The 55,901-nt window shown below is 59.7% G+C and carries 56 protein-coding genes, 1 pseudogene and 1 riboswitch (2 of these 58 running past the window's edge); of the genes and pseudogenes, 23 read left to right on the top strand and 34 right to left on the bottom strand.

Annotation, left to right across the window (positions count from 1 at the left end; genetic code table 11):
* From BLU75_RS03675 to BLU75_RS03665, 3 genes are all read left to right on the top strand, one after another.
* On the top strand, nt 1–211 hold the 3' end of the coding sequence (locus tag BLU75_RS03675) for a helix-turn-helix transcriptional regulator (RefSeq protein ID WP_084379376.1). 548 nt of this gene lie to the left of the window's left edge; only the last 211 of its 759 coding nucleotides appear in the window; its start codon lies off the left edge, out of view; the stop codon is at nt 209–211.
* 92 nt (nt 212–303) lie between these two features.
* Nucleotides 304–1,185, top strand: a complete 882-nt coding sequence (locus BLU75_RS03670) for a DMT family transporter (RefSeq protein ID WP_084379377.1) — start codon at nt 304–306, stop codon at nt 1,183–1,185.
* Nucleotides 1,186–1,313: 128 nt separating this feature from the next.
* Nucleotides 1,314–1,595, top strand: a complete 282-nt coding sequence (locus tag BLU75_RS03665; protein ID WP_084379378.1) for a hypothetical protein — start codon at nt 1,314–1,316, stop codon at nt 1,593–1,595.
* Nucleotides 1,596–1,628: 33 nt separating this feature from the next.
* Here BLU75_RS03665 and BLU75_RS03660 read toward each other — a convergent pair whose 3' ends face one another.
* Entirely contained in the window at nt 1,629–1,916 is a 288-nt protein-coding gene (locus BLU75_RS03660; protein WP_084379379.1) for an Rdx family protein, read from the bottom strand.
* An 84-nt stretch (nt 1,917–2,000) separates the two neighbouring features.
* On the opposite strand from BLU75_RS03660, the gene BLU75_RS03655 reads away from it, so the two are divergent.
* Nucleotides 2,001–4,190 (top strand): patatin-like phospholipase family protein, encoded by a 2,190-nt coding sequence (locus tag BLU75_RS03655; protein WP_084379380.1) that lies wholly within the window; start codon nt 2,001–2,003, stop codon nt 4,188–4,190.
* Between the two features lie 48 nt (nt 4,191–4,238).
* Here BLU75_RS03655 and BLU75_RS03650 read toward each other — a convergent pair whose 3' ends face one another.
* Together BLU75_RS03650 and recQ are read right to left on the bottom strand one after the other, a co-directional pair.
* Nucleotides 4,239–4,673 carry a MarR family transcriptional regulator gene (locus BLU75_RS03650; protein ID WP_084379381.1) on the bottom strand — a complete coding sequence of 145 codons (435 nt, stop codon included), beginning with the start codon at nt 4,671–4,673 and terminating at the stop codon, nt 4,239–4,241.
* A gap of 121 nt (nt 4,674–4,794) precedes the next feature.
* Nucleotides 4,795–6,921 carry a DNA helicase RecQ gene (gene recQ, locus BLU75_RS03645; protein ID WP_084379382.1) on the bottom strand — a complete coding sequence of 709 codons (2,127 nt, stop codon included), beginning with the start codon at nt 6,919–6,921 and terminating at the stop codon, nt 4,795–4,797.
* Nucleotides 6,922–7,195: 274 nt separating this feature from the next.
* On the opposite strand from recQ, the gene BLU75_RS03640 reads away from it, so the two are divergent.
* The 3 genes from BLU75_RS03640 to BLU75_RS03630 all read left to right on the top strand — a co-directional run bounded on the left by BLU75_RS03640 (nt 7,196) and on the right by BLU75_RS03630 (nt 11,770).
* Nucleotides 7,196–7,783 (top strand): UPF0149 family protein, encoded by a 588-nt coding sequence (locus tag BLU75_RS03640; RefSeq protein ID WP_084379383.1) that lies wholly within the window; start codon nt 7,196–7,198, stop codon nt 7,781–7,783.
* 20 nt (nt 7,784–7,803) lie between these two features.
* Complete coding sequence (locus tag BLU75_RS03635) at nt 7,804–8,187, top strand: YbaN family protein (protein WP_084379384.1); 384 nt, start codon at nt 7,804–7,806, stop codon at nt 8,185–8,187.
* 112 nt (nt 8,188–8,299) lie between these two features.
* Nucleotides 8,300–11,770, top strand: a complete 3,471-nt coding sequence (locus tag BLU75_RS03630; RefSeq protein WP_084379385.1) for a hybrid sensor histidine kinase/response regulator — start codon at nt 8,300–8,302, stop codon at nt 11,768–11,770.
* A gap of 90 nt (nt 11,771–11,860) precedes the next feature.
* On the opposite strand, the gene BLU75_RS03625 is transcribed toward BLU75_RS03630, so the two are convergent.
* Together BLU75_RS03625 and BLU75_RS03620 are read right to left on the bottom strand one after the other, a co-directional pair.
* Nucleotides 11,861–13,225, bottom strand: a complete 1,365-nt coding sequence (locus tag BLU75_RS03625; RefSeq protein WP_165447477.1) for a DNA recombination protein RmuC — start codon at nt 13,223–13,225, stop codon at nt 11,861–11,863.
* A 175-nt stretch (nt 13,226–13,400) separates the two neighbouring features.
* Nucleotides 13,401–13,724 carry an SEL1-like repeat protein gene (locus BLU75_RS03620; protein ID WP_084379387.1) on the bottom strand — a complete coding sequence of 108 codons (324 nt, stop codon included), beginning with the start codon at nt 13,722–13,724 and terminating at the stop codon, nt 13,401–13,403.
* 447 nt (nt 13,725–14,171) lie between these two features.
* On the opposite strand from BLU75_RS03620, the gene BLU75_RS03615 reads away from it, so the two are divergent.
* The 4 genes from BLU75_RS03615 (at nt 14,172) to BLU75_RS03595 (ending at nt 17,375) form a co-directional block, all read left to right on the top strand.
* A complete protein-coding gene (locus BLU75_RS03615) occupies nt 14,172–14,477 on the top strand; it encodes a hypothetical protein (RefSeq protein WP_084379388.1) in 306 nt (101 codons plus the stop codon).
* Nucleotides 14,478–14,951: 474 nt separating this feature from the next.
* Entirely contained in the window at nt 14,952–15,176 is a 225-nt protein-coding gene (locus BLU75_RS03605; RefSeq protein ID WP_007898912.1) for a hypothetical protein, read from the top strand.
* Nucleotides 15,177–15,456: 280 nt separating this feature from the next.
* Nucleotides 15,457–15,939, top strand: coding sequence for a hypothetical protein (locus BLU75_RS03600; RefSeq protein ID WP_084379389.1), 483 nt, complete (start codon nt 15,457–15,459; stop codon nt 15,937–15,939).
* A gap of 146 nt (nt 15,940–16,085) precedes the next feature.
* A complete protein-coding gene (locus tag BLU75_RS03595; RefSeq protein WP_084379390.1) occupies nt 16,086–17,375 on the top strand; it encodes an OmpP1/FadL family transporter in 1,290 nt (429 codons plus the stop codon).
* Nucleotides 17,376–17,438: 63 nt separating this feature from the next.
* Here the strand turns inward: BLU75_RS03595 and BLU75_RS03590 are convergent, their stop codons facing one another.
* From BLU75_RS03590 to cobO, 13 genes are all read right to left on the bottom strand, one after another.
* Nucleotides 17,439–17,957, bottom strand: coding sequence for a glutathione peroxidase (locus BLU75_RS03590; protein WP_231982657.1), 519 nt, complete (start codon nt 17,955–17,957; stop codon nt 17,439–17,441).
* 180 nt (nt 17,958–18,137) lie between these two features.
* On the bottom strand, nt 18,138–19,337 hold the full coding sequence (locus tag BLU75_RS03585) for an MFS transporter (protein WP_165447476.1): 1,200 nt from the start codon (nt 19,335–19,337) through the stop codon (nt 18,138–18,140).
* A gap of 62 nt (nt 19,338–19,399) precedes the next feature.
* On the bottom strand, nt 19,400–19,804 hold the full coding sequence (locus tag BLU75_RS03580; protein ID WP_084379393.1) for a MarR family winged helix-turn-helix transcriptional regulator: 405 nt from the start codon (nt 19,802–19,804) through the stop codon (nt 19,400–19,402).
* 42 nt (nt 19,805–19,846) lie between these two features.
* Complete coding sequence (locus tag BLU75_RS03575; RefSeq protein ID WP_084379394.1) at nt 19,847–20,575, bottom strand: adenosylcobinamide-GDP ribazoletransferase; 729 nt, start codon at nt 20,573–20,575, stop codon at nt 19,847–19,849.
* Nucleotides 20,576–20,577: 2 nt separating this feature from the next.
* Entirely contained in the window at nt 20,578–21,153 is a 576-nt protein-coding gene (cobC, locus tag BLU75_RS03570; protein ID WP_084379395.1) for an alpha-ribazole phosphatase family protein, read from the bottom strand.
* Nucleotides 21,150–22,205, bottom strand: a complete 1,056-nt coding sequence (gene cobT, locus BLU75_RS03565) for a nicotinate-nucleotide--dimethylbenzimidazole phosphoribosyltransferase (protein ID WP_084379396.1) — start codon at nt 22,203–22,205, stop codon at nt 21,150–21,152. The genes cobC and cobT overlap by 4 nt, the downstream gene beginning before the upstream one ends.
* The gene (cobU, locus tag BLU75_RS03560) at nt 22,202–22,723 is read right to left on the bottom strand and encodes a bifunctional adenosylcobinamide kinase/adenosylcobinamide-phosphate guanylyltransferase (protein ID WP_084379397.1); all 522 of its coding nucleotides are present in this window, start codon (nt 22,721–22,723) and stop codon (nt 22,202–22,204) included. Before cobU ends, cobT begins: the two co-directional genes overlap by 4 nt.
* Nucleotides 22,724–22,756: 33 nt before the next feature.
* Complete coding sequence (locus tag BLU75_RS03555; RefSeq protein WP_084379398.1) at nt 22,757–24,208, bottom strand: cobyric acid synthase; 1,452 nt, start codon at nt 24,206–24,208, stop codon at nt 22,757–22,759.
* Nucleotides 24,205–25,194, bottom strand: coding sequence for a threonine-phosphate decarboxylase CobD (cobD, locus tag BLU75_RS03550; RefSeq protein WP_084379399.1), 990 nt, complete (start codon nt 25,192–25,194; stop codon nt 24,205–24,207). The genes BLU75_RS03555 and cobD overlap by 4 nt, the downstream gene beginning before the upstream one ends.
* Entirely contained in the window at nt 25,187–26,095 is a 909-nt protein-coding gene (gene cbiB, locus BLU75_RS03545) for an adenosylcobinamide-phosphate synthase CbiB (RefSeq protein WP_084379400.1), read from the bottom strand. The genes cobD and cbiB overlap by 8 nt, the downstream gene beginning before the upstream one ends.
* Nucleotides 26,092–26,742 carry a 5,6-dimethylbenzimidazole synthase gene (bluB, locus tag BLU75_RS03540; RefSeq protein WP_084379401.1) on the bottom strand — a complete coding sequence of 217 codons (651 nt, stop codon included), beginning with the start codon at nt 26,740–26,742 and terminating at the stop codon, nt 26,092–26,094. The genes cbiB and bluB overlap by 4 nt, the downstream gene beginning before the upstream one ends.
* Before the next feature lie 4 nt (nt 26,743–26,746).
* Entirely contained in the window at nt 26,747–28,057 is a 1,311-nt protein-coding gene (locus BLU75_RS03535) for a cobyrinate a,c-diamide synthase (protein ID WP_084379402.1), read from the bottom strand.
* Nucleotides 28,054–28,665 (bottom strand): cob(I)yrinic acid a,c-diamide adenosyltransferase, encoded by a 612-nt coding sequence (gene cobO, locus BLU75_RS03530; protein ID WP_084379403.1) that lies wholly within the window; start codon nt 28,663–28,665, stop codon nt 28,054–28,056. The genes BLU75_RS03535 and cobO overlap by 4 nt, the downstream gene beginning before the upstream one ends.
* A gap of 78 nt (nt 28,666–28,743) precedes the next feature.
* A riboswitch (cobalamin riboswitch) is annotated at nt 28,744–28,991 on the bottom strand.
* Between the two features lie 99 nt (nt 28,992–29,090).
* Here cobO and BLU75_RS03525 point away from each other — a divergent pair.
* Complete coding sequence (locus tag BLU75_RS03525; protein WP_084379404.1) at nt 29,091–30,404, top strand: PQQ-dependent sugar dehydrogenase; 1,314 nt, start codon at nt 29,091–29,093, stop codon at nt 30,402–30,404.
* A 55-nt stretch (nt 30,405–30,459) separates the two neighbouring features.
* Here the strand turns inward: BLU75_RS03525 and BLU75_RS03520 are convergent.
* The 5 genes and pseudogenes from BLU75_RS03520 to BLU75_RS03500 form a co-directional block, all read right to left on the bottom strand.
* A pseudogene (locus BLU75_RS03520) lies at nt 30,460–31,000 on the bottom strand (C40 family peptidase).
* Nucleotides 31,001–31,143: 143 nt separating this feature from the next.
* On the bottom strand, nt 31,144–31,773 hold the full coding sequence (locus BLU75_RS03515) for a C40 family peptidase (RefSeq protein WP_084379405.1): 630 nt from the start codon (nt 31,771–31,773) through the stop codon (nt 31,144–31,146).
* A gap of 211 nt (nt 31,774–31,984) precedes the next feature.
* Complete coding sequence (gene hda / locus BLU75_RS03510; protein ID WP_084379406.1) at nt 31,985–32,689, bottom strand: DnaA regulatory inactivator Hda; 705 nt, start codon at nt 32,687–32,689, stop codon at nt 31,985–31,987.
* A 216-nt stretch (nt 32,690–32,905) separates the two neighbouring features.
* Entirely contained in the window at nt 32,906–33,979 is a 1,074-nt protein-coding gene (locus tag BLU75_RS03505; RefSeq protein ID WP_084379407.1) for an AI-2E family transporter, read from the bottom strand.
* 41 nt (nt 33,980–34,020) lie between these two features.
* Complete coding sequence (locus BLU75_RS03500; RefSeq protein ID WP_084379408.1) at nt 34,021–35,079, bottom strand: DUF2066 domain-containing protein; 1,059 nt, start codon at nt 35,077–35,079, stop codon at nt 34,021–34,023.
* A gap of 343 nt (nt 35,080–35,422) precedes the next feature.
* Here BLU75_RS03500 and purM point away from each other — a divergent pair, with 343 nt between their 5' ends.
* The 4 genes from purM to BLU75_RS03480 all read left to right on the top strand — a co-directional run bounded on the left by purM (nt 35,423) and on the right by BLU75_RS03480 (nt 38,307).
* A complete protein-coding gene (purM, locus tag BLU75_RS03495) occupies nt 35,423–36,481 on the top strand; it encodes a phosphoribosylformylglycinamidine cyclo-ligase (protein WP_084379409.1) in 1,059 nt (352 codons plus the stop codon).
* Nucleotides 36,481–37,131, top strand: coding sequence for a phosphoribosylglycinamide formyltransferase (gene purN / locus BLU75_RS03490; RefSeq protein WP_084379410.1), 651 nt, complete (start codon nt 36,481–36,483; stop codon nt 37,129–37,131). Before purM ends, purN begins: the two co-directional genes overlap by 1 nt.
* A gap of 8 nt (nt 37,132–37,139) precedes the next feature.
* Complete coding sequence (locus tag BLU75_RS03485; protein WP_084379411.1) at nt 37,140–37,853, top strand: DUF3108 domain-containing protein; 714 nt, start codon at nt 37,140–37,142, stop codon at nt 37,851–37,853.
* 265 nt (nt 37,854–38,118) lie between these two features.
* On the top strand, nt 38,119–38,307 hold the full coding sequence (locus tag BLU75_RS03480) for a hypothetical protein (protein ID WP_084379412.1): 189 nt from the start codon (nt 38,119–38,121) through the stop codon (nt 38,305–38,307).
* Between the two features lie 208 nt (nt 38,308–38,515).
* Here BLU75_RS03480 and BLU75_RS03475 read toward each other — a convergent pair whose 3' ends face one another.
* From BLU75_RS03475 to cysM, 5 genes are all read right to left on the bottom strand, one after another.
* Entirely contained in the window at nt 38,516–39,061 is a 546-nt protein-coding gene (locus BLU75_RS03475) for a DUF2058 domain-containing protein (RefSeq protein ID WP_084379413.1), read from the bottom strand.
* Nucleotides 39,062–39,086: 25 nt separating this feature from the next.
* A complete protein-coding gene (mazG, locus tag BLU75_RS03470; protein WP_084379414.1) occupies nt 39,087–39,920 on the bottom strand; it encodes a nucleoside triphosphate pyrophosphohydrolase in 834 nt (277 codons plus the stop codon).
* Between the two features lie 220 nt (nt 39,921–40,140).
* On the bottom strand, nt 40,141–42,384 hold the full coding sequence (gene relA, locus BLU75_RS03465; RefSeq protein WP_084379415.1) for a GTP diphosphokinase: 2,244 nt from the start codon (nt 42,382–42,384) through the stop codon (nt 40,141–40,143).
* A 104-nt stretch (nt 42,385–42,488) separates the two neighbouring features.
* Nucleotides 42,489–43,841: a 23S rRNA (uracil(1939)-C(5))-methyltransferase RlmD gene (gene rlmD / locus BLU75_RS03460; protein WP_084379416.1), complete on the bottom strand. Its 1,353-nt coding sequence runs from the start codon at nt 43,839–43,841 to the stop codon at nt 42,489–42,491.
* On the bottom strand, nt 43,841–44,743 hold the full coding sequence (gene cysM, locus BLU75_RS03455) for a cysteine synthase CysM (protein WP_084379417.1): 903 nt from the start codon (nt 44,741–44,743) through the stop codon (nt 43,841–43,843). The genes rlmD and cysM overlap by 1 nt, the downstream gene beginning before the upstream one ends.
* Nucleotides 44,744–44,999: 256 nt before the next feature.
* Here cysM and BLU75_RS03450 point away from each other — a divergent pair, with 256 nt between their 5' ends.
* Entirely contained in the window at nt 45,000–46,328 is a 1,329-nt protein-coding gene (locus BLU75_RS03450; RefSeq protein WP_157720751.1) for a glycerophosphodiester phosphodiesterase, read from the top strand.
* Nucleotides 46,329–46,431: 103 nt separating this feature from the next.
* Here BLU75_RS03450 and BLU75_RS03445 read toward each other — a convergent pair whose 3' ends face one another.
* From BLU75_RS03445 to ptrR, 3 genes are all read right to left on the bottom strand, one after another.
* Entirely contained in the window at nt 46,432–47,052 is a 621-nt protein-coding gene (locus tag BLU75_RS03445; protein ID WP_084379419.1) for a tRNA-uridine aminocarboxypropyltransferase, read from the bottom strand.
* A gap of 146 nt (nt 47,053–47,198) precedes the next feature.
* Nucleotides 47,199–47,321, bottom strand: a complete 123-nt coding sequence (locus BLU75_RS28085; protein WP_003210728.1) for a PA1414 family protein — start codon at nt 47,319–47,321, stop codon at nt 47,199–47,201.
* A 140-nt stretch (nt 47,322–47,461) separates the two neighbouring features.
* Nucleotides 47,462–48,355: a putrescine utilization regulator PtrR gene (ptrR, locus tag BLU75_RS03440; protein WP_084379420.1), complete on the bottom strand. Its 894-nt coding sequence runs from the start codon at nt 48,353–48,355 to the stop codon at nt 47,462–47,464.
* 100 nt (nt 48,356–48,455) lie between these two features.
* Here ptrR and BLU75_RS03435 point away from each other — a divergent pair, with 100 nt between their 5' ends.
* Nucleotides 48,456–49,622, top strand: a complete 1,167-nt coding sequence (locus BLU75_RS03435; protein WP_084379421.1) for a YbfB/YjiJ family MFS transporter — start codon at nt 48,456–48,458, stop codon at nt 49,620–49,622.
* A 282-nt stretch (nt 49,623–49,904) separates the two neighbouring features.
* Here the strand turns inward: BLU75_RS03435 and BLU75_RS03430 are convergent, their stop codons facing one another.
* A complete protein-coding gene (locus tag BLU75_RS03430) occupies nt 49,905–50,741 on the bottom strand; it encodes a CvfB family protein (protein ID WP_084379422.1) in 837 nt (278 codons plus the stop codon).
* A 335-nt stretch (nt 50,742–51,076) separates the two neighbouring features.
* Here BLU75_RS03430 and BLU75_RS03425 point away from each other — a divergent pair, with 335 nt between their 5' ends.
* The 3 genes from BLU75_RS03425 to BLU75_RS03415 all read left to right on the top strand — a co-directional run bounded on the left by BLU75_RS03425 (nt 51,077) and on the right by BLU75_RS03415 (nt 53,141).
* Entirely contained in the window at nt 51,077–51,256 is a 180-nt protein-coding gene (locus BLU75_RS03425; RefSeq protein ID WP_034146402.1) for a hypothetical protein, read from the top strand.
* Between the two features lie 220 nt (nt 51,257–51,476).
* Entirely contained in the window at nt 51,477–52,199 is a 723-nt protein-coding gene (locus tag BLU75_RS03420; RefSeq protein WP_084379423.1) for a TorF family putative porin, read from the top strand.
* A 66-nt stretch (nt 52,200–52,265) separates the two neighbouring features.
* A complete protein-coding gene (locus tag BLU75_RS03415) occupies nt 52,266–53,141 on the top strand; it encodes a DUF6279 family lipoprotein (protein WP_084379424.1) in 876 nt (291 codons plus the stop codon).
* A 23-nt stretch (nt 53,142–53,164) separates the two neighbouring features.
* Here BLU75_RS03415 and BLU75_RS03410 read toward each other — a convergent pair whose 3' ends face one another.
* Nucleotides 53,165–53,554, bottom strand: a complete 390-nt coding sequence (locus BLU75_RS03410; RefSeq protein WP_090221371.1) for a transcriptional regulator — start codon at nt 53,552–53,554, stop codon at nt 53,165–53,167.
* 157 nt (nt 53,555–53,711) lie between these two features.
* Here BLU75_RS03410 and BLU75_RS03405 point away from each other — a divergent pair, with 157 nt between their 5' ends.
* Entirely contained in the window at nt 53,712–53,987 is a 276-nt protein-coding gene (locus BLU75_RS03405) for a hypothetical protein (protein ID WP_084379426.1), read from the top strand.
* A 49-nt stretch (nt 53,988–54,036) separates the two neighbouring features.
* On the opposite strand, the gene BLU75_RS03400 is transcribed toward BLU75_RS03405, so the two are convergent.
* Nucleotides 54,037–55,383, bottom strand: a complete 1,347-nt coding sequence (locus tag BLU75_RS03400; protein WP_084379427.1) for a DEAD/DEAH box helicase — start codon at nt 55,381–55,383, stop codon at nt 54,037–54,039.
* A 193-nt stretch (nt 55,384–55,576) separates the two neighbouring features.
* On the opposite strand from BLU75_RS03400, the gene BLU75_RS03395 reads away from it, so the two are divergent.
* Nucleotides 55,577–55,901, top strand: the 5' end (the start) of a protein-coding gene (locus tag BLU75_RS03395; RefSeq protein ID WP_084379428.1) for a mechanosensitive ion channel family protein. Its footprint extends 974 nt past the window's final position; the window shows 325 of its 1,299 coding nt (coding positions 1–325); its start codon is at nt 55,577–55,579; its stop codon lies off the right edge, out of view.

Raw genomic sequence — 55,901 nt, 5'->3', positions numbered from 1 at the left:
GTTTCTCGCCGAATGCGGGCAAACACCGATGGAGTACATCCGCGCCCGCCGCCTGCAGATGGCACGTGGATTGTTGCGCGACACTCACCTGCCCATCGGTGAGATTGCCGGTCGGGTCGGCTACGGATCGCAAAGCGCCTTTGCCGCCGCGATGCTGCGCGAGTTCGGCAGCGCCCCGGGGGCCTTGCGACAGCTCGACCAAGCGCGCTAGTCCTGCGACAAAACCCGCGACTTCCACGACAGACATCGCGCTACTCACAGCTCTACACTGGGCGCCAGCCTGCTTATTGCTTAAGGATCGTCATGACTCCCCGCACCGCCCTCGGCGCCCTGCACATCGGTGCATTGATGTTTGGCCTCACCGGGGTCCTCGGCAAACTCGCCGCCGCGTCGCCGAACATGATCGTGTTTGGTCGAGCCGCATTCGCCGTGATCGCACTGGCGGTGTTCGCGCGCTTCGCCAGCAATACGCCATGGCAGAAGCTGTACAGCGCCGATTGGCGACGCCTACTCCTGAGCGGCCTGCTGTTGGCCGGACACTGGGTGAGTTTTTTTATCGCGGTGAAGGTCGCCGGCGTCGCGATTGCGACGCTGGGTTTCGCCACCTTTCCGGCTTTCACGGTGATCCTCGAGGGGCTGATCTTCCGCGAACGGATTCGCGCCAATGAAGTCGTCTTGGTGATCTTGGTGAGTGTCGGCCTGGTGCTGGTCACGCCGGATTTCGACCTCGCCAGCCAGGCCACCAGCGGTTTGATCTGGGCAGTCGGCTCCGGCCTGCTGTTTTCGCTGCTGTCACTCAACAATCGCGCCAGCGCAAGCATCCCGCCGGTGCAGGCCGCGTTATGCCAGAACATGGTGGTCGCGCTCTGCTTGCTGCCAGTGGCGGCGCCCGGCCTGGCCGACGTGCGCGCACTGGACTGGTTGTGGATCGGCCTGCTCGGCGTGTTCTGCACCGGCCTGGCCCACAGCCTGTTTGTCGCCAGCCTCGCTGTGCTCAAGGCGCGCACGGCCGCGGTGGTCTTTGCCATGGAGCCGGTCTACGGCATCACCGTGGCCTGGTTGTTGTTCGACGAAAACCCGACCCTGCGCATGTTGCTGGGTGGCACGCTGATCATCGTCGCCATCGTCGTCTCGGGCCTAATGGGCAGCGCCGGCAAAGCCAAACAGCCGACTGCCGTGGCCTGATCTATACTCTTGCTGTCCGCAACAGTCAGTAGTCGTTCAACGGATACTGACTCCTCGACGACAGCCATAGTCCCTGAAGTTGCTGCATGCGAGTGGTCACTCCCTAAACGCCAGGCAGGAGTTTTACCATGGACATGTTCATCAACCTGATCATTCAGATCATCAGTGGTGCGATTGGCGGCAATCTGGCCGGTTTAAGCAAGCAAGGCATGGGTTCAGGACTCAACACCGTGATCGGCGGGGTTGGCGGCCTGGTGCTGGGCCAGATTCTCACAGCCGTCACCGGCATGCCGGCTGGCGGTGCAATGGATGTCGCGGCGGTCGGCAGCAATATAGTCGGCGGTGGCGTCGGCGGACTGGTCCTGACATTTGTCATCGGCTGGATCAAGAACAAGATGGCGGCTAAATGACCTATCGCCCGCGACCTGGGGCACAACCATCGTCTATTGCGTGCGATCGTTGTGCCCCAGGTCGCGCTGCGGGTCGATCTGGTCGCGCACCCGCTGCTTGAGCACCTTGGCCTCCGGAAAGCCACCATCGACCTTGCGTTCCCAAATCTGCACAGCGTCGCAGGTGATACGAAACACGCCACCGGTGGCGGGTTCCAACGCCACTTTGCCGAGGTCGTCGGCAAACGTGCTCAACAATTCCTGGGCCAGCCACGCTGCGCGCAGCAGCCACTGACATTGCGTGCAATACGTGATGACGATCTCGGGCTTGGACGCAGACATGAAATGACAGACTCCGGACATAACAGGACGGGTTGATCGGATGGCTATAATAGCGGCCTTTATCGTCCAGCCCCGAGATTGATGATGCGCCGCCTGTTGTCCTGCCTGCTGCTGTGCCTGTTCCCCCTCCTTGTGCACGCCGTCGATACACCACGTCCAAAGGTCGGCCTGGTGCTCTCCGGCGGCGCCGCCCGTGGCCTGGCGCACATTGGCGTGCTCAAGGCCCTGGAAGAGCAAGGCATTCATATCGATGCCATCGCCGGCACCAGCATGGGCGCGGTCATTGGCGGACTGTACGCGTCGGGCTACAAGATCGACGAGCTGGAAAAACTGGCGCTGAACATCGACTGGCAGTTGGCGCTGTCCGACGCCCCACCCCGGGAAGACGTGCCGTTCCGGCGCAAACAGGATGACCGGGACTTTCTGATCAAGCAGAAGCTCAGTTTTCGCGACGATGGCAGCCTCGGTCTACCCCTGGGGGTGATCCAGGGCCAGAACCTGGCGCTGTTGCTGGAAAGCATGTTCGCTCACAGCAGCGACACCCGGGACTTCGACAAGCTGCCCATCCCATTCCGGGCTGTGGCCACCGATATCACCAGCGGCGAAAAAGTCGTGTTTCGCAAGGGCCACCTGCCTCAGGTGATTCGCGCCAGCATGTCGATCCCGGCTGTCTTCGCGCCAGTGGAACTGGACGGCCGCCTGCTGGTGGATGGCGGCATGACCGACAACATCCCGTTGGATGTGGCACGGGAAATGGGGGTCGATGTGGCTATCGTGGTGGACATCGGTACGCCATTACGCAGCCGCAAGCAGTTGGCGACGGTGGTGGACGTGCTCAACCAATCCATCACCCTGATGACCCGCAGCAATTCTGAAGAGCAACTCAAGGCGCTGCGTCCGGACGATGTGCTGATCCAACCGCCGCTGGCGGCGTTTGGCGTGACGGATTTTGGTCGGGCCGAAGAGATGATCGACGCGGGTTACCGCGCCACTCGCACCCTGGATGCGCGCCTGGCCCACCTGCGCCCCGTCGATTCGGTCGACGCCGAACTGAACGCCGCACGTACACCGGGCCGGCGCAATCCAAAGATCACCGCGATCGAGGTGGAAAACGACTCGAAAGTCGGTGATGAGGTGATCCGTTACTACATCCGTCAGCCCATCGACGAGCCACTGGATCTGGGCCGACTGCAATCTGACATGGGAACCCTGTACGGCCTGGACTACTTCGAGCAGGTGCAATACCGAGTGGTGAAAAAGGCTCAGGACAACACTCTGGTGATCAGCGCTCGTGGCAAACGCAGTGGCACCGATTATTTGCGACTGGGTCTGAACCTGTCCGATGACATGCGTGGCGACAGCGCCTTCAACCTTGGCGCCAGCTACCGCGTCAACGGTATCAATCGCCTCGGCGCCGAGTGGCTTACCCGCGTGCAGATCGGCGACCGTCAGGAGCTTTACAGCGAGTTCTACCAGCCTATGGATACCGGCTCACGCTACTTCATCGCACCTTACATCAGTGCCCAGGCACAGAACGTCGAACTGATCCTGGATAACGATCCGATCTCGGAATATCGCCTGGAACGTTATGGCTTCGGCTTGAACGTTGGCCGACAGATCGGCAACAGTGGCGAGATCCGTTTCGGTGTCGGCGAAGCCTGGGGCAACGCCGATGTACGCATCGGCGACCGGGACCTGCCAAGCGTCAGCTTCAACGAAGGCTTCTACGAGTTGAAGTACTCCTTCGACACGCTGGATAACGTCTACTTCCCGCACACCGGCGAGGAAATCGGCCTGGCTTTCCGTGAGTTCGAGCCGGGGCTGGGTTCCGACCAACGCTATCGCCAGTGGGAACTCAAGTTGGACAAGGCCATGAGCCACGGTCCGGACACGCTGGTGCTGGGCGGTCGCTACGGGCGCACGCTGGATGATTCGGAGGTGGTGATTTCGAGCTTCCTGCTGGGTGGTGCACGACAGTTGTCGGGCTTTCGCCAGGACGCGATTTCAGGGCAGAACGTCAGCCTGATGCGCGCGGTCTACTATCGTCGCCTGACCCCGCGCTCATACTTGCCGCTGGACTTCCCTTTATACCTGGGCGCTTCGCTGGAACGCGGACGGGCCTGGAACAACGATAACGAGTTCGACAGCGGCTATATCAACGCGGCGAGTATTTTCCTCGGCTTCGATACACCGCTGGGACCGCTGAATTTCAGTTATGGGTTCAACGACGCCAATCAGAAAGCGGTGTACCTGAACCTCGGGCAGACCTTCTGAAGTCAGCAACGTAACCGTTCCCGCGCGCGGGAACGGTCAAGGCACGGCTCAGGACTTTTCCAGGTTCGCCAGGATGTGTCCATGCACCCGCATGCACACCGCCAAATCCTCTTCGTCAACACCCACAAAAAGTTCATGGCGCAAGGCCGTGGCAATGGTTTCGATCTGCTCGATCAGCGGACGTGCCGTGTCGCACAGTACAATGCGTTTGGCGCGACGGTCTTCGACCACCGCCTGGCGCTGCACCAGCTCCTGGCTTTCCAGACTGTCGAGCAACCGGGCCAGGGTCGGCCCTTCAACCCCCACACTTTGCGCCAATTCGCGTTGCGTGGGCGCGTTTTCAAAGCGAGCCAGGTGCAGCAGCACCAGCCAGCGTGCCTGGGACAAACCGAGCCCCGCCAGACGACGATCCAGCTCGGCGCGCCAGCCTCGAGACATTTGCGCCAGTTGCATGCCAAAACGGTGTTGATCGGTTAACGACATAAAAAACTCATGGATTAGACTGAAAATAAAGTTTGGCTAATTATTAGTCAGCTAAGCATGACCCATGTTAGGAGGCAAGGTTAGCCACGGACTGTTTCGTTACATTGTCGTAATTGCCACATTAAACTTCGAATTCCGACTGCAAAGCGGCTCTGACACAGTACAAGACACCCTCCGGCACCCTGCCAGTGAACAGCGGAGCGATGTCGGAAACCGCTGGCAATTCGCCTTCTCCGTCGAGAAATGCATCCTGGATCTCGCCGAGCAAATCTTCGGGTAAATCAAGGGCTTGGTCCAGGGACAATTGCTGTTGGCCAATGGACTCGGCCAGCAAGGTGTAGACGTTTTTTTCCGAGCATTGCAGTTGCCCGGCAATCTGGATCGGGGTCATTCCGGCCCGCGCCAGGCTGATCAATTCGTGGCGGATATCGGCAATTTCCTTCGGCGCTTCGGTCTGCCCGCCAATGACTTCGAGGAAAGCCTGCCCATAACGCTCCAGCTTGCGGGCACCCACGCCGCTGACCCGACCCATTTCGGCCATGCTGGTCGGCTGCTCGCGGAGCATTTCCAGCAAGGTGGAGTCGGGGAAGATGACATAGGGCGGCACGCTGTGCTCCTGCGCCAGTTTGCGGCGCAACGCCCGTAACGCTTCCCACTGCTCGCGCTCCTCACTTCGCACCAGTTGACTGGCCTGGCTGGTGCTGGTCTTCGGCGTGGTCTGCGGTTTCAGGTCGCGGCGCAGTTCAAGGCTGACTTCGCCCTTGAGCAGCGGCCGGCAACTGTCGTTCAAGCGCAGCCCACCGTAGCCTTCCAGGTCGATGTCGACCAGGCCACGGGCGACCATTTGCCGGAACAACGAACGCCACTCGCCTTCGGCACGCGCCTTGCCCACCCCGTAGACGGACAGGTGTTGATGGCCGAAACTGCGGACTTTCTCGTTATCCTTGCCCAACAGCACGTCCACCAGATGCCCGACGCCATATCGCTGGCCGGTACGGTAGATCGCCGACAGGCCTTGTCGCGCGGGCTCGGTGGCATCCCAGGTCTGCACACCATCGACGCAGTTGTCGCAATGGCCGCACGGCTGGGGCATGTCTTCGTCGAAATAGGCGAGCAACGTCTGACGCCGGCAGCGGGTCTCTTCGCACAACGACAACATCGCATCGAGTTTGTGCTGCTCCAACCGTTTGTGCCGCTCATCGCCTTCGGAGTTCTGCAGCATCTGCTTGAGCATCACCACATCCTGCAGACCGTAGACCATCCAGGCATCCGCCGGCAGGCCGTCACGCCCGGCACGCCCGGTTTCCTGGTAGTACGCCTCGAGAGACTTGGGCAGATCCATGTGCGCGACGAAACGCACGTTGGATTTGTCGATGCCCATGCCGAACGCAATGGTCGCAACCATGATCAGGCCTTCTTCGTTCAAGAAGCGCTTCTGATGATAGGCCCGCAGTTCGTTGGGCAGGCCGGCATGATAAGGCAGCGCCGGGTAACCCTGTTCGCAAAGGAACGCCGCGACTTCATCGACCTTCTTGCGCGACAGGCAATAGACGATGCCGGCATCGCTGCGCCGCTCTGAAAGGAAGGCCAGCAATTGTTTGCGCGGCTGCTCCTTGGGCACGATGCGATAGAAAATATTCGGCCGGTCAAAACTCGACAGAAAACGCTCGGCTTTCTGCAAATGCAGGCGCTCGACGATTTCCTCACGGGTGCGCTTATCGGCGGTGGCCGTCAGGGCAATGCGCGGTACATCGGGAAACAGTTCCGCCAATTGCCCCAACTGCAGGTATTCACGCCGGAAATCATGACCCCACTGGGATACACAGTGGGCTTCGTCGATGGCGAACAGGGCAATTTCCAGGCTCTGCAGAAACGCCAGCATGCGCGGCTGCACCAGGCGTTCGGGTGCCAGGTAAAGCATCTTCACTTCACCGCGGCGGATACGGGCCGCGAGGTCGCGCTGTTGTTCGGCGCTCAGGGTGGAATTCAAGGAGGCGGCAGCAACACCCAGCTCTTCAAGGGTGGCGACCTGATCATCCATCAGCGCGATCAGTGGCGAGACCACCACCGCCAGCCCTTCGCGCAGCAGTGCTGGCACTTGGAAACACAGCGACTTGCCACCACCGGTAGGCATCAGAACCAGCGCATCACCGCCGCAGGCCACGCGCTCAATGATTGCACCCTGGCGGCCACGAAAACTGTCGTAGCCGAAGATGTCCTTGAGGACGCGCTGAGCCTGTTCAAGCATGAAAAACTCCAAATTCCACCGAAATCCCTCTGTACAGGCTGGCTGAAAAAACGCGATCGCACGGAAATAATCCGTAAGCGAAGTTTTCCCGCGAACGGCGCCGGGCCTGCAAGGGCATCACAAAACGCGGCAGTATACCCGAGCACCACCCGGCAAAGGGTGCCACTGACGAATAGCGCTGCGACGGATAACCTTGCAAATATGCCGTGCGGCTGGCCTGCGCGCTCAAGAAGGCCTAGAATTCAGCATCGTTTATTCCCAAGGTAGTCCTTCAATGTCCTTCGCTGAGCAACTAACCCGCCTGCAAGCCTTCCTCGATGCCGATGAGCTGCACGACGAGGCGCTGGACTACGTGGCCGCCCACGGCTATCTGACGGCTCTTTCGATCTGCTCCGAGTCGGTGCCTGAGCGCGAGTGGATCGACGCGCTGTTCGCCGAGGAACCGCACTACGCAGACGCCGCGCAGCGCGAGGAAATCGAATCCACCCTGCTCGCCCTCAAGGCCCACATTGCCCGCCAACTGGCGTCCGACGAGGAATTCGAGCTGCCTTGCGACCTGGACCTCGGCGAAGAACCGGACGACTCCGACCTGCGCGGCTGGTGCATCGGTTTCATGGAAGGGGTGTTCCTGCGCGAAGCGGCCTGGTTCGAAACCGCCGAGGAAGAGGTCAGCGAAATGTTGCTGCCGATCATGGTTGGTTCCGGCTTGTTCGACGATCAGCCGGAGTTCGCCGACATCGCCGCCGACGCTAACTTGATGGACGACATGATCGTACAGATTCCGGAAGCACTGACTGCGCTGTACCTGTTGTGCAATGCACCTGACGAAAAACCGGCGATCCTCAAGCCTCGCCACCACTAAGTCCCTCGCCCGTGACACCCATGGGCAAGCACTCGCCGATTGTACGCTACGCGCTGCTGGCCATTGGCTGGTTGAGCGTCGTACTCGGGGTGATCGGGATATTCCTGCCGGTATTACCCACCACCCCTTTCCTCTTGCTCGCGGCAGCCTGCTTTGCCCGCAGCTCTCCGCGCTTCTACGACTGGCTGGTGCAACACCCGCGCCTGGGTCCGTGGATTCGCGATTACCTGGATGGCAATGGCATTCCCTTGAGGGGCAAGTCGTATGCGATCGGTCTGATGTGGCTGAGCATTGGCGTGTCCTGCTACCTGGTCCCGCTGCCTTGGGCCCGTGCGCTCATGCTGATCAGCGCGGTGCTGGTGACGATCTATATTCTGCGCCAGAAGACCCTGCCCCGCCGCTGAATGCCTGGGCCACGCCCACACGACTTTCGTCGACACAGACTAACGTCAGACATCATGCGAGACTGTCGTCCCGGGCCTGGAATGCCTGGGTGTTCCTCTGTCCGGAGTTCTCATGACGTTGTCCAGCGGGCTAATCGCCGCCGTTGCCCTGGCCTATATGGCCATTATGTTTGCCATCGCTTTCTACGGTGACCGTCGCCTCAAGCCGCTGACGCCCCGGGTGCGCGCGTGGGTCTACAGCCTGTCACTGGCGGTCTACTGCACCAGCTGGACCTTCTTCGGTGCCGTCGGTCAGGCCGCCGAACAGTTGTGGGCATTTTTACCAATCTACCTGGGACCCGTTCTGCTGCTGTTGCTGGCGCCCTGGGTCTTGCAAAAGATGGTGCTGATCAGCAAGCAGGAAAACATCACCTCCATCGCCGACTTTATCGCGGCCCGCTATGGCAAATCCCAGACCCTGGCCGTGGTGGTGGCGTTGATCTGCCTGGTGGGCGTGTTGCCCTATATCGCCCTGCAACTCAAAGGCATCGTGCTGGGGGTCAACCTGCTGATCGGCGCCGGGGCCGATGCCACCGGTACACGCGCCCAGGACACCGCGTTGATTGTGTCCCTGGTGCTGGCGCTGTTCACCATTGTCTTCGGTACCCGTAACCTGGATGCCACCGAACACCACCGCGGCATGGTGCTGGCGATTGCCTTCGAGTCCCTGGTCAAGCTGTTTGCGTTCCTCGCCGTCGGGGCCTTTGTGACGTATGGCCTATACGACGGTTTTGACGATCTGTTCAACCAGGCAAAGCTCGCACCGCGGCTGGAAGAGTATTGGAAAGAGACCATCAACTGGCCTTCGATGGTGGTCCAGACCGGCGTCGCGATGATGGCGATTATCTGCCTGCCCCGGCAATTCCACGTCACCGTGGTAGAAAACATCGACCCCCAGGACCTGCGCCTGGCGAAGTGGGTGTTTCCGGCCTACCTGGTGTTGGCGGCGCTGTTCGTGGTGCCGATTGCCCTGGGCGGAAAAATGCTGTTACCGGATTCGGTGCTGCCGGACTCCTATGTGATCAGCCTGCCTCTGGCCGAAGCGCACCCGGCCTTGGCATTGCTGGCGTTCATTGGCGGTGCCTCGGCGGCGACCGGGATGGTGATCGTCGCCAGTGTCGCGTTGTCGACCATGGTCTCCAACGACATGTTGCTGCCTTGGCTGCTACGCCGCACCAACGCCGAGCGGCCGTTCGAGGTGTTTCGCCACTGGATGCTTTCGGTGCGCCGGGTCAGCATTGTGATTATTTTGCTGCTGGCCTACGTCAGCTATCGCTTGCTTGGCTCCACCGCGAGCCTGGCGACCATCGGCCAGATCGCCTTTGCCGCCGTCACACAACTGGCCCCGGCGATGCTCGGGGCGCTGTACTGGAAACAGGCCAACCGCCGAGGCGTGTTCGCCGGCCTGGCCGCCGGGACCTTCTTGTGGTTCTACACGCTGGTGCTGCCGATTGCCGCCCATGGTCTGGGCTTGTCACTCAACCTGTTCCCGGGCCTGGCGTGGCTGCGCGGCAATCCGCTAGGACTGCCGATCACTCCACTGACACAAGGTGTGGTGTTGTCGCTGGCCGGTAACTTCACGCTGTTTGCCTGGGTCTCGGTGCTGTCGCGCACCCGCGTGTCCGAGCACTGGCAAGCCGGGCGGTTTATCGGTCAGGAAATCAGCCAACGGGCCAGCGCACGCTCGATGTTGTCAGTGCAGATTAATGATTTGCTCAGCCTGGCCGCACGTTTTGTCGGTGAAGAGCGGGCTCATCAGAGTTTTATTCGCTTTGCCTATCGTCAGGGTAAAAGTTTCAATCCCAACCAGAACGCCGACAACGATTGGATCGCCCATACCGAACGACTGTTGGCCGGTGTACTCGGCGCGTCGTCGACACGAGCGGTAGTGAAAGCGGCCATTGAAGGCCGGGAAATGCAGTTGGAGGATGTAGTCAGGATCGCCGACGAGGCATCCGAAGTCTTGCAGTTCAACCGCGCGTTGCTGCAAGGCGCGATTGAGAACATCACCCAAGGCATCAGCGTGGTCGACCAGTCTCTCAAGCTGGTGGCCTGGAACCGTCGCTACCTGGAGTTGTTCAACTATCCGGACGGACTGATCAGCGTTGGCCGGCCGATTGCCGATATCATTCGCTACAACGCCGAACGCGGGCTGTGCGGACCGGGAGAGGCCGAGGTGCACGTGGCTCGTCGCCTGCACTGGATGCGCCAGGGTCGCGCGCACACCTCTGAACGACTGTTCCCCAACGGCCGAGTGATCGAACTGATTGGCAACCCGATGCCCGGCGGCGGCTTCGTCATGAGTTTCACCGACATCACCGCGTTCCGCGAGGCCGAGCAGGCCTTGACCGAGGCCAACGAAGGCCTGGAGCGACGCGTCGTCGAGCGCACCCAGGAACTGTCGCAGCTCAATGTCGCTCTCACCGATGCCAAAGGCGTCGCCGAGTCGGCAAACCAGTCGAAAACACGCTTCCTCGCAGCCGTCAGCCGCGACTTGATGCAACCTCTCAACGCCGCACGCCTGTTCTCCGCCGCACTCTCCCATCAGAACGAAGGAATGTCGGGAGACGCTCGGCAATTGGTGCAACATCTGGACAGCTCGCTGCGTTCGGCTGAAGACCTGATCAGCGACTTGCTGGACATCTCGCGCCTGGAAAACGGCAAGATCACGCCACACCGCCAACCGTTTGCTCTCAACGAGTTGTTCGATGCGCTGGGGGCCGAGTTCAAGGTTCTGGCTCAGGAACAAGGTTTGCGCTTCCGCTTGCGCGGCAGCCATTTGCGCGTCGACAGCGACATCAAGTTGCTGCGGCGAATCCTGCAGAACTTCCTGACTAACGCTTTTCGCTATGCCCACGGCCCCGTGCTGCTGGGTGTCAGGCATAGCGCTGGCGAACTGCGCCTGGAAGTCTGGGACCGTGGCCCGGGCATTCCGCTGGACAAACAGAAAGTGATCTTTGAAGAATTCAAGCGCCTGGACAGCCACCAGACTCGCGCGGAAAAGGGGTTGGGACTGGGACTGGCCATTGCCGACGGACTGTGCCGGGTCTTGGGTCATCGTTTGCGTGTGCACTCATGGCCGGGCAAAGGCAGCGTGTTCAGCGTCACCGTTCCCCTGTCCAAGACTCCGGCCAACGCTCCCGTTCAACCTGTGCCGGAGAAAGGCCAACCTCTCGGCGGCGCTCAAGTGCTCTGCGTGGACAACGAAGACAGCATCCTGATTGGCATGCGCAGCCTGCTGAGCCGCTGGGGTTGCCAGGTCTGGACTGCCCGTGACCAGGCGCAATGCGCCGCCTTGCTGGCCGAAGGAGTGCGTCCGCAATTGGCGCTGGTGGATTACCACCTTGACCATGGTGAGACCGGTACCGAATTGATGGCCTGGCTGCGCGCGCAACTGGCGGAGCCGATTCCTGGCGTGGTGATCAGCGCGGACGGACGTCCGGAGATGGTGGCCCAAGTGCATGCGGCGGGATTGGATTACTTGGCCAAACCGGTAAAACCTGCTGCGCTCAGGGCGTTACTGAGCCGCCACCTGCCTTTGTAGCCCAGCGTCTTGAACCATGCCGAGCAAGCGAAGCTGCTACCGGGTGCTGAGATTAGGCTTGTTCGGGAGGGCTGATCGATGCTTGGCGGGTTATTCAGGTAACTGCGCCAGCCCGTCTTCGTCGGTCATGGCCCTTTCCAGCAGATCCGCCGGCAAACTTTTACTGGCGCGGGCCCCGAGCAACTTCAACTGCTCGGTACGGCTGATCAGATTACCGCGCCCATCCGTCAGTTTGTTACGCGCCGCGCTGTAAGCCTTATCCAACTGCTGAAGACGATTACCCACCTCATCCAGATCCTGGATAAACAACACGAATTTGTCGTACAGCCATCCGGCGCGCTCGGCAATTTCCCGCGCGTTCTGGCTCTGTCGCTCCTGCTTCCACAGGCTGTCGATCACCCGCAGGGTCGCCAGCAAAGTGGTCGGGCTGACGATCACGATATTGCGGTCGAACGCTTCCTGAAACAGATTCGGCTCGGCTTGCAACGCCGCCGAGAACGCCGCTTCTATCGGCACGAACAGCAGCACGAAATCCAGACTGTGCAAGCCTTCCAGACGCTTATAGTCCTTGCCGGCCAAGCCTTTTACGTGATTACGCAAAGACAAGACATGTTGTTTAAGGGCCGCCTGTCCCATCCCCTCATCATCGGCGGCCACGTACTGCTGATAGGCCGTGAGGCTGACCTTGGAATCCACCACCACCTGCTTATCGCCTGGCAACAGGATAAGCACGTCCGGCTGGAACCGCTCGCCATCCGGGCCCTTGAGACTGACTTGGGTCTGGTATTCGCGACCCTTTTCCAGACCCGCGTGCTCAAGCACGCGCTCCAGAATCAGTTCACCCCAGTTGCCCTGGGTTTTCTGCCCCTTGAGGGCACGTGTCAGGTTGGTGGCTTCGTCCGACAGGCGCAGATTCAGTTGCTGTAGCCGCTCAAGCTCCTTGGCCAGGGAAAATCGCTCCCGTGCTTCGTTTTGGTAGCTTTCTTCCACACGTTTTTCAAACGACTGGATGCGCTCCTTCAGCGGATCAAGCAATTGCCCGAGGCGTTGCTGGCTGGTTTCGGCAAACCGTTGCTCGCGCTCATCGAAGATTTTTCCGGCCAGCTCGGCGAACTGCGCACGCAGCTCATCCCGCGAGCTGTGCAGGTCGTTGAGGCGTTGCTGATGGCCTTCCTGTTGCTCGCGCAGCTCCGCGCGCAGGGACGCCGACAAGGCATCCAGCCGACGCAGCTCGGTTTCCTTGGCGGAACGTTCGATGTTCCAGGCATGCGCGGCATCCCGGGCGTTGTCGCGGTCGATCTGCAGCAGCTCGACTTCCCGGCGCAGCGCCGCCAGATCTGCCTGTTTGGCAGCGTTGGCTTGGCTCAGATCGCTGATTTCGTCACGACTGGCTTCCAGTTGCGCCGTCAGTCCTTCCTGGGCCATCTGCGCCATGACCAAGCGCTCTTCAAGCAACTCCCCACCGGCCTTGCGTGCATTCAGGCGCTGCTGGACCTGCCAGCACAGCACCAGCAAAGGCAACGCGGCGGCGCCGAGACCCAGCACCACACTGGTCCAGTCAAAAGCCATGGCCACTCCTGCCAATACCGTAAAAAACCAAGGTTAACCAAGCAGACGCGTTGTGGACAGCTCAGTCTTCGATCTGCCCAAGTTCGCGCTGAGCAAGGCGGTCGCCGGCACGGGCGGCCTGGCGCAATAGGTCGTGCCCAATGCGCCGATCCCGCGCATTGCCACATTCGCGACACATCAGTTGCCCTAGGCGGCTTTGTGCCGCCACAACACCTTCACGGGCCGGCTGTTTAAGCAACCGCCCGGCGAGATGCTTGATATTGGGGTTATCACCAATGCGCGGGTTGTCCAGCAACCAAATAGCAACCTTCAAAGAGAAGCGCTTTGGAGCGGTAACACTGGCAGGGCTATCGGTAACGGAAGGTGACACTGAGCGAAACTTCATAAAACACTGTAGGGCAGAACGGAAGGCGCGCCACTCTACTCCTTTTTTCGTATGGGTAAAGCTGAAAAAAGTCTGTACGCCCGTTCTAGAGCAAGCGCTCGGGACAATCCACAGAAGCTGTGGATAACTCAGTGGACAACCCCCCTTTAAATCCCGCAAAGCCCCATGAAACGGGGGTCGCGCTCAAACTGTCGATTTTTTCACCAATAAAAAAAAGCCAGATTTTTCATTGACTTATATTTTTGATCCAGGCTATCGGAGCCATTCACGGAGCAGCGAAAGCCCGGTGACAACCTGCGCCACCAATGTGCACAACCGCCGTCTTTAGCATCAGGTTGCCGGCCATTAGCCAGTATCTGCCTCTGAACCGGCGACAAACGATCCACTTTTCAAACACTCTTCAGCTCGCCACACTGTCCGCCCTACAATCGAGGGGAAACGCGTTGCATGAAAGGAATGCTGCTATTTGCATTATTGCTGCTCCTCGTTTGTACGATGTCCATCGGTATCAACACCGCGCTACCGTCTCCGGATGGCGCATTGTTTGCCATCGCAATCCTCTTGTCGGCCGCCTTTACCGCAGTCAGCCTGTGTATCGAGCTGGTAGAAGGACAGATCAACGATATGGGCGATCTGATGAAGATCATCGAAACCGGCCAATCCCTGCGCCTGTCCCTGGCAGCCTATGCACTGGGTTGCTCGCTGGCCGCCGCCATCACTGTTTTGGTTTATCGCGGCCTTTCGGGAGGTTGATCAAGTTTTTTGCTAACACACTTGCTTTAGCCGTTTCAACCCATTACTATCTACGGCGTTAGTACCAAGCTGAAAGTCAATTCTGGTCGAACAAATCCCCGCGACGTAGCTTCCCTAAAGAGAAGTTCTGTCCATATCGATGGGATCGACCACCTCGATGGTTTCCAGGTATCACTTGCGACGACACGGCCTTTGAATAATGCAAAGGGTGTCGCGAAGTCTCAATACTCTGACCGAACCAACCTGCAAATTGATCAGGATCTTCACCCCGGGCCCAGAACCTTTGCCCTTGTTGTGTTGCCTGCCCTCCTAAGTACCTACCTGCCAGACCAAGCGCGCCAAACTTAATCAGCGCTTCAAACTGGCTGCTTTGTTCCAGTCGGGTTCTTCGCTTGATCAATGGTGATCAGCGTCACTGGAACGTTTTAACGTTGCACGGTTCTTATCCGTGTCATTTGTAGGAACACCAATAATATGTCCACTCAAATCCACACACAGGATGCCATTCGCACCCTAACCAACGCTTTTGCCCCAATGAACTGCCTGATCATGGCCGCTCGCAAAGGCTGCTTCAGCTTCACCCTGGTTAACGAACACGGCATCGCTCGTCACAGCGAACGCCTGTATCCCGATCAATACTCCAGCGCAGAACCGCTGCAGGCCGTGATCGAGCGTACCCGCCAGGCCCTTGTCGCCTGATCGTTTACCCCGGCTGAAACCCCAAAACCCTGCCCCAAAAGCAGGGTTTTTTATTGCCTGTCATACGGCATTTGGGCAACTTTTCTAAGGCCAAACAGATATAACGTTTATAACCCCACGATGAAAATATTTTAAAAACAGTCCTTTACATCATGAATCTGACACTACACTTCAACTCAAGCGGCTTCTTCCGCTTCCGACGGGCCTGAGATCCAATCCACCGCTGCCAAGCCCCCTACTTCTCAGGTCTCGTCGCCCACTTCAATGCTTCGAGGGCCTTATGGGTATCGCCGCCAGCGAATTGTGCCGCTATGTGATCCGCCCCACACTGGTTTACCTGGGGCGCCACAGCCAGACTGCTGAATTCCTGTTACTGGGCATTGCGGCCAGCCAGTCGGAGCTGGGGTCGGCGCTGCATGACCGTCGTGGCCATGGACTGTATCGCATCACCGAACTTCGCCATCGCGCCTTATGGGACGACTACCTGGCCCTCGATCCGGAACGCGCCAGCCTGGTACGTGGACTTGCCAGTCAACATGCGTTTCTCAGCGGCCCTCAACTCGAACTGACCGTCAACTTGCGTTACGCCACCGCTATCGCCTGGCTATTGGTGGAACAACATCGCACCGAATTGCCACGACCTGACGATTTACTGGGCATGGCACGTATCTGGAAAGAAATATTTCACCCTCAAGGACGCCTGCGAGATTTCACTCAAGCCTGGCATTCGTGTGTTTCCCCCCTGAATCAGGTCGCTTGCTGACCGGGCAATTTGCAAGATTCGTCAAAAATCGGCAAATCTGGTCGGATTGTCCTACAAAACGGCTCTATCTCCTACATTACAGCCTATAGCGCTAATTTAATTTTATTGTTACTTTCCGCTGCGGTGATCACCTCGGAGTTCTAATAATGAAAAAAGTAATGCTCAAGTCCACGCTTAGTCTCGCCGTTGCCATGGCATCTTCCCAACTGTTCGCGAGTGGTTTTGCCCTCAACGAGCAAGACGTTGCCGGGATGGGGACTGGTTTTGCCGGGCGCTCTTCTTCTGCCGAAAACGCCAGCACTGTTTATGGCAACCCTGCCGGCATGGCTCGCCTTGAAGGCCAGCAAATCACCGGCGGTTTTGCAGTCATTGACGCATCGACCGATATCAAGGATGCAAGAGGCAACGCCAGCGGCACCAATAAAGGTGACATGGTGCCCTTCACTGCCGTTCCTTTCGGTTTCTACACCAATAAGCTCAATGATCAATGGGCTGTCGGTTTCGGTGTATACGCACCGTTCGGCTTGATCACTGACTACGAAAGCAACTTCCAGGGCCGTGCGTTCGGCAGCAAGAGTGAAGTGCAGGTCATTACCTTCCAGCCGACGGTCAGCTATGCATTCAATGACCGGGTTTCCATCGGCTTTGGTCCAACCATCAACCGAATCGCCGGGACCCTGGAGTCGGAACCCTCACTCGGCGCACTGATTCCGGGTACCGGCGATAACAGAATCAAGGTCAAGGGTGACGACACGGCGCTGGGCTTCAACGCCGGTATCCTGGTCCAAGCCACCGACACCACCCGTGTGGGCCTGACCTATCACTCGAAAGTGAAGTACAAGCTCAAAGGCCACACTGAAGTCACGCCAGGTGCTGGGGTTCCGCCGTCCTTGCTCGCCAACGGTCGTTACGATGCTTCGTTGAACGTGGATACGCCCGAGTCCTGGGACCTGTCGGTGACTCAAGACATGAATGACGCCTGGAAGGTCTACGCCGGTGCGACCTGGACGCGCTGGAGCCGCCTGAAAGACATCACCGTCAACAACGAAGGCGTCACGACGGCTGGCGGCGTTCTCGCACCTGGGATCGTCGGCAGCATCAAGGAAGAGCAGAACTGGCATGACACCTGGGCTTATGCCCTGGGTACTTCGTACCGTATCACCAAGCAAGTGGTGCTGCGTACCGGCCTGACCTTCGACCAGTCGCCCACCAACAACACTGATCGTTCGCCACGCATCCCTACGGGTGACCGCACGATCTTCAGCCTGGGCCTGGGCTACGACGTCATGCCGAACATGACAGTCGACCTGGCGTACTCTTACCTCAAAGAGGAACCCGTCAAGGTGGCTCATACCAACGCACTGGGCCAGGGCTACAGCGCCAAGTACAAAAACAGCGCCAACGGTTTCGGCCTGGGCGTAACGTACAAGTTCTAATTTACCTGTACAAAAAAGCCCCGCTCTCCTGCATGGGAGGCGGGGCTTTTTAATGGCTGACGATCAGGGCTTGGAAGCCAGCGCCTGTTCCACTGCCTTGATCAGGTCCGGATCATCCGGCTTGGTCAGGCTGGAAAAGTTGGCTATCACCTTGCCCTGGCGATCCACCACATATTTGTAGAAATTCCACTTCGGCGCGCCGGTCTGCTGCGCCAGGACCTGGAACAGATGCACCGCTTCTTTCCCCCTGACCTTCTGTGGGTCGGTCATGGTGAAAGTCACGCCGTAATTGACGTAGCAGACCTTGGCGGTCTCTTCCTCGGTCTTGGCCTCCTGCTTGAAGTCGTCGGACGGCACGCCAATCACCTCCAGCCCAGCGCCTTTGTAGCGCTGGTACAGCGCCTCCAACCCTTTGAACTGCGGAGCAAACCCGCAGAAGCTCGCGGTGTTGACGATCACCAGCGGCTTGCCGGCAAAACGCTGGCAGAGGTCGATGGATTCCTTGGCGCGCAATTTTGGCAATTGGCCTTCCAGCAACGCCGGGCAATCGGCGCCCAGGGCAACTCCGCCAAACGTCATCATCAGGGCAGGTACTGCAAGCCAGCGCTTGAGCATGTCGGGTGTCCTCAAATAGCTTCAGAAGAACTTAACAGATCGACATACCCAGTTGCATCAACGCCAGGCCGCTGCGCTGCCAACCCCACCAGGCAATCAGCAACAACGCTGCCAGCCCTGCCCCAACCAACCAGTATCCCGCGCAATTCATACTGCCTCCATGTGTGCCTGCAACCTCGCCACCGGCCGCTCACGCACTGGCCAGTTTAGCGCTGCCGCGAGCACGCTCAAGACAACGGCTACCTGCCAGATCAAATCGTAGTTGCCTGTTCGATCATAGACCACACCGCCCAACCAACCACCGAGGAACGAGCCCACTTGATGGAACAGGAACACAATCCCTCCCAGCATCGAGAGGTTTCTCACACCAAATAAAGTCGCGACCGTGCCGTTGGTCAAAGGCACCGTCGACAACCATAAAAACCCCATGGCCATGCCGAACAGATACGCGCTCATCTGTGTCACCGGCGCCCAGAGAAACAAGACGATTACCACTGCCCGCAACAGGTACAACGCGGTGAGCAAGCGAGGCTTGGACATCCGCCCACCGAGCCAGCCGGCGGTGTAGGTGCCGAAGATATTGAACAGGCCGATCAACGCCAGCACGGTGGTACCGACGGTCGCCGGCAAATGCTGATCCACCAGGTACGCCGGCAGGTGCACGCCGATAAATACCACCTGAAAACCGCAGACGAAAAAACCGAAGGCCAGCAACCAGAAACCAGAATGGGAGCAGGCCTCCCGCAGGGCTTCGAGCAGCGTCTGCTGGCCGGCCAGCACCGGCAGCGGGCGATCCTTGATCAGCGTCACCAACGGCACGATCAAAGCCACCAGCAGGCCCAGCACCAGCAACGCGGCGGACCAGCCAAGCCAGCCAATCAGACCCGGCGTACCTGGCAACATGGCGAATTGACCAAAAGACCCGGCGGCACTGGCGATGCCCATGGCCATACTGCGTTTTTCCGGCGCCACGGCACGCCCCACGACACCGAGAATCACCGAAAACGAAGTACCCGACAAACCAATGCCGATCAACAAACCGGCGCTCAATGACAGACTCATGGCCGAATCGGAGAGCCCCATGCACACCAGGCCCAAGGCATACAGCACTCCGCCGACCATCACCGTCCGGGCCGCGCCGAAGCGGTCGGCCAGCGCGCCGGTAAACGGCTGGGCCAGACCCCAAATCAGGTTTTGCAGGGCGATAGCAAAGGCAAACGTTTCACGCCCCCAACCGAACTCGGTGCTCATGGGTGACAGAAACAGGCCGAAGCCATGCCGCACGCCAAGGGAAAGGGCCAGGATCAGCGCACTACCGACAAGAATCCAACCACTGGTACGCCACATCGAGGTCATTTTTATTCTCCGCTTGCGGGTATATACCCACTTATAGTCGGACACGCTCGCTTTTAAGCGAGCTCGTCCAGCAAGGCCAACAGGGTTTCGCGCTTTTCCACACCCAGCTTATCGATCAGCTTCTGCTGCGCCGCTTCCCAGGCCGGCAGCGCCGCTGCCAGCCGCTCCTTGCCCGCGTCAGTCAGCAACACCAGGCGATTACGCAGATCATCACCTTCGACCAACCGCACCAGGCCTTCGCCCTCCAGCACCCGAAGATTACGTCCCAGGGTGCTGCGATCCAGGCCCATGGCATCCGCCAGGCTGGAAATGCTTGGTTGATCGAGGCGCTGCAAGTTACACAGTAAAGAATACTGGGCGACGTTGATCCCGAAGCCATCAAGGGCGCCGTCATAATGCCTGCTGACGCCACGGGCAGCGCGACGCAGGTTGGTACACAAACAGTGGGAGGCAAGCATAGTGCGTGTATATACCCGCGATAAGCAAAATGCAAGAAACGGTTACAGGGCCAAGCCAATCAATACCGCTACTTCCAGCAGCTCAAGCAGTGCCCCAGCGGTGTCACCAGTCGTTCCGCCCAGCCGATTGACCATCAATTGGCGCAGGCCGACAAAACACAGAGCCGCCAGCAACACCGCAATGCCACCGTTGAAGCCGCCGATCAACACACACGCCAGACCACTGAGGATCAGCACTTGCTGGCCGACCACGCGTGGCAGATGCTCCGCCAGCGCCTGACCAAGGCCACCGACGCGTACATAACGGGTGGTCAGAAACAGTGCCAGCAACGAACTGCGACCAATCAGCGGCGCGAGGATCAGCGCGGTGCCATTGTGTTGCTCGATCAAGGCCACCAGCGCGGTGAACTTGAGCAGCAACACCAGCCCCAGCGTCACCACCGCAATCGGGCCGCTGCGCGGGTCTTTCATGATCGTCAGGGTACGCTCACGGTCGCCAAAACCTCCGAGCCAGGCGTCAGCGCTGTCGGCCAGACCGTCCAAGTGCAGGCCGCCACTGAGCAATACCCACACCGTCAGCACCAAGGCCGCGTGCAGCAGAAGCGGCGCGCCCATCAACGCGCTGTTCAGGGCCCATAACAGCAGCCCGAACAGCAGTCCCACCAGCGGATAAAACAGCAATGAACGTCCCAGTTCACGGGGCTGCGGCATGCCCGGCAAACGAATCGGCAGACTGCTGAGGAACTGCAAGGCAATCCAGAATGGCAGCATGCTCAGGTCATCTCGCTGAAGGTGCCATCGGCGGCGATCCGCAGGCTGAACAGGCCTGCATGACCGACTTCGACATTCAACAACTGCTCTCGGGGCAAGCCACGCGCCTGCGCCAATAACAGGCGCATCACGCCACCGTGACTGATCACTAACAGACGTTGTCCCGCATACAGTTGGTGCAACCGCAAGACCGCAGCATTTACGCGCTGGGAGAACGCCTCGACAGGCTCGCCATCAGGCGGCGTGAAGCTGTAGGGATCGGCCCAGAACAAGCCCAATGCCGCGGCATCGGTTTCCATCAACCTTGCCGCGCTCTGCCCTTCCCAGGCACCAAAATGCAGTTCCTGCAATTGCTTTTCGAGGCTCACCGGCAGGTTCAGGCGCGTACCCAGCTCATCGGCAAACCGCGCGCAACGCTGCAGCGGCGAGCTGATCAGTCGATCCCATGGTCCTCGCGCCTGCACCGCACTGCGCATCTGTTCCCAGCCCTTGGGGGTCAGAGCGTCGTCCAGGCTGCCGCGCAAGCCGCCACCCAACTCGGTTTCACCATGACGCAGCAGATCCAGCTGCAACGTCATGCCGGACGGTCCGCCACGGCGGCTTCAGCGAACGTCGCCATGTGCCCGTGCAGCGCGCAGGCCAGGCGCAACAACGGCACCGCCAGCGCCGCACCGCTGCCCTCGCCCAGCCGCAGGCCCAGCGCTAGCAACGGTTCGGCCTCGAGGCTTTGCAGCACGTGACGATGGCCGGGTTCGGCGCCACGGTGGCCAAACAGCAGCCATTCGCGACAGGACGGATTCAGGCGTGTTGCCACCAGCGCCGCCACACTGCAGATGAACCCGTCGACCAGCACCACAATGCCTTCCTGGGCGCAGGCCAGATAGGCACCGACCAACGCCGCGATTTCAAAGCCGCCCAGGTTGAACAACGTGTGCAATACGTCACCGCGGTGCGGCGCATGCAGCGCCAATGCCCGCTCGATCACCACGACTTTATGGCTGACGCCTTGGGCATTCAGGCCCGTCCCCGGCCCGGTCAGATCGCTCACCGGGCACTCCAGCAATGCACAGGCCAGCGCACTCGCTGCCGTGGTATTGCCGATGCCCATCTCGCCGCCGATAAACAACTGTGTGCCCGCTTCACGCGCGCGACGCACGCTGTCGCGGCCTGCCTCCAGGGCCAGGCGGCCTTGGACGGGGTTCATCGCCGGGCCCTGGGCGAAATTGGCCGTGCCGGCGGCGATGTTCAGGTGGCGCACACCCGGCAGGTTCAACGACGGTGTCACCGTGCCGAGGTCTACCACCTCCAGTTGCGCGCCCAGCTGACGCGCCAACACACTGATCGCCGCGCCCCCCGTGACGAAGTTATGCAGCATTTGCCCGGTGACTTCCTGGGGATACGCCGAAACCCCTTCCGCCACCACGCCATGGTCGCCGGCGAAGATCGCAATCCACACGTGATCGACGCAAGGTTTTACCTGCCCTTGCAATCCCGCCAGTAGCACCGCCAACGCTTCCAGTTGCCCGAGGGAACCGGCGGGCTTGGTCAATTGTTGCTGGCGGGCCAGCGCGTGTTCCTGAGCCTGAACGTCAATCGTCTTACAGGGATCGAGCCACCAGAGTTGCGTCATAACGCAGTACCTTTCAAAGTCAGGGGCAAGCCGGCGACCGTCAGCACCACACGCTGACAACGCTCGGCCAAAGCTTGATGCAACCAACCGGCCTCATCGACATAGCGGCGAGTCAATTCGCCCAGCGGCACGACTCCCAGGCCGGTCTCGTTGCTGACAAAAATGATTTCACCCGGCAGGCCATCCAGGCAGTCCAACAATTGCTCGCGCTCCAGGGCCAGACGTCGCGAGTCGTCGAGCAGCAGCAGGTTGGTGAGCCACAGGGTCAGGCAGTCCACGAGCAGGCAGCGCTCGGCAGCGGCGTTTTCCCGCAGCACGCGGGCCAGCTCGACCGGTTCTTCGATCAGCCCCCACTCGGTGGGGCGACGCGCCTGGTGCTGGGCCACTCGCTGGTTCATCTCGCCGTCCAGCGCTTGGCTGGTGGCGATATAGATGACCGAAAAAGCGCTATCGCTGGCAAGCTTTTCGGCCAGGCGACTTTTGCCGGAGCGGGCACCGCCGAGGATCAGTTGCAACATGGTAAAACCCTCAAAATGACCTGGTTCACGCCCTCAGATTCCACACAGGTTGCGCAGCAGTCCGGTATCCAGATGCTGTTCCACCAGGTCCGCCAGGCGCTCGATATCCCGCTCACGCAAACCGTGATAATCCACGTCCTGCACGTCCTGCAATCCCGCCCAGCGCAACAACGCGCTGCAGGCCGCAGGCGTCTCGAACAGGCCATGTAAATAAGTGCCAAGGATTTGCCCATCGTCACTGCAAGCGCCGTCACTGCGACCGTCGTCCAGTTGCACCGCCGGCTGTTGCAGGGCGCTGCCACGGGACACACCCGCGTGGATTTCATAGCCGCTGACCGGGACGTCCTCGAGCATCAAACGGCCCTGTACATTGCGCAGTTGCTTCTCTTCTTCCAGGCTGGTGTCGAACGCCAGCAGGCCGAGTCCGGCGCTGCTGCCTGCCGGGCCTTCCAGGCCCAGCGGGTCATGCACCTGCTCACCGAGCATCTGCAATCCGCCACAGATCCCCAGCACCTTGCCGCCGTAGCGCAGGTGCCGGGCAATCGCGCGCTCCCAGCCATTGGCACGCAGATACGCCAGGTCGCTGCGCACACTTTTGGAGCCGGGCAGGATCATCAGGTCCGCCGCAGGAATGGCTTGTCCGGGCCCGACGAACTGTAAATCCACCTGAGGATGCAGGCGCAACGGATCAAAATCGGTGTGATTGCTGATTCTCGGGAGCACCGGCACCACTACCTTGAGCGCTTGCGCAGCCTTATCGATCTGGCGCTGGTCAATTCCGTCTTCGGCCTCCAGGTGCAGGTCCATCACATACGGCAACACACCCACCACCGGCTTGCCGGTACGCGCCTGCAACCAGTCGAGGCCTGGCTGCAACAGCGCAATATCGCCACGAAAGCGGTTGATGATGAACCCCTTGACCCGCGCCTGTTCCGAGGCCGACAGCAATTCCAGGGTACCCACCAGGTGCGCGAAGACCCCACCGCGATTGATATCGGCAATCAGCAGCACCGGACAATCCACCGCCTCGGCGAAACCCATGTTGGCAATATCGTTGGCTCGCAGGTTGATCTCGGCAGGCGAGCCCGCACCTTCCACCATCACCACCGGATAGGCCGCGCTCAACCGTGCGTGCGAGGCCAGCACCGCCTGCATGGCGATGGATTTGTAGTCGTGGTACGCCACCGCGTTCATGCTGGTGACCGCTCGCCCATGGATGATGACCTGGGAGCCGGTGTCGCTGTTGGGCTTGAGCAGCACCGGATTCATATCGGTATGCGGCGCCAGCCTGGCAGCCTGGGCCTGGACCGCCTGGGCCCGGCCGATCTCGCCGCCTTCAGCAGTCACGGCACTGTTGAGCGCCATGTTCTGTGGCTTGAACGGCACCACCGGCACACCCTGGCGCACCAGCCAACGGCACAACGCGGTGACCAGGGTGCTTTTACCCGCATCGGAAGTGGTGCCTTGCACCATCAGGGTGCTCATGCAGCCTCCCGCCAGGCGTCGAGGGCCTGTTCCAGACGTAGCCAATCGGCATCGGTCCCCGGCAAGCCGACGCGCAGGCTACTGTCGTGGACAAACAGGCGCAGCAGAATGCCGCGCTGGGCCATGAACTCATGCAATTGTTCGGCGCGAGGGGTGATCAGCCACTGAAACAGCGCGCAGCCGCCTTGCGGACGCAGTCCGTACTTTTCCAGCAATACCGACAACCGCTGGCTCGCCTCTTCGCAGCGCCGGCGCTGGCGTGCATGGCCGGCCGTATCTTGCAAGCAGACTTGGCCCACTTCCCGCGTCGGCCCGCTGACCGCCCAAGGTCCGACCTGTTCGGCAAGCAACTTGAGCAACTTGCGTTCCGCCAGCACAAACCCCAGGCGAGCACCGGCCAACCCGAAAAACTTGCCGAACGAGCGCAGCACGATCAAGCCGACCTGATTAGCCTGGCCCGCCACGCTCAACGCCGGCGTGTTATCCATGAACGCTTCATCCACCACCAGCCAGCCACCGCGCTGAGCCAGCCGCGCGTGCCAGTCCAGCAAACGCTGGGGGGCAAGGCTAAGGCCTGTAGGGTTGTTCGGATTGACCACCACCAGTACGTCGAGGCTGTCGAGGAAAAAGTCCACCTCTTGTTCCAGCACTTCACGCACGATATATCCAGCGCGGCGCCAGGCTTCGGCATGCTCCGCATAGCACGGCGACAAGACGCCGACCTTGCCCGCACGACGCAGGCGCGGCAACAACTGGATCGCCGCCTGGGAGCCCGCTACCGGCAGCACCTGGGCGACCCCGTAATAATCGCAGGCGGCCTGCTCCAATCCATCATCGGACTCCGGCAGACGCGCCCATGCCCGCTGCGCTATCTGCGGAATCGGCCACGGCCAGGGCGCCAGGCCGCTGGACAGGTCCAGCCAGTCGTCCTGTGCGATCCCGTACTGCATCACGGCCTTGCGCAGCCGACCACCATGTTCAAGCATAAAATTGCGCCCCCGCGCACAGAACCAGTAACCACAGCCATACGCCGCGCTGCACCAGTTGCCAGCCTCGGTCGATGGAATCGGCATCGGCCGGTGGCCCTTCGCCCAAGGTTGGACGTTGATGCAATTGACCATGATACGTCGCCGCCCCGCCCAACTCGACGCCCAGGGCTCCGGCCCCAGCGGCCATCACCGGGCCGGCATTGGGGCTGTCCCAGGCGGAGCTTTGCGTGCGCCAGCACTTGAGCGCCAGGCGGGTTTTGCCCAATAGCGCGTAGGTCAGCGCCACGAGCCGGGCAGGAATATAGTTGAGCACGTCGTCGATTTTTGCCGCGGCCCAGCCAAAGCGCTCAAAGCGCTCATTGCGGTAGCCCCACATCGCATCCAGCGTGTTGCTCAAGCGGTAGAGCACCACGCCCGGGACACCGGCGATGGCAAACCAGAACAACGCGGCAAACACTGCATCGCTGCCGTTTTCCAAGACTGACTCAGTGGCCGCGCGAGCGACTGCGGTGCTGTCCAGTTCGCCGGTTTCGCGACTGACCAGATAACTGACGCGTTTGCGCGCTTGCTCCAGATCATCACTGCGCAGCGCCTGGGCCACTGGCGTAACGTGTTCACCCAGGCTGCGCATGCCCAAGGCGCAGTAGAGCGCGAGAATCTCGATGATCCAGCCCACCACTGGCGCCCAGGACAAGGCCGTGGCCAGCACGGTCAGCGGCACCACCGTGATAAACCAGGCGGTGACGCCGTGACTGCGCCAGCCACGCCCCGCGGAGTTGAAACGCTGCTCGACACGCCCGGCAAAATTGCCGAACGCCACCAGCGGATGCCAGCGCCTGGGTTCGCCGAGCAGCGCATCCAGCGCTACTGCAGCGACACTCAGCAAGGCCACACTCATTGACTCACTCCCCAATAATTCTCATACAGCATGTCACTCAACGGACGCGGCTCGGTCCAACCTTCAAGTTGCAACATCGGTGCCGGGTAAAACTCCGTCACCGGGCCCAGGCACAACACCGCCAGCGGCTTGGCACCGGACGGTAAACCCAGCAGGTCGGCCAGGGCCTGGGGTTCGAACAGCGACACCCAACCCATGCCCAGTCCTTCGGCGCGAGACGCCAGCCACAGATTCTGGATCGCGCAGGACAGCGAGGCCATGTCCATTTCCGGCAAGGTGCGGCGACCGAAAATGTGTCGCTCGCGATCATCCATCAACGCGGCCACGAGCACCTCGGCGCAATCGTTAATGCCCTCGACCTTGAGCTTCATGAACTGCTCGGAACGCTCGCCAAGCGCCTCAGCCGTGCGGATCCGCTCTTCTTCCACCAGTTGCTGGATCCGGCCTCGCAGAGTGCGGTCGCTGATACGGATAAAGCGCCAGGGCTGCATCAGCCCGACACTGGGGGCCTGATGGGCCGCCTGCATGAGACGCTGCAACAGTTCAGGCGCCACGCTGCCACCGCTGAAGTGGCGCATGTCGCGGCGCTCGGCGATGGCACGATAGACAGCTTCGCGATCGGCCGGCGGGAAGGCATTGTCGGTCATGGTCTCAGATAACCCCACGCGCAGGCGCGAACAGCGCCGCAACCGCCTGCGGGTTAGACGGGAAATAAAAGTGCACGTACGAGGCCGTCATTCGCCCATCGCGATACACCGCCTCGGCGCCGCGCCCGCCATTGGGGCTCAAGCCTCGTGCGATCGGCTGCCATTCAGTGCTGGTCAGTGAGTGATGATAGGTGTGACCGCGCAGCACGCCTTCCGGCAACTCGACCGTTTGCAGGGCCAGGGCAGCCAGACGCTTTTGCATCACCGCATCGCCCGCAAGCAGACCCAGCAGTTCAGCGCGCTGGCCGTCGACATCGGTCAGCGAATCGAGCAAATAGAGCATGCCGCCACACTCGGCCAATAGCGGTTTGCCGGCGGCGTGATGGGCGCGGATGGCCGCTAGCATCGAGGTGTTTTCCGACAGCGCCTGGTGATGCAGTTCCGGATAGCCACCGGGCAGGTAAAGGCTGTCGACTTGTGGCAGGTCATGGTCATGAAGGGGCGAGAAGAAACACAGCTCGGCGCCCATGGCGCGCAGCAAGTCGAGACTCGCGCCGTAGGTAAAGGCAAACGCCTCGTCACGCGCCACGCCAATCCGCACCCCGGCCAGCAACGGCTCGACCGTGCTCACTGCGGGCGCGGCGAACCTCACCGGTGGCGGCAGCGCTACCTCGCAACTGCTGCCCAAGGCGGTGGCCGCCGCATCCAGGCGCAAGTCCAAGTCATTCAATTCACTGGCTTGCACCAGACCCAGATGGCGACTGGGCAGTTCGATGCCCGTCTCGCGGGACAACGCGCCGTACCAGCGCAAGCCTTCTGTCAGGCTGCCTTCCAACAGTTGCGCGTGGCGCAGGGTGCCCACGCGATTGGCCAGCACACCGGCAAACGGCAGATCCGGCTGATAACGCGCGAGCCCCAACGCCAGGGCGCCAAAAGTTTGCGCCATGGCGGTCCCATCGATGACGGCCAGCACCGGCACGCCAAAATGCCGCGCGAGGTCGGCGCTGGACGGCGTACCGTCAAACAGGCCCATGACCCCCTCAATCAGGATCAGGTCAGCCTCAGCCGCCGCTTCCCACAACAAACGTCGACTTTCCTGCTCGCCCACCATCCACATGTCCAATTGATAGACCGGCGCGCCACTGGCGCGCTCATGAATCATCGGGTCGAGAAAGTCCGGACCGCATTTAAACACCCGTACATTGCGCCCCAGATTGCGGTGCAAACGGGCCAGCGCGGCAGTGACGGTGGTCTTGCCCTGGCCGGATGCCGGTGCGGCGATCAGGACCGCCGGGCAATGTCGCGACTGATTCAAAGTTCGATGCCCTTCTGAGCCTTGATCCCGGCCTGGAACGCATGTTTGAGCATGCCCATTTCAGTCACGGTGTCGGCCATTTCAATCAGCTCCGGCCTGGCACCACGCCCGGTGACCAGCACATGCTGCATCGGCGGACGGGCTTGCAGGTCACTGAGAACCTGATCCAGATCGAGATAGCCGTGCTTGAGGGCAATATTCAGCTCATCCAGGACCACCAGGCCAATGCCGGGATCCTGCAACATTTCTCGCGAGACCTGCCAGGCCGCTTCGGCGGCGGCGATATCACGCTGACGATCCTGGGTTTCCCAGGTAAAGCCTTCGCCCATCACGTGGAAACGCACTTGCTCGGGGAAGCGGCGGAAGAACAACTCTTCACCGGTGCTGTTGCGCCCCTTGATGAACTGCACCACACCGCACTGCATGCCGTGGCCCATGGCCCGAGCCAGCATGCCGAAGGCCGAACTGCTCTTGCCTTTGCCATTGCCGGTCAGCACCAGCAGCAACCCGCATTCATTTGGCGAATTGGCGATGCGCTCGTCGATAAGCGCTTTTTTGCGCAGCATGCGCGCCAGGTGGCGTTCGTCACGATCAGGGGATTCAGACATGGCAGCTCTCCGTTGGGGCTGGACAAAAAACGGCAGGCAGGAAAAGACACAGGTGAAGCCAAGCATCGCCCACCGTGATGCTGTTGGATGGATCAGGCCGGTCTCCGGACTCATGAGTGGCGCGCTCCCTGGGGAGAACAGACCGACAGTGCGCCTTCCCATATCACAGCGATACAGTGGCAAAAGCAGCGTCTTGACTCATTTACCGTTGCGGGGGCAGCGCCGGGATTGTGGCTGCACTGTGTACAAGTGCGCTCACTCACCGGCTTCCCTGTTTCACTCTGTCGACTTGATCGTCACAGAGCACCTGAAACAAGCGGCGAAGGTTAGTGGGTTGGGGGTGGAGCGTCAATTAAAGCCGGCCATGTACTTGAACCATCGCGCCGGCCCGCTCCTCTATGATTACAAGCACTGAGGAGAAAAACATGCATAAGACTCGACTCGCCCTACTGGTCATGGCCGCAGGCGCCCTTGCCGCCTGCGGTGAAAGTTCAACCCTGCAAGTGTCCGATGGCACCGGGCCTTCGCCCAAACTGCCGGATCCGAACAAGACCCTGATGCCTACCGTGAACATCGCCCCGGCCGTGGGCTGGCCCGACGGCGTCAAGCCGACAGCCGCGCCCGGCACCCAGGTGACGGCGTTTGCCGAAGGCCTGGATCACCCGCGCTGGCTCTACGTGCTGCCCAATGGCGACGTGCTCGTAGCGGAAACCAACGCACCACCCAAGCCGGATGATGCCCAAGGCATTCGTGGCTGGGTCATGGAAAAAGTCATGGGTCGTGCCGGTGCCGGAGTACCCAGCCCGAACCGCATCACCTTGCTGCGCGATGCCGATCATGACGGCGTGGCGGAAACCCGCACGGTGTTCCTGGAAAACCTCAACTCACCGTTCGGCATGACCCTGGTGGGTAACGATCTGTATGTCGCCGATTCGGACAAGCTGCTGCGATTCCCCTACCAGACCGGCGAAACCTCGATCACCGCGTCGCAAACCAAAGTCATCGATCTGCCGGGCGGCCCTCTGAATCATCACTGGACCAAAAACGTGATCGCCAGCAAGGACGGCAGCAAGCTGTACGTCAGCGTCGGTTCCAACAGCAACGTCGGGGAAAACGGCATGGACGCCGAACAGGGACGTGCGGCGATTTGGGAAGTGGATCGAGCCAGCGGCAAGCAGCGGATTTTCGCATCCGGCCTGCGCAACCCCAACGGCATGGACTGGGAACCCCAAAGCGGCAAGCTGTGGACCGCGGTCAACGAGCGCGACGAAATCGGCAGTGACCTCGTGCCGGACTACATCACGTCAGTCAAGGATGGCGGCTTTTATGGCTGGCCGTTCAGCTACTACGGCCAGCACGTGGATGTGCGCGTGAAACCGCAGGATCTGGAGCTGGTGGCCAAGGCCATCGTGCCGGATTATGCCGTTGGGCCGCATACGGCCTCGCTGGGCCTGACCTTCGCCGAAGGCACGACGCTGCCGGCGCAGTTCAGCAACGGCGCGTTTATCGGCCAGCACGGTTCATGGAACCGCAAGCCCCACAGTGGCTATAAGGTAATTTTCGTACCGTTTGAAGGGGGCATGCCGAAAGGCCAACCGGTGGATGTGTTGACCGGCTTCCTCAATAGCGACGAGAAAGCCATGGGTCGGCCGGTAGGCGTGGTGATCGATCGACAAGGGGCCTTGCTGGTAGCAGACGACGTGGGAAATAAGGTGTGGCGGGTTTCAGCTACGCAGTAGGAGAGAGGCAGTGGAAGCTATAAGCTGCAAGATCTCTTATAGCTTGCCGCTGCCCTCAAGGATTCCTCGCCAGGTGCTCGGCCGGCAGGACGCGCTTGGCACCCAAGTATGCTTTCTGCCAATACGCCTTGGACAGCGTGTCGAGTTTGACCGTGCCCCCCCGTTTGCGGAGCGTGGACAAAGCGACCTTCGCCGACATAGATCCCGGCGTGACTGACCTGCGAACCTCCGCTGGTAGCGAAGAACAGCAAGTCGCCAGTTTGCAGGGCCTCTTCACTCACGTTTTTGGCGCGCATCACGATCAGTTCGCGGGTGGTGCGCGGCAGGGAAATGCCAGCGGCGTCGCGGTAGACAAACCCAATCAGGCCACTGCAATCAAAACCCGAGTCTGGAGTATTACCGCCCCAGCGATAAGGCGTTCCCACCAAACCCAAGGCGCGAAACAGCACGTCCTCGGCAACTGGCGAGAAGTTCTGGGTGGAGTAGTTGAACACCGGCTTGGGCTTGACAGCCACAGGCGCGGGTTGCGGGCGACTTGCGCAGGCGCTGAGCAACGCGGCGCAAACGAGAAGAATTAGGCGGGCCGAGTTCGACATGGGCAGAACAATCCTGATCTGGATGCGGCTTTCGCTGCCGAAGGCTGAAACCAGGCCGCGCAAGCAAGCTCGCGCGGGTCGGTTCGCAACAATATCTCAGGATTCTAGCGGTTACACGTCAAACTTCAAGTATCACTTTAACTTTACTTACGGGCGGTCACGACACCGGGGGCCATCGCCAGGGCGCGCTTGGCCTCGATGAAAGTCTTGCTCCAGTAGCTGGAGCCCAGTTTATCGACCCGCACACCACCGCTGCGGCGGCTGCTGGAGTGGATGAACTGGTCATCGCCCAAGTAGATGCCCGCGCGGCTGACACGACCACGACCATTGGTACTGAAGAAAAGCAGATCACCCGGCTTGAGGTTGTTTCGCGCGACCAACGGTGCATCCAGGTTGATCATTTCACGCGTGGAGCGCGGCAGGTTCATGCCGGCCTCTTCACGAAACAGGTAACCAATGAAGCCGCTGCAATCAAAACCAGCTTCAGTGCTACCGCCGAAACGGTAACGGGTTCCGATCAGGGACATACCGCGCTCAAGAATGCTGTCTGCCAGGAGCGGAAGCTGATAAGGCTTGCTGTCGGAGAATTCGGCGAGTTCTTTCTCGGTCGCCAGCTCTTCTTCATAAACAGTAGAAGACTGCGCTGCGACGAACTTTGCCTGATGCTGTTGTTGCGGTTTTTGCTGCTCAGCCACTTGTTGAGGGTGGGTGGCGCAACCGAACAACAGGCTGACGAGTGCGAGAGGCACGAGGGGTGCGAAGCGCTTTAGCATGGGCACGACCGTGGCGGGTATGTAAAGAAGACGAGACTATGCCTTCTATCACATCGATTTGCAAATTCAATCGTGAACAATGTGACTTCTTGTTTGCCGCCTGACATCTAAGCCCTCAAACCCCATTTAGACGTCTTTGCGTGGCCGTAACAGCCCAGCGCAGGCTCATTGGCGCCAGTCATTCGCGGAAAGCCTTGATTTCAAAGGGCCATCACCAGCCCAGGGTTTCTTTGAGAAAGGGAATCGTCAGTTTGCGCTGGGCTTGCAACGAGGCTTGATCGAGCTGTTCGAGCAAATCGAACAAAGCACTCATGCTGCGGGTCCCGCGTGTGAGGATGAAGTGACCGACTTCATCGGTGAGGTGCAGACCGCGGCGCGAGGCACGCAATTGCAGGGCGCGCAGCTTGTCTTCATCGGACAATGGACGCATCTGGAAAATCAGCGCCAGGGTCAGCCGCGACTTGAGATCCGCCAGTTTGACCGGCAATTCGCGAGGTGAGGTGGAAGCGGCAATCAACAATCGTCGACCGCTGTCGCGCAGACGATTGAACAGGTGGAACAGCGCTTCTTCCCAATCCGCGCGCCCTGCGACCGCTTGCAGGTCATCCAGGCAAACCAGTTCGTATTGTTCAAGGTGATCGAGGATTTCGATGCCGCGATCCAGCAACTCTGCCAGCGGCAGGTACACCGCCGACTCCCCCAACTGCTCAAAGCGCAGGCAAGCAGCCTGCAACAAGTGAGTACGCCCCACGCCGTCCTTGCCCCAGAGGTAAATCAGGCTTTCGGTCCAGCCGGCGTCGGCTTCGCAAAGCCGCTCGACATAGCCGAGTGCAGCGGCATTGGCGCCTGGGTAGTAGTTGATAAAGGTAGCGTCGTCACGCAGACGCACACCTAGGGGCAACTGAATCGGTTTCATGCTGACTGAACAGTTCGAATCGAACCGTTAGTGGCCTCTGTGAAAAGTTTGCAAAGTTTATACCCGTGGTGCCGGGCGCACAATGCAACAGACCACAAGCAAAATCAAAGGTTTGCGTTAACTCGTTGGATTTTTTGGGGTTTGTTTGACGCGACGGCCAACTCCCCGACACGCACTGACAACAAACCCGGGCTCGAACCGGGCTTGTCATTGACCTTATAACTCGGGTTCATCGACACCCAGATAGGCATCCGAATCCTTGTACAGCTCATGCAGATGGCGAACCAGCACCATGATCACCGCCGCTATCGGCAGCGCCAACAGAATCCCGGTAAAACCGAACAACTCGCCGCCCGCCAGGATCGCAAAGATCACCGCCACCGGATGCAGTCCGATCCGATCGCCCACCAGCAACGGCGTCAGCACCATGCCTTCGAGTGCCTGCCCGACCATGAACACCGCGACAATCCCCAGCATCGGATACAAGTCGCCGCCAAACTGGAACAGTCCCGCCACCAGCGCGGCACCGATGCCGATCACAAACCCCATGTACGGCACAATCGCCGCCAGGCCGGCGATCACACCGATCAACAGGCCCAACTCCAGGCCGATGAGCATTAATCCCGCCGCATAGATAAATCCCAAGGCCAGCATGACCAGCAACTGACCACGGACGAACGCGCCAAGTACTTCATGGCATTCCCCCGCCAGGGACATGATGCGCTGCTCGCGATCGCGCGGCAGCAAGCTGCGGATCTTCGCCATCATGATGTCCCAATCACGCAACAGGTAAAAAGCCACCACTGGAATCAGCACCAGATTGGTCAACCATCCGATCAGCGCCAGGCTGGACGCCGTCGCCTGACTGAGAATGATGCCGACGATATCGGTGGTCTGACCCATGTGCTCACTGATACCGGCCTTGATTTTGTCGAATTTCCAGAAACCGTCGGCCAGGCCAAGCTTGGATTGCGCATAAGGCAACGCCGTGTGCTGCAGCCAATCGAGTATCTGTGGAACCAGTTCGTAGAGGCGAACCAGTTGCTTGGCCAGCATCGGTATCAGCACCAGCAATAGCGCCATGACGATCAGGGTAAAAAGCGTAAACACCGCCACCACGCCCCAGGTCCGCGACAGCCCGGCTCTTTCCAGGCGATCCACCACCGGATCGAACAGATAGGCAAGCAGCAAGGCGACCAGGAACGGCGTCAGAATCGAATGCAGCAGGAATACAAAAACGCACAGCAGGACGATCCCGCCAAGCCACACCCAACGACGCGTATCCGCCATAAACCGCTCCATCTCGTTTGCTTCTATAAAGGGAAGAATAGTTACCAGCGAAACCGCAACTGCGGCGTCGGCTCGACCACCGGTATCGGCGCTGGCGGGGAACCCTCGACGGCCGGCGGCTGGGCAGGTTGTGGCGCTGGCTCTTCACCAGCCGGTATTTCCTGCAACTTCGCCAGGCTGAGCTGGGTGCGCAATTGATCGGCGCTACCATTGACCCGATAGACAATCCGGCTGCCATCGACCCGCAGCAACTGCGCTCCGAAAGGCTCCAACAGATGCCCCAGCGCCGCATAACGTTCCAGGTTCATACCCCGCACCTCCAGCAATTGCTCACTGGAAGCCCCCGGCTTGACCGCATAGCGCGGTGCCAGACGCTCGCTGACTGCCAGTAGGACAGCATCCGCCGGGGCCGCGGTATCCGCGCCCTGCACGCTGCCCTGTTCGGTTTCGTCACCTACCCATAAGCGCCACTTGGCTTGCCATTGATCCGCGCCTTCACGGGCGTGCACCGCCAACAAGGCATCCGCACCGTAGCGCTCGGACGCCGCCCGCAATGGCGCCGGATCCGCACTTTCGAGATTTGGCGCAGTGGCGACAATCTGCTCATCGAGATCGCCCAACGGCAGGCGCAACGGCAAACCACGATGCTGGGCGGCACGACGCAACGGCTGCGCGGCAGCCTGACCATCCCCGATCAGGCTGCTGCCTTCGGTCGAGTCGCTCAGCCACCAACCGAGAATCAGCGGTCGATTGCTGCCCCACAGCGCCAGGCCCGCGCCACGAAGCGCGCGATCAGTGCTGGCCGGGTCGAAATCGACCTGCAGGCTTTCCGGAGGACCGGCGTCATAGCCGAACTGGCTGATGATTTGTTGCGGATCCTTGCGTATCGCGGCCAAGCCAGGGCTTTGCGCAGCCTTGGCATCGCCGGTCAGGCGAATCACCAGGGTTTCCAGGGCGCGCTGAGTAGCCTGGTCCCGCTCCTCCGGGGCCTGGCTGCTGACAGGCTCCAGCACTTGATATAGTCCATTGAAGGTTTCGGCATGACTCGCCAGGCTGACCAATGACAAACAGCCTACAAAAATGTATCGACTCAGACCCATGAAGAAAGATTCCCGAACGACAAAAAGCGGCTGAAACGCACCGCGTTAACAGGGTTTAGCAAGGCTGTGACCACAACCGCCGATAAAATATTCACAACGCCCTGGCAAGTTTTCGTACTGTCATAACGCTAGCGGTTTAAAGGCTATACCTTAATACGGGTCATTGTGGCGTCGATTAAGATTTTTTTACCACCATATGCCTCTGCCCGTCGGCCCGAGGATGGCCGCTGCCCCTCAAGCCTGATAAAATCGCGCGCCTTCGCAGACCGTCATCGGCTGGGTTTTCACGAAAGCCCCCGCCAGCTCGGTCGTTACCCCTGAATCCCCCCTAAAGGCCTGGATCATGAGCAAGCAACCCTCCCTGAGCTACAAGGACGCCGGTGTAGACATCGACGCCGGTGAAGCATTGGTCGAACGCATCAAGAGCGTCGCCAAGCGCACTGCGCGCCCCGAAGTCATGGGCGGCCTGGGCGGTTTCGGCGCCCTCTGTGAGATCCCGGCCGGTTACAAGCAGCCTGTCCTGGTTTCCGGCACCGACGGTGTGGGCACCAAGCTGCGCCTGGCACTGAACCTGAACAAGCACGACAGCATCGGCATCGATCTGGTGGCCATGTGCGTCAACGACCTGGTGGTCTGCGGTGCCGAGCCGTTGTTCTTCCTGGACTACTATGCCACCGGCAAGCTCAACGTCGAGACTGCGACCCAGGTCGTGACCGGCATCGGCGCGGGCTGTGAACTCTCCGGTTGCTCGCTGGTTGGCGGTGAAACCGCTGAAATGCCAGGCATGTACGAAGGCGAAGACTACGACCTGGCCGGCTTTTGCGTCGGCGTCGTGGAAAAAGCCGAAATCATCGACGGCTCCAAGGTTGCCGCTGGCGACGCCCTGCTCGCCCTGCCATCGTCCGGGCCGCACTCCAACGGTTACTCGCTGATCCGCAAGATCATCGAAGTGTCCGGCGCCGACATCGAGAACATCCAGCTCGACGGCAAGCCACTGACCGATCTGCTGATGGCCCCGACCCGCATCTACGTCAAGCCGTTGCTCAAGCTGATCAAAGACACCGGCGCGGTCAAGGCGATGGCTCACATCACCGGTGGCGGCCTGCTGGACAACATCCCGCGCGTATTGCCAAAAGGCAGCCAGGCGATCGTCGACGTCGCCAGTTGGCAGCGTCCTGCCGTGTTCGATTGGCTGCAAGAACAAGGCAACGTCAACGAAACCGAAATGCACCGCGTGCTGAACTGCGGCGTGGGCATGGTGATCTGCGTCGCTCAAGAGCACGTTGAAACTGCGCTGAACGTGCTGCGTGAAGCCGGCGAGCAGCCATGGGTGATCGGCCAGATCGCTAGCGCTGCCGAGGGCGCGGCCCAGGTTGAACTGAAGAACCTCAAGGCACACTGATGTCCCCGACCTGTAATGTCGTGGTGCTGCTCTCCGGCACCGGCAGTAACTTGCAGGCCCTGATCGACAGCACTCGCACCGGCGACAGCCCGGTGCGTGTCGCTGCGGTGATTTCCAACCGCAGCGATGCCTACGGCCTGCAGCGCGCCAAAGACGCGGGTATCGATACCCGTACGCTGGACCACAAGGTGTTCGACGGTCGCGAAGCTTTCGATGCAGCCTTGATCGAACTGATCGATGCGTTCGACCCCAAACTCGTGGTACTGGCTGGTTTCATGCGTATTCTCAGCGCTGATTTCGTGCGTCATTACCAGGGACGCCTGCTGAATATCCACCCTTCCCTGCTGCCCAAATATAAAGGGTTACATACTCATCAACGCGCCCTTGAGGCCGGTGATACGGAGCATGGCTGCAGCGTACACTTCGTCACCGAGGAACTCGATGGCGGGCCTCTGGTCGTACAGGCAGTGATTCCGGTAGAGTCTGCGGACTCTGCACACACCCTTGCCCAACGGGTTCACACCCAGGAACACAGGATTTACCCGCTGGCTGTTCGCTGGTTCGCCGAGGGACGGTTGATTCTTGGCGACCAAGGTGCATTATTGGACGGTCAGTTACTTGCGGCCAGCGGCCACTTGATTCGAACCTAGGAGATTTTATGCGTCGCGCCCTGCTCTTCGCTTTTGCTCTGTTTGCCTTGCCAGCCGTGCAAGCAGCGGACCTTCAGCCCTTCTCCGCCAGCTACACTGCCGACTGGAAACAGCTGCCCATGAGCGGCACCGCTTCGCGCAGCCTGGAAAAAACCGCCAGCGGTGCCTGGAAGCTCAGCTTCAAGGCTTCGATGATGATTGCCAGCCTGACCGAAGAAAGCACGTTGACCCTGGACAAAGACACCTTTCTGCCACAGTCCTACCACTTTGAACGTGGCGGCCTCGGCAAAGCCAAGAAAGCCGACCTGGATTTCGACTGGACCACCAAAATGGTCACCGGCACTGATCGTGGCGATGCGGTGAAGATCCCGCTGAACCGTGGCATGGTCGACAAGTCCACTTACCAGTTGGCATTGCAGCACGATGTAGCCGCTGGCAAGAAAACCATGAGCTACCAGGTGGTCGATGACGGCGAAGTCGATACCTACGACTTCCGCGTGCTGGGTGCGGAGAAAGTCGATACCAAGGCTGGCCAGATCGATGCGATCAAGGTTGAGCGGGTACGTGACCCGACTCAAAGCAAACGCACCACGGTGATGTGGTTTGCCAAGGACTGGGACCACCTGCTGGTTCGCCTGCAACAGGTCGAGACCGACGGCAAGGAATACAACATCATGCTGTTGGAAGGTACGGTCGACGGCAAGCCCGTGAAAGGCAGCTGATCGTTGAACGCTTGAAAGAGCCTCGCTGAATGCGGGGCTTTTTTTCGCCCGAACGTTCATCACGCTCACACCACCAACATGAAACTTTTGTCATGAAACTCAGCAACCTGCGACGCAATGTCGCAATTTATGGGGCCTGTAGAACTGTTGGTAATTCTGTAAAGGTCTGTTGCAAATCCTGGTTATTTACTCAGCAAACCCACAAACCCTATAACAAAGGCCTGCGACGCCTTGCCGCAGATCAACCAGAGATTGGAGCAAGCAGATGACTGTAAAAGTAACTGAACGCGACGATGCACATATGCCCCACGAAGCGCTGGGCCATGGGATTCACATCTGGGATGTACACCAACAAGACCTGCTGGTCGGCATGTTTCATAACGAGAGCGACGCTCAGAACTATAAGAACGAGCTGGAAACGCTTGAGATGAAACGCCAGGCACAAAGCGCCTGAACACACCCAGTGGTTAGGGAGTTTGTCTGTGGCGAGGGGCTTGTCCTGTGGCGAGGGGGCTTGTCCCCCGTTGGGGCGCGAAGCGGCCCTGAAAAGAGTCACTGAGTTCTTTCTGGAACAATGCGGTGTATAGCGATTGGGGCTGCTACGCAGCCCAACGGGGGACAAGCCCCCTCGCCACAGGACAAGCGCCCTCGCTACAAGAGGCTTACCACATCAGATCGTCAGGGATCTGGTAAGCGGCGTACGGATCGTCTTCATCCGGCACCTGAACCTCGGCAAGAATATTCAGTTGCACAATACGTTCAGGCGCCCGCTCCTGGATTTTCAATGCAGCCTCACGGGGAATGACTTCATAGCTGCCGCCGTGATGGACGATAGCCAGTGAGCCATTGCTCAGTTTGTTGCGCATCAACGTGTTGACCGACAAGCGCTTGACCTTTTTGTCGTCGACAAAGTTGTAGTAATCCTCGGTGGTCAGTTTGGGTAACCGCGAACTTTCGATCAATTGCTTGACCTGCGCCGCACGAGCCTTGGCCTCGGCCTTTTCCTGCTGCTGACGGTTGAGTTCCTGATCGCGCTTGATCTTCTCGGCCTGCGCTTCCTGGGCCAAACGCTGCTGGGTATCATCCGCCTGCGCTTGGCCTTTGTGGACCAGGCGTTGCTGCTTCTGCTTTTCTTTGCCGACCTGCTTGGCCTGCTTCTGATTGACCAGGCCTGCTTTGAGCAACTGGTCGCGAAGGGAAATGCTCATGGTGCTTACTCACTTAGGCAACTGCTCAATCGCAGTTGGACAGGTTCTTTTCCTGACGTTTGGCTTCACCCCACAGGGCGTCCAACTCTTCGAGGGTGCAATCTTCTATGGGACGACGGGTCTCGCGCAATGCCTGTTCGATAAATCGAAAGCGTCTTTCGAATTTGGCATTGGCACCCCGCAAGGCGGCTTCCGGGTCGACCTTGAGGTGGCGGGCCAGGTTGACCGCTGCAAACAACAGGTCACCGACTTCATCGGCAATCGCCGCAGAGTCGTTATCCGCCATGGCCTCGAGCACTTCATCCAGCTCTTCGCGCACGTTATCCACCACCGGCAAAGCCGACGGCCAGTCGAAACCGACTTGCCCTGCACGCTTTTGCAACTTGGCGGCGCGGGATAACGCCGGTAAAGCACTGGGAACGTCATCGAGCAGGGACAATTGCTGCGGGGCGTCGGATTTTTCCGCACGCTCCTCGGCCTTGATCTGCTCCCAACGCTCCTTGACCTGCTCCTCACTCAACTGCGGAATGTCCAGCGGCGCGTACAGATCGCCAGTGGGGAACACATGGGGATGTCGGCGAATCAGCTTGCGGGTAATACTGTCGATCACCCCGGCAAACTCGAAGCGCCCTTCTTCCCGCGCCAACTGGCTGTAATAGACCACCTGAAACAACAGGTCACCCAACTCACCTTGCAGGTGATCAAAATCCCCCCGCTCAATGGCATCGGCGACTTCGTAGGCTTCTTCCAGGGTGTGCGGGACGATGCTCGCATAGGTTTGCTTGATGTCCCACGGGCAACCGTATTGCGGATCGCGCAGGCGGTTCATCAGGTGCAACAGGTCTTCAAGTGAATACATCAGTTTTTGTCCAAAGCCCGATGTGGGAGTTAAGCAAATAGCGACCACTGTAGGAGCGAGGGGGCGCCTAGCCCTTGCTCGCGAAAAACGTCAACGATAACGCGTGTTTCCTGGATCAACACGGCGCCTATGAGTTCTTCGCGAGCAAGCTCGCTCCTACCCTACACAAAAGCCTTAATTGAACGGCATTGCGATTGTGGGACCGCGCTCATCCAGTGGCTCATGGCGTGCGGTTACGCCGCGTCTCAATGATGTTCGGCAACTGGGAAATCCGCCCCAGCAACCGCCCCAGCGCGTCCAATCCGGGAATCTCGATGGTCAGGGACATCAACGCCGTGTTGTCCTCCTTGTTCGAGCGGGTGTTGACCGCCAGCACGTTGATCCGCTCGTTAAGCAGCACTTGCGACACGTCGCGCAGCAGGCCCGAACGATCGTAGGCGCGGATGATGATGTCCACCGGGTAGGTCAACACCGGCACCGGCCCCCAACTGACCTGGATGATCCGCTCTGGCTCACGTCCGCCCAATTGCAACACCGAGGCACAATCCTGGCGGTGAATGCTCACCCCGCGACCTTGAGTGATGTAGCCGACAATCGCGTCTCCCGGCAATGGCTGGCAGCAGCCGGCCATTTGTGTCATCAGGTTGCCGACACCCTGGATCTGAATATCGCCGCGCTTGCCCGGCTTGTAGCCGGTGGCCTTGCGTGGAATCAGCTCCAGTTGTTCGGAACCACGCTCCGGCTCCACCAGTTGCTGGGCCAGGTTGACCAGTTGCGCGAGGCGCAGGTCGCCTGCCCCAAGGGCGGCGAACATGTCTTCGGCGATTTTCATGTTGGCCTTTTCGGCCAGCTTGTCGAAGTCCACCTGAGGCAAGCCCAGACGTCCCAGCTCGCGCTCGAGCAAGGTCTTGCCGGCGGCGACGTTCTGATCGCGGGCCTGCAACTTGAACCAATGGACGATCTTGGCCCGCGCGCGCGATGTGGTGATGTAGCCCAGGTTCGGGTTCAACCAGTCGCGACTCGGCGTGCCGTGCTTGCTGGTGATGATCTCGACCTGCTCACCCGTCTGCAGGCTGTAGTTGAGCGGCACGATCCGCCCGTTGATCTTGGCGCCACGGCAGTTGTGGCCGATCTCGGTGTGGACGCGATAGGCAAAGTCCAGCGGCGTGGCGCCTTTGGGTAAATCGATTGCATGGCCGTCAGGGGTGAAAATGTAGACCCGGTCGGGTTCGATATCCACCCGCAACTGTTCGGCCAGACCGCCGATATCGCCCAGCTCTTCATGCCACTCCAGCACTTGGCGCAACCAGGAGATTTTCTCTTCGTATTGGTTGGAACCAGCCTTGACGTCGGTGCCCTTGTAGCGCCAATGCGCGCATACGCCCAGCTCAGCCTCTTCGTGCATGGCGTGGGTGCGGATCTGTACTTCCAGTACCTTGCCCTCGGGGCCAATCACGGCGGTATGCAGCGAGCGATATCCGTTTTCCTTGGGGTTGGCGATGTAATCGTCGAACTCCTTGGGAATATGCCGCCACAGCGTGTGAACGATACCCAGGGCGGTGTAGCAATCGCGCATTTCCGGCACCAGCACCCGAACCGCGCGCACATCGTAGATCTGGCTGAACGCCAGGCCCTTGCGCTGCATTTTGCGCCAGATGGAATAGATGTGCTTGGCCCGCCCGCTGATGTCGGCCTCGACACCGGTGGCCTGCAACTCCGAACGTAACTGGCCCATTACATCGCTGATAAAGCGCTCACGGTCCAGCCGCCGCTCATGCAGCAGGGTCGCAATCTGTTTGTACTGGTCGGGTTCCAGGTAACGGAAGGACAAGTCCTCCAGCTCCCACTTGATATGACCGATACCCAGGCGGTGAGCCAGGGGCGCGTAGATATCGAACACTTCGCGGGCAACCCGGTTGCGCTTTTCGTCATCGGCGGTTTTCACCGCACGAATCGCGCAGGTGCGCTCGGCCAACTTGATCAGCGCGACGCGCACGTCGTCGACCATCGCCACCAGCATCTTGCGCAGGTTTTCCACCTGGCCCTGGGTGCCCAGCACTATCGATTGGCGCGGACTGAGGCTGGCACTGATCGCGGCCATGCGCAACACGCCATCGATCAGCTTGGCCACCACGGCGCCGAAACGCTGGCTGACCAGCGGCAACGCAATATGCCCCTCGCGCACGCCGCGATAGAGCACCGCGGCGATCAGCGAATCCTGATCGAGCTTGAGGTCGGCGAGAATTTCGGCGATCTCCAGCCCCGTATGAAAACTGGATGTACCCTCGGCCCACAGATTCTTGGCCGCATTGTCTTGCTGTTCAGACTCACGAGCGAACTCGCAGGCTGCTTTCAAGGCTTCACGGTCCAGTGCCGGATCGACACTGACGGCATGATCCAGCCATGCCTCGAGATTGATACTGCCGTCAGTATTGATCGGCTGGTGTGCTCTCACCTGTACCATCTTGCTTACCTTCCCTACGACGCGCCTGCAGCGCGTCAAAATCTGACCTTTGTACACAGGTCACAGGCCCTGGAAACGCAGGCCAGTCGGACTAAACGAGCGTCCTAGCTCGCTTCAAATAACGCCATCGCCTCGACATGGGCCGTTTGCGGAAACATATCGAGGATCCCGGCACGCTTTAGCCGGTAGCCTTGCTTGACCAACTCGACTGTGTCCCGCGCCAGCGTGGCTGGATTGCAGGACACATATACCAGGCGATCGGCCCCCAGAGTGGCGAGCTTGCGCACAACCTCCAGGGCACCATCGCGGGGTGGGTCCAAGAGTACCGCAGAAAAGCCCGCTTTGGCCCATTCCGCATCAGTCAAAGTCTGAGACAAGTCAGCCTGGAAAAACTGCACATTGGGCAAATTGTTGCTGAGCGCATTCTGCGCCGCCCGCGCCACCATCGCCTGCACACCTTCAACCGCAACGACTTCGCGTACCTGGCGGGCCAGCGGCAAGGCAAAGTTGCCCAAGCCACAAAACAGATCCAGCACCCGCTCATCGGATTTCAGCGCCAACCACTCGAGCGCCTGGGCGACCATCGCCTCGTTAACGCCGGCGTTGACCTGCACAAAGTCCCCGGGCCGATACGCCAGCTCCAGATCCCACTGTTCAAGGCGATAACCCAAGGCCTGATCTGGAGCGAAGGGTTGCGGCTCGCCTTCGCCATGCAGCCACAGTTGGGCATCATGGAAGGTGCAGAATTCGTTCAGGATCACCAGGTCCGCGTCAGACAGCGGCGCCATGTGCCGCAGTAGCAGGGCAATCGACGACCCGCTGAACAGTTCCACATGGCCCAGCGCCTGAGGTTTGCCGAGGCGCCGCAGCATGTTCGGCAAACGTTGCATGATCGGTTGCAAGGCCTGTACCAGTACCGGGCAATCGTCGATGGCGACGATGTCCTGACTGGCGACGGCCCGGAAGCCGACGTCAAGGTGCCTGGCCTTGGCATCCCAACGCACGGCGACCCGGGCCCGGCGGCGATAGCCGAATTCCGGCCCGCTCAACGGCGCGGCCCATTCCTGGGGTTCGATACCGGCGACTCGGGACAACTGCTCGGCCAACATGCGCTGTTTCAGAGCGAGCTGTTCGTTGTGGGGCAAGTGTTGCAGGCTGCAACCACCACAGCGGCCCGCGTGTGCGCAAGGCGTCGCGCGCCGCAGTGCGCTGGCCTTGAACACCCGCTCGGTGCGTGCCTCGACGACTTTGCCATGGGCACCCAACACCCGCGCCTCGACTTCTTCACCGGCCAGCGCGCCCACGACAAACCAGGTGCGGCCCTCGAAGAACACAATGCCGCGCCCGTCGTTGGCCAGGCGCTCGATGCTCAGGCGCTGTTTTTTGCCTACGGGGATTTGTGGCGCCCGGCTACCGCCCGCTGGTTGGAAGCGCAGGCCTCTCTCTTGCTTGGCCATCAGTTAGGCGCGTCGAAAATGCCGGTCGACAGATAACGGTCGCCTCGGTCACAGATGATCGCCACGATCACCGCGTTTTCAACTTCCTGGGACAGGCGCAACATCCCGGCCACGGCGCCACCGGAAGACACACCGCAGAAAATGCCTTCTTCACGGGCCAGGCGACGCGTGGTGTCCTCGGCTTCCCGCTGGGCCATATCAATAATGCGGTCCACGCGGGTCGCGTTATAGATCTTCGGCAGATACTCTTCGGGCCAACGACGAATCCCGGGAATCGACGCACCCTCCATAGGCTGCAAGCCAACGATCTGGATCGCCGGATTCTGCTCCTTGAGGTAGCGGGAGTTGCCCATGATGGTGCCGGTGGTGCCCATGGAGCTGACGAAGTGGGTAATCGTGCCCTGGGTCTGGCGCCAGATCTCGGGACCGGTGCCGGTGTAATGCGCCTCGGGATTGTCCCCGTTGGCAAACTGATCCAGCACTTGACCGCGGCCCTCGGCGGCCATGCGCTCGGCGAGGTCGCGCGCGCCTTCCATGCCTTCCTCCTGGGAAACCAGGACCAATTCGGCGCCATAGGCGGTCATCGCCGCCTTGCGCTCGGCGCTGCCGTTGTCGGGCATGATCAGGATCATCTTGTAACCCTTGATCGCCGCGGCCATGGCCAGGGCAATCCCGGTATTACCCGAGGTGGCTTCAATCAGGGTATCGCCGGGCTTGATCTGCCCACGCAACTCGGCGCGGGTAATCATCGACAGCGCCGGACGATCCTTGACCGAACCCGCCGGGTTGTTGCCCTCAAGCTTGAGCAGCAAAGTATTACTGGTGTCACCCGCCATGCGTTGCAAGCGGACCAGCGGTGTGTTGCCGACGCAATCGGCGATGGTTGGGTACTGCAAGGTCATGGCGTATTCGCAATCCAGACTGCGGGGGTGCCCATCATACCGGCAAACGCCAGCGCGCCATATCACGCAAAGTGCGGTCCTTATGCGGTATGGCTATATGGAGTATGGCTATCAAGGTAGCGAACGTACTTGCGGACATATCCTCTTGCAAGGAACCAACGCTTACAGTGGCTCCACTCAACGATGGGCATGCAATGGACCACGAGTGATAACCCCAGATCCTACCTGTTCAATCCCGGGAGACGGTAATCCGCGTATGCACGCCCTTCACTCAGCAAGGACATTTTCTGTTTTAAAAGGAAATCCTGTGTATAGCCTCAATACCTCGTCCGACCTTAGCCCTTACGCGACCACACGTCTCTTGCGACAGCCCGTCGAATCCACGCTCAACACAGAGAGTTGCCTGACCCGCCTGGCCCCGATGGAAGTAAGACAGATGCTGCAGTCAAGAGCGCACAGTGAACTGCTGAAGGAACGTACCGGGCACCGGTTGATGCTCGTGGCCCACCGCGGCACCGGTCCCACCAGCGTGTTCGGCTCAACGTTTCCTGACAGGCTCCAGCCGGAAAACAGCCTGCAAGCCATCAAGGCAGCAATCCTCCAGGGTGCCGATGCGATCGAGATTGATATTTTCAAATCCAGGGACGGCAAAGTCATGGTCACCCATGACGATGAGATCTGGCGCAACGCGTACAACGCTGACCGCAACGGGTCCAGGCTGCCGGCGAGCGAAACCAAGGCGACCTACCTGGTCGGGCAGAAGACTGCCGATGAGCTCAGGCATATCCCGATTGGTCCCCATGGCGAAACAACACCGATGTTGTCCGAAGTGATCGCGCTGGTGAACGACGCCAATCAGACGCTGACGCGCTATGGCAAACATCCGATCATCCTCAACATAGAGCTCAAAGACGCTACCGCCGTGTCCTCGATGCTCGACCTGGTTGCCGAAGGCAAAGGACAGACCGATAAACTCACCCCTGAAAACATCATTTTCTGCTCGTTCAAACATAAGGCGCTCAAGGAGCTGAAAACCGAAGCAGAACGACGAGGTCTGAGCGGAATAAACATTGCTCCAGGTATCAAGACAGCCGATCTGTTCGGCAAGCAGAACATGAAAGAAGACTTCTCTCTCAAAGATCCAAACGCCACCTATCAAAACAACGCGATGGATAACTTGCGAGCGCTCGTGGAAGGGAACGGGTTTCAAGGTTATGACGGGATTCTGTGGGATTTACGCACGCCCATCGTCGACCTCGCGGCATCAGGAAACAAGGCGATTCATGCCTCCACCTCGGACTTCAGGCAGTACAGTGATAATCGGGATTTTTCCCTGGTGCTGCTTGAGTTGAGCAAGCGCGTCGAGACTTTTTTCAAATGCGACAACGTTGACGACGCGAGAAAGGTATTACTCGAGTCCAGCATTCTGTTGAAGGGAGTCGGCATCCAGATGATGCACAAGACACTGCCGGACGGCAGTGACAGCTTTTACCTTTACCGTCCATGCGATGAGCAAGACAACAGTGAAATCCTAAAAACAGGTGCCCGAAAAGCTATTGCCTATTCACGACTGGTTTCTGCGTAACGATCACGATTTTCCAGGCAGATAACCGAGGGTGGTGAGTCGATCGTTCGTATTGGCGCTTAGACGATCGACTCACTTGCGAGCCTCACACCGTATCCACCTGCTACGAATGACCGTTCAACTTCCCGTTGATGTCCGCATGATTTTTCTGAAAAGTCTCTTCCCCCATCGCCGCAACCTGCCCCTCGATCAGCGCGTCGAACGGCCGCAGCAACGGCTCGAATGAGGCCGGCGCCTCCAGCACCTGCAGCGCTTGCACAATCGCCTCCACCGTCGACAATGCGCCTGGCCCTGGCGCCTTGCGCAGTCGATAGCGGGATATGGCGCCCGTGGCCAAGGTCACTCTGGGCAACGCCGCGAGCAAGGGATTGAGGTGGAGCAGTTTACGCGCCTTACGCCAAGTGCCGTCCGGGACCACCAACAGCAGCGGCGCGTCGGATCCTGTGTAAGCCTGTAACGGCTGCGCCTCTTCGGCGGGAAACAGCAAGCGGGTCTGATACCCCGGCGGATGCAACAGCGCCTGCAAATCCTCGAACACCTCGCCTACCACCAACTGCGCGTTCAGCAACCCCAACGCGGCGAAGCGCGCAGTGTTGAGCGCATGCCTGACCTCACTCGGATGCTGCAGCAACAGAACGCGGGTACGACTGTCGAGGCTCGGGATCAGCGAACACAGACAGCGAGTGGCCGGCCGCACGCAGCGCGGGCATTGGGGTCTGGGCATAGGGTTCTCGAATCGGGTCAGGGTTGAGGGGGGGGGTGTGAAGCAATCGCGCAAGCACCCCACCGACACAGCCGATTCGCCGTGATGCAGAGACGAAATATCCGCTGACCGCGCTCAAACATTGATGTTTGAGCGCTTTCCGGGACTTACCTGCGACGCGGACGGCGCTGCTCGTCATCGGTGCGGATGGGCACCGGTTGCAGCGGTGGCTCGATCAAGCCAAGTGCGACGCCGAGGTCATGCAGCCAGTTTTGCAGTTTCTCTTTCATGGTTGCCCCCTTTGAGGGTAATGCTGAGCGACTGGAGTTCTGTGGCCGCTTCCTACAGATAATAGTACGAAGTCTCACGTAATGCTTGCTTGAAACCACAACGAACTATTACTGAATTGATACAGCTCCTGACGAACCGATCAAGCAATCACCCGCGTATCCTGCACAGGCGGTGTCTCGCGTTTTTGCTGCAGGTCAATCCACGCATTGAGATTAGCCCCAAGCATGCCCTTGCGCCACATCAGCCAGGTGGTGGCGTGGGCGAACGGTTCGGCCAAGGGATGCACCGAAACGCTGTCTTTGCCCGGCAGGCTGTCGAGCATCGATTCGGACATCAGCGCCACGCCGGAACCGGCAATGACACACGCCAGCATGCCTTGGTAGGACTCAATCTCGATGGCGCGCCCCATGGCGACGCGGTCGTGGGAAAACCAGGCTTCCAGGCGCGCGCGATAGGAACAACTGCGTCGGAAGGTGAACACCGAGCGCCCGGCCACATCCTGCGGACCACGGACCGGCGGATGGTCGGCCTCGCAAATCAACAGCAGTCGTTCTTCGCACAGCGGCACACCGTCCAGCGTCGCCAGCGACAACGGCCCGTCAACCAAGGCCGCATCCAGGCGCCCGCTGATCAGTCCTTCGAGCAATTCGCCACTGGGGGCCGACTGCACTTGCAGGTTCACCATCGGATAGGCTTTGTGATAACGCGCCAGCAACTTCGGCAAGTGGATCGCAGCCGTGCTGTACATGCTGCCCAGCACAAAATCCCCGGCCGGTTGCCCGCCCTGAACAGCGCCATGGGCCTCCTCATGCAGGGCGAGCAGGCGCGTACTGTAATCGAGCAACACCTTGCCGGCCGGAGACAGTTGCAGGCGCTGGCGTTCGCGCACAAACAACTCGACACCTAATTGCGCCTCCATTTGCTTGAGCCGGGTCGACAGGTTCGACGGTACCCGGTGCAGACGCTCCGCAGCGCGGGTGATGGAACCTTCCTCGGCAATCGCCTGGAAAATACGCAGCTGGCTGAACTCCATGACCTTCTCCTAACATGAACAACTTCCTCAGTATTATTCAATTTTACTGAAAGCCAATCCACCTTAGCCTGAGAAACATCATTCCTGTTGGAATTCGTTCATGTCTCCCGGTATTCGCTTGCTCGCCTGTTTTATCGCGCTGATGATGGCCATGGGCATCGGCCGCTTCGCCCTCACCCCACAGATGCCCCATTTGATCGGTGAAGGTCAGATCGACTTGACTGATGCTGGGCTGATTGCAGCGGCCAATTACCTGGGGTATTTCGTGGGTGCGGTGGACTCGATGTTCGCTCGCAGCCATCACCATGTACGCGGACGAATGCTCGGCGGATTGTGGCTGTGCGTGTTGCTGACCTTGGCGTCGTTCTGGGCCGAAGGATTCTGGGCGCATCTGCTCCTGCGCTTTGGTACAGGTGTGGCCAGCGCCTGGGCGCTGGTGATGATCACCGGTTTGAGCCAACCGCTGGCCATTGCGGCGGGACGACCAAGATGGGGTGCATTGGTATTTGCCGGGCCTGGATTGGGAATTCTTCTGACAGGATTGTTGGCATTGGGCTCCAACCTGCTGGGACAAAACTCCGCAACCCTGTGGTTGGTATACGGCCTGGTGGCGCTGCTGATGTTGCTGGCGATTTTGCCGTTCCTGCCACGCCCTCCAGTGGGCACCGTACCATCGCCCATGGCAGACATGCGCGCCAATGGCAGCATCGCGCACCTGGGCTGGATTTATGTACTCTATGGTTTGGGCTACATCATTCCCGCGACCTTTCTGTCGCAAATGGCCAACGCCCAGTTCAAGGGCGCCTGGCAAGCGGATCTGTTCTGGCCCTGCTTCGGCCTGGCTGCGGCGCTCGGCGTGTTGCTGGTCAGCCTGCGCAAACCAAATCCCGACACCACAGGTTATTGGCTGATGGCAACCTTGTGGATGCAAGCAGCCGGCGTTTTCGCCTGTTTGCTGGGCAATGCCGCGGGATTGGCGTTGGGTGTCTTGCTTTGCGGGTTGCCGTTCCTGGCGTGCATGCAACTGGTCATGCAGCGTTTGCGCGAAGTTGCGCCCCACGGCACGCAACGCAGCACCGGCCTGCTGACCGCCTGTTTTGCCGTGGGTCAACTGAGCGGACCGTTGCTGGCGTCGTTGAGCAGCCACCTCAGCGGCGGCTTGCAACCAGCATTGCTATTCGCCGCCAGCGGCCTGTTGCTGGCCGGCACCCTGTTGCTACGTCCCAGGCGAGCGGTAACTGCGGGCAAAAACTGCGTCAGCCAGTAACGCGGCACACCTTCCACTACCCAGCAGCGCAGACAACAGTCCTGAAGCCCCGCACTCCGTGGCGAGTGGGCTTGTCCCCCGTTGGGCTGCGCAGCAGCCCCCAAACCTGTCCCCCCAGTTTAGACAGAAGGACCGCGGAGGCTTTTTGGGGCTGCTGCGCAGCCCAACGGGGGACAAGCCCCCTCGCCACAAGAGGCTGTTCATCCTTGCCACAAGAGGTTGTTCGCCTTTAGCTGAAGGCGCGGAGCTTGTGCAGGAGCAAATATGCGCCCGCACGCGCCCTCAGCTTAGTTCAATGCGGTCTGCATGAATCACGATCTGGCCTTGCTTGTAAAGGGCGCCAATGGCCTTCTTGAAGTTGCCCTTGCTGACGCCAAACAGACTGCTGATCAGCGCCGGATCGCTCTTGTCGCTGACCGGCAAAGTACCGTTGTTATCACGCAACTTGGCGAGGATCTTCGAGTTCAGGCTGGAGGCGGCTTGTTCGCCCACCGGTTGCAGACTCAGGCTGATGTTGCCGTCGGCACGAATCTCTTTGATATAGCCCTTCTCTTCCTTGCCTGGCCGCAGAAACTTGAACACTTCGTTCTTGTGGATCAAGCCCCAGTGCTTGTTGTTGATAATGGCCTTGAAGCCCATATCGGTGGCTTCGGCCACCAGCAAATCGACTTCCTGGCCTACGGTGTAATTGGCCGGGGTCTTGTCCAGGTAGCGATCGAGGCGCGCGGTGGCGGTGATACGCCTGGTGTGTTTATCGAGGTAAACATGCACCACGCAGTATTCACCAGCCGTCAGTTGGCGTTTTTCCTCGGAGTAGGGCAGCAACAGGTCCTTGGGCAACCCCCAGTCGAGGAATACGCCGATGCTGTTGACTTCAACTACTTTCAGGCTGGCAAACTCACCCACCTGGACTTTCGGTTTTTCAGTGGTGGCGATAAGTTTGTCATCGCTGTCCAGATAAATAAAAACGTTAAGCCAGTCTTCATCTTCACTGGGAATATCTTTGGGAATATAACGGTTCGGCAAGAGAATTTCGCCATCTTGCGCACCATCAAGGTACAAACCAAAGTTAGTGTGTTTAACCACTTGCAAACTGTTGTAGCGCCCGACTAAAGCCATTTCCAATACCCTCATTGCGTGGGCGACATTCTACCCGACTTGGCGGCAGCGGTCCCCTGTCCAGGCACGTGGCGCTGAAAAATCGTGGGAGCCCAGCCCGTTTTCCGCAAGCATCCCGCTCGTCAGGTCAACTGGCCGGGTTCCGGCAGTTCCAGCTGCGCTTTTTTATCGTGGCGTTCCCATTTAAAACAGAGAGTTAGGCAGGTTATTCCAACTATCAAACCGAGCGTACCTAAACTGCGCGGTTTATTCCCGGAGGATATTTACCAAGCAATTGTCAAGCATTTCATGTACGATGCTTGGCCAAGTTAATTTTCTATAGGTTAGTGGCCGCCATGCGCGTAAAAGCATCCAATAGCAAAGCAAAGCCAGCTCCCGCCGTTGAAACCAGCGAATCGATCAACAGCCAAATTGCTGCCTTCCTGAAGTCCGGCGGTGAAATCCAGCAAATTGCCAAAGGCGTGAGCGGCCAGACATTCGGCCCGTCCAAGCAGATCACTCTGGGCAAAAAGTAAGCTGAAAAATACCGCGTGCGCATAACACCTGGTCCCTAAGCGCTTTGCCTTCCAAAGCGCTAGGACTAGAGCCCGCAACACCCTTCCTGACTTATCCTGCAGTGCACCAATCGACGAACGGGCCTCAACTCCTGGCTTTCGTCGGTATGCTTGCACACGTCTAGAACGGGCATCTGCCTGGTCCCCCTGTTACAGCTCCTCGCTTTTAATGGAGTGAAGCGTGCTAAAGCCCTGCATTTTCCTGGTCAGCGCCCTGCTCGCCAGCCCACTTGCCGAAGCGCAGGTTTTCCAGCGTGAATGGGGCGATTTCGACTTGAAGTTGGGCACCACCCCCAGCCGCAGCATGGCCCACGGCCTGGTACAACCCACCTCCCCCGGCAGTAATTCGTTCCATGGCGGTCTCGATCTTTCCCATGCCAGCGGCCTGTACTTCGGCCAATTTTCTCCCAGCATGGGTCTCTCTCCCGCGAGTAAACTCGAGGTCGACTCCTACCTGGGCTTCAAGCGGCCATTCGATCAGACCCTGGGCTATGAACTGGGGATGATTCAATACAGTTATCCCAAGCTGAGCCCACTCGACAGCCAGGCCTTCTACGGCGGTCTGACCGTTCTGGGCAATCGCTTCGGCGTGTCGCTGGGCAATGACCCGGATCGCCGGGACAGTACGCTGTTCGCCGACCTCGGCGGCACCCAACCCTTCGGTATCGGCCTCAGCATGCAATACACCACCCATCAATTGGGCAGCCCGGTATCGGTGGAAGATGGCTCCATTCGCAGTTTCAGCGATTGGTCGGTGAAATTTTCCCGGCCCTGGCAGGGCATTGACCTGGACCTGATCTACAGCGATTCAAGCCTCAGCGGTAGCAACTGTTCCGCTTACTCCGGACACAATTCGCAATGTGATGGTCTGTTGACCCTGAAGGCCGAGCGGTCGTTTTATTAACGGACTGAACTGTTGCGTCCCTGGCGAGTTCGGATGAACTAATCACGTCTGCGCAAGGATTCGCCTATGTTGCGTCGGTTAAACCTCCTGATGGTCGTACTGATCCTGAGCATCGTGCTCGCCGGCTGCAACCGCGTAGGCCTGGCCTACCGCAACCTCGACTTGATCATTCCGTGGACCCTCGACGACTACCTGGACATGAACGCCGGGCAAAAGAGCTGGTTCAACGACACACTCGAGGATCACCTGGCCTGGCACTGCACCACCCAATTACCCGGCTATCTGGACTGGCTTGACCGCCTGCAGCAGATGGTCGCAGGCAATCAGGTGACCGACGCGGCGCTTCAAACCCGCACCGCCGAAGCCAAACAAGCCATCGCCGCAGTCGCCCGCGAAATCACCCCGTCAGCCATCGAGTTGCTGCGCAGCCTGGACGCTCAACAAGTCCGAGAGATGAGCGAAGCGCTGGCCAAAGACCTGCGCAAACGTCAGCACGAATACCTTGATCCCCCGCTGGAACAGCAGATACAAAAACGTGCCGAACGCATGAGCAAACGCCTGGAAAGCTGGCTGGGCCCATTAAGCGCCAGCCAGCAAAATCGTATCACCGCCTGGTCGGTCGCCCTGGGCGCGCAGAATCGGGAATGGATCGGCAATCGTGCCCATTGGCAGTCGCAGTTCATTGCCGCGGTGCAACAACGCGCCAGCAGTGATTTCCCGCGCAGGATGGAGCAACTGCTGGTGGATCGCGAAAGCCTGTGGACCGCGGACTATCGCCGAGCCTACGCTCGCACCGAAGCCTGGGCCCGTAGCCTGTTGGTCGAACTAATGGCTGAAAGTAGCGTGCAGCAACGCCAGAAACTGACGCAACGGATCAGTAACGTGCGCAGCGACTTTCAGGCACTCCAATGCCTGAAAGGCGCCACGCCCGTAAACGGCTAACCGCAAGCGCACGCCACGGGCCTTCAGGCAATCGCAGCCTTGGACGCCACCTGCGCAAACGTCGTCGGATCCAGCGCATCCACCTGTTCATCCAGCACCTGTCGCGGGTGATCATTGCCTGGAATGGAGCTGTCAATCAGTGCCAGCAACTGCGCACCGAGGGGAGTCAGGATAAAGTTCTCCCCATTGCCACCGTCTTCCTCAGGGCGAGACTCGATAAACCCACGCCTCAATAACAATGCTTCGTAATCCGCGGCGGTCTTTTTCAGCGCATCCAGATTGCCGGTCGGCTCATCGGCCGCGCCCTTGTCAGCCGCTTCCTGCTCGGCATATTTACGTGGGGCAAAGCTGCCCTCGCCGTTCTGCACTTCGTGCAGCAGGCGTTCGATCAAATCCCAGTTGTAAGTCGTCATCCTGATTCCTCCTTTAGGCACACCGATACGTTGCCCTTTCAAAGGTTGTGACACACGGGGTCTGGCGCCGTTCAGCCGGGTGGACGGACGTCATCGCACTGAACTTTCTGCCAGCCCGCGCCCTCAACCGACTATCACCGCCACGGAGATTTGAACGATGAAAACCCTAGTGCAACTGGCTGTCGCCGCAGCCCTGCTCGGCGCCCTGCCCGCCTGGGCCTGCACCCCGGAAGAAGCCACGATCAAGCGTGAGCAGCTGGCCAAGGAAGTCACCACACTCACCCAGCAGAATCCGACCAAAGCCAAGGAAATCAACGAGGAGCTGCAGCAAATGGACCTGGACACCGAAAGCGCGAAGTTTCCTGACAAATGTCAGCTGATCGATGCCCGGCTGAAAGAGTTGAAAGAAGCCGCCGCCGAAACCCGGAAGTGAACGCATAAAAAAACCGGACATTGTCCGGTTTTTTTGGGGCCTGCCGGTATTACTCGGCAGCCGGTGCTTCCGGCTTGCGGCGCTTGAGCGGCGCCATGCCATCCTTGCTGACCAGCGACAGGTTGTCGGTTTTCGGCCGATTGGCAATCTTGCGCTTGGTCGGCGATTTGCCGCCGGCCTTTTTCTTGTCGCCCTTGGCATCGACCTTTTTCTTCTTGACGCCAACCGCCTTGCCCGACGCCTTGACCTTCTTCGGTCCGGTGTAGGTGCCTTTGACTTCCTTGATGGTGCGGCGCTCGAAGGATTGCTTCAGGTAGCGCTCGATGCTCGACATCAGGTTCCAGTCGCCATGGCAGATCAACGAGATGGCCAGGCCATCGTTGCCGGCGCGGCCGGTACGCCCGATACGGTGCACGTATTCGTCGCCGCTGCGCGGCATGTCGAAGTTGATCACCATATCCAGACCATCCACGTCGAGACCACGCGCAGCCACGTCGGTCGCTACCAGGATCTTCACGCCTCCCTGTTTCAGGCGGTCGATGGCCAGCTTGCGGTCCTTCTGGTCTTTCTCACCGTGCAAGACAAACGCCTTGTACTCCTGCGCCACCAGACGACCGTAGATACGGTCGGCCATGGCCCGGGTGTTGGTGAAGACAATGGCCTTCTGGTAGGTCTCATTGGCCAGCAACCAATTGAGAATCTGTTCCTTGTGCACATTGTGGTCGGCGGTGACGATCTGCTGGCGCGTGGTCGCATTCAGATCGCTGACATTATTGACCTGCAAGTGTTCCGGGTTGTTCAGGACCTTGGCGACCATCTCGCGCAAGGTCGAACCGCCAGTGGTGGCGGAGAACAACATGGTCTGCTGGCGGTTGACGCATTCTTCCACCAGGCGCTGCACATCGTCGGCAAAGCCCATGTCGAGCATGCGGTCGGCTTCGTCGAGCACCAACACTTCGACTTCCTTGAGATCGAGGTTGCCGGCGTTCAGTTGCTCGATCATCCGGCCGGGCGTACCGATCAGGATGTCCGGCACCTTGCGCAGCATGGCCGCCTGGACCTTGAAGTCTTCGCCGCCGGTAATCAGGCCGGCCTTGATGAAGGTGAACTGCGAAAAGCGCTCCACTTCCTTCAGGGTCTGCTGGGCCAGCTCGCGGGTAGGCAGCAGGATCAGGGTCTTGATGCTGACACGGACTTTTGCCGGGCCGATCAGGCGATTGAGGATGGGCAGCACGAAAGCGGCGGTCTTGCCGCTCCCGGTTTGAGCCGTCACCCGCAGGTCACGCCCTTCCAGCGCGAGCGGGATGGCCGCTGCTTGCACAGGCGTAGGCTCGACAAATTTAAGCTCGGCCACGGCTTTGAGCAGGCGTTCGTGCAGGGCGAATTGGGAAAACACGGGTGCTACCTCGAAGAAATACAAAAAATCAGCTGCATAGGGTAACGGTTTCGGGCGCCGAGGCCGAGTTTCTTTACGCGAACAATGACAATCGGATGGTTTTTTGTGAGGGAATTTGTCTACAACCACAACTTTGCAGCACTTCAGTGCTCTAATTGCCCCATCATGTCTTACAGAAGAATTGCGTTTATCCATGGATATCAAACAGCTCTGGCTCAACATCCAGGACCTCTGGGGCGCCCTGGACCAACACCCGCTGCTGCATTCAAGCCTGGCTCTGCTGGTGTTGCTGGTGGTGGCGCTGATTGTCGGTCGGGTGGCACGTTACCTTATCCTCCACGCCGTTAAATTGCTCGGCCGCCAACCCGCGCTGCATTGGCTCAATGACCTGCGGCACAACAAAGTCTTCCACCGGCTGGCGCAAATGACCCCGTCACTGGTGATTCAGTTCGGCCTGCATCTAGTACCGGGACTGGGCAAGACCAGCGCGCTGTTCATTGGCAATGTGGCCCTGGCGT

Origin of the sequence: Pseudomonas mucidolens, assembly GCF_900106045.1 — a bacterium.
Classification (GTDB): Bacteria; Pseudomonadota; Gammaproteobacteria; order Pseudomonadales; family Pseudomonadaceae; genus Aquipseudomonas; species Aquipseudomonas mucidolens.
Note: the sequence above shows the minus strand (reverse complement) of the source record. Positions and strands in the feature narration are given on the sequence as shown.

Coding starts and splice junctions, on each gene's coding strand:
- cobD (WP_084379399.1), bottom strand. CDS start 25,194: ATGCTTGAACATGGTGGTCGGCTGCGCAAGGCCGTGATGCAGTACGGG.
- cobU (WP_084379397.1), bottom strand. CDS start 22,723: ATGTTGCAACTGATCCTCGGCGGTGCCCGCTCCGGCAAAAGTCGCCTG.
- hda (WP_084379406.1), bottom strand. CDS start 32,689: ATGAAACCGATTCAGTTGCCCCTAGGTGTGCGTCTGCGTGACGACGCT.
- BLU75_RS03415 (WP_084379424.1), top strand. CDS start 52,266: ATGTTGCGTCGGTTAAACCTCCTGATGGTCGTACTGATCCTGAGCATC.
- cobT (WP_084379396.1), bottom strand. CDS start 22,205: ATGACGCAACTCTGGTGGCTCGATCCCTGTAAGACGATTGACGTTCAG.
- recQ (WP_084379382.1), bottom strand. CDS start 6,921: ATGCTTGAACAGGCTCAGCGCGTCCTCAAGGACATCTTCGGCTACGAC.
- BLU75_RS03505 (WP_084379407.1), bottom strand. CDS start 33,979: ATGGCGGATACGCGTCGTTGGGTGTGGCTTGGCGGGATCGTCCTGCTG.
- BLU75_RS03475 (WP_084379413.1), bottom strand. CDS start 39,061: ATGAGCATTTCCCTTCGCGACCAGTTGCTCAAAGCAGGCCTGGTCAAT.
- BLU75_RS03450 (WP_157720751.1), top strand. CDS start 45,000: ATGCACGCCCTTCACTCAGCAAGGACATTTTCTGTTTTAAAAGGAAAT.
- BLU75_RS03485 (WP_084379411.1), top strand. CDS start 37,140: ATGCGTCGCGCCCTGCTCTTCGCTTTTGCTCTGTTTGCCTTGCCAGCC.
- BLU75_RS03620 (WP_084379387.1), bottom strand. CDS start 13,724: ATGAAGTTTCGCTCAGTGTCACCTTCCGTTACCGATAGCCCTGCCAGT.
- BLU75_RS03480 (WP_084379412.1), top strand. CDS start 38,119: ATGACTGTAAAAGTAACTGAACGCGACGATGCACATATGCCCCACGAA.
- cysM (WP_084379417.1), bottom strand. CDS start 44,743: ATGACCTTGCAGTACCCAACCATCGCCGATTGCGTCGGCAACACACCG.
- BLU75_RS03515 (WP_084379405.1), bottom strand. CDS start 31,773: ATGCTAAAGCGCTTCGCACCCCTCGTGCCTCTCGCACTCGTCAGCCTG.
- BLU75_RS03580 (WP_084379393.1), bottom strand. CDS start 19,804: ATGCTTGCCTCCCACTGTTTGTGTACCAACCTGCGTCGCGCTGCCCGT.
- BLU75_RS03525 (WP_084379404.1), top strand. CDS start 29,091: ATGCATAAGACTCGACTCGCCCTACTGGTCATGGCCGCAGGCGCCCTT.
- BLU75_RS03665 (WP_084379378.1), top strand. CDS start 1,314: ATGGACATGTTCATCAACCTGATCATTCAGATCATCAGTGGTGCGATT.
- BLU75_RS03605 (WP_007898912.1), top strand. CDS start 14,952: ATGTCCACTCAAATCCACACACAGGATGCCATTCGCACCCTAACCAAC.
- BLU75_RS03595 (WP_084379390.1), top strand. CDS start 16,086: ATGAAAAAAGTAATGCTCAAGTCCACGCTTAGTCTCGCCGTTGCCATG.
- BLU75_RS03655 (WP_084379380.1), top strand. CDS start 2,001: ATGCGCCGCCTGTTGTCCTGCCTGCTGCTGTGCCTGTTCCCCCTCCTT.
- BLU75_RS03500 (WP_084379408.1), bottom strand. CDS start 35,079: ATGGGTCTGAGTCGATACATTTTTGTAGGCTGTTTGTCATTGGTCAGC.
- BLU75_RS03640 (WP_084379383.1), top strand. CDS start 7,196: ATGTCCTTCGCTGAGCAACTAACCCGCCTGCAAGCCTTCCTCGATGCC.
- bluB (WP_084379401.1), bottom strand. CDS start 26,742: ATGACCGACAATGCCTTCCCGCCGGCCGATCGCGAAGCTGTCTATCGT.
- BLU75_RS03585 (WP_165447476.1), bottom strand. CDS start 19,337: ATGTGGCGTACCAGTGGTTGGATTCTTGTCGGTAGTGCGCTGATCCTG.
- ptrR (WP_084379420.1), bottom strand. CDS start 48,355: ATGGAGTTCAGCCAGCTGCGTATTTTCCAGGCGATTGCCGAGGAAGGT.
- BLU75_RS03670 (WP_084379377.1), top strand. CDS start 304: ATGACTCCCCGCACCGCCCTCGGCGCCCTGCACATCGGTGCATTGATG.
- cbiB (WP_084379400.1), bottom strand. CDS start 26,095: ATGAGTGTGGCCTTGCTGAGTGTCGCTGCAGTAGCGCTGGATGCGCTG.
- BLU75_RS03435 (WP_084379421.1), top strand. CDS start 48,456: ATGTCTCCCGGTATTCGCTTGCTCGCCTGTTTTATCGCGCTGATGATG.
- BLU75_RS03635 (WP_084379384.1), top strand. CDS start 7,804: ATGGGCAAGCACTCGCCGATTGTACGCTACGCGCTGCTGGCCATTGGC.
- BLU75_RS03425 (WP_034146402.1), top strand. CDS start 51,077: ATGCGCGTAAAAGCATCCAATAGCAAAGCAAAGCCAGCTCCCGCCGTT.
- cobC (WP_084379395.1), bottom strand. CDS start 21,153: ATGACGTTGCAGCTGGATCTGCTGCGTCATGGTGAAACCGAGTTGGGT.
- BLU75_RS03615 (WP_084379388.1), top strand. CDS start 14,172: ATGAAAGGAATGCTGCTATTTGCATTATTGCTGCTCCTCGTTTGTACG.
- purN (WP_084379410.1), top strand. CDS start 36,481: ATGTCCCCGACCTGTAATGTCGTGGTGCTGCTCTCCGGCACCGGCAGT.
- cobO (WP_084379403.1), bottom strand. CDS start 28,665: ATGTCTGAATCCCCTGATCGTGACGAACGCCACCTGGCGCGCATGCTG.
- BLU75_RS03445 (WP_084379419.1), bottom strand. CDS start 47,052: ATGCCCAGACCCCAATGCCCGCGCTGCGTGCGGCCGGCCACTCGCTGT.
- purM (WP_084379409.1), top strand. CDS start 35,423: ATGAGCAAGCAACCCTCCCTGAGCTACAAGGACGCCGGTGTAGACATC.
- BLU75_RS03660 (WP_084379379.1), bottom strand. CDS start 1,916: ATGTCTGCGTCCAAGCCCGAGATCGTCATCACGTATTGCACGCAATGT.
- BLU75_RS03650 (WP_084379381.1), bottom strand. CDS start 4,673: ATGTCGTTAACCGATCAACACCGTTTTGGCATGCAACTGGCGCAAATG.
- BLU75_RS03410 (WP_090221371.1), bottom strand. CDS start 53,554: ATGACGACTTACAACTGGGATTTGATCGAACGCCTGCTGCACGAAGTG.
- relA (WP_084379415.1), bottom strand. CDS start 42,384: ATGGTACAGGTGAGAGCACACCAGCCGATCAATACTGACGGCAGTATC.
- BLU75_RS03430 (WP_084379422.1), bottom strand. CDS start 50,741: ATGGCTTTAGTCGGGCGCTACAACAGTTTGCAAGTGGTTAAACACACT.
- BLU75_RS03555 (WP_084379398.1), bottom strand. CDS start 24,208: ATGAGCACCCTGATGGTGCAAGGCACCACTTCCGATGCGGGTAAAAGC.
- BLU75_RS03630 (WP_084379385.1), top strand. CDS start 8,300: ATGACGTTGTCCAGCGGGCTAATCGCCGCCGTTGCCCTGGCCTATATG.
- BLU75_RS03575 (WP_084379394.1), bottom strand. CDS start 20,575: ATGCTGCCATTCTGGATTGCCTTGCAGTTCCTCAGCAGTCTGCCGATT.
- BLU75_RS03590 (WP_231982657.1), bottom strand. CDS start 17,957: ATGATGACGTTTGGCGGAGTTGCCCTGGGCGCCGATTGCCCGGCGTTG.
- rlmD (WP_084379416.1), bottom strand. CDS start 43,841: ATGGCCAAGCAAGAGAGAGGCCTGCGCTTCCAACCAGCGGGCGGTAGC.
- BLU75_RS28085 (WP_003210728.1), bottom strand. CDS start 47,321: ATGAAAGAGAAACTGCAAAACTGGCTGCATGACCTCGGCGTCGCACTT.
- BLU75_RS03405 (WP_084379426.1), top strand. CDS start 53,712: ATGAAAACCCTAGTGCAACTGGCTGTCGCCGCAGCCCTGCTCGGCGCC.
- BLU75_RS03600 (WP_084379389.1), top strand. CDS start 15,457: ATGGGTATCGCCGCCAGCGAATTGTGCCGCTATGTGATCCGCCCCACA.
- mazG (WP_084379414.1), bottom strand. CDS start 39,920: ATGTATTCACTTGAAGACCTGTTGCACCTGATGAACCGCCTGCGCGAT.